The organism is Corynebacterium argentoratense (genome assembly GCF_021491455.1).
Lineage (GTDB): Bacteria > Actinomycetota > Actinomycetes > Mycobacteriales > Mycobacteriaceae > Corynebacterium > Corynebacterium argentoratense_A.
Map to the genome: position 1 here is coordinate 57,092 of NZ_JAKETN010000007.1, position 48,547 is coordinate 105,638.

Sequence of the window (48,547 nt, forward strand, 5' to 3'; positions counted from 1 at the left end):
CCTCGATAGTTGCCGGACTGCAATACACATTGCCATCCGAGGCATAGCCATGGCCCGCATCAATAATGCGCTGCATGTACTCCACCATCTCAGTAATGTGGCCCGTCGCCCGAGGCTCCAACGACGGCGGACGCACACCCAACTGGCTATAAGCCCAGTTAAAAGCACGCTCATGAGTAGCCGCCCACTCCCACCACGGGCGACCATTTTCTGCAGCCTTCGTCAGGATCTTGTCATCAATGTTGGTGACATTGCGCACGAACGCGACGTCAAAACCCTTGTACTCAAGCCAATTACGCACAATATCGAACGCCACGCCACTACGCAGATGCCCAATATGCGGCACCGACTGCACCGTCGCACCACACAGATACACCGACGCATGACCGGGGTGCAAAGGTTCAAAATCGCGGAGCTGTCTGGTCGCCGAATCATAAATGCGTAAAGTCACGGACTCAAGTCTATACACCCCCATACACCAAAGCAGTAGCGATGGCAGCCCGCCCACGGCCCTCGCCCGTAAAGCCCATATGATCAGTCGTTGTCGCAGACACTGACACAGGCGCACCCAACAACTCCGACAAACGCTCCTCCGCCTCCACACGACGCGCAGACATCTTCGGACTATTCGCAATCAACTGCGCCGACACATTGCCCACAACAACCGACTCCCGATCCAACAACTCGCGAAGCTCCCGCAACAACTGCTCCCCCGACACCCCGTCATACTCCGGCCGACCCACCCCAACAAAACTGCCCAAATCCCCCAAACCCGACGCAGCCAGCACAGCATCGATCACAGCATGCGTCACGACGTCACCATCCGAATGCCCCTCGCAACCATCAACCCCCTCAAACAACAAACCAGCAATCCAACAAGGCTTACCGGCCTCAACCTGATGCGCATCAAACGCAGTACCCACCCGAGGCAACCCAACAGCAGTATTCATATTCACGCTCATAGGCCCCGATGATACTTGCCCACCCCGCCTAGCCACGCGACAGATAAAACTCCGCGACCACCATATCGATAGGGTTCGTAATCTTCAGGGCCTCAGCAGCCCCCTCAACCACCTGCACAGGCACACCAATCAACTCCAACAAAGAAGCATCATCAGTCACCACAGCAGCATCCCCCGCCCCCTGAGACTGCTGCCACTGCCGATTCGCCCGCACCAAAGTCGCAGCATCAAACCCCTGAGGAGTCTGCGCCGCACGCAACATCGCACGCTGCGGCGCCCCCACAACCTGCTCCGCCCCATCAACAACCTTGATCGTATCCACCACCGGCAACGCAGGAATCACCCCACGCGCCCCCGCAGCCACAGCATCAATCACCCGCTCAATCATCGCAGGCGGAGTCAAACAACGCGCAGCATCATGCACCATGATCGTGGCCTCCCCCTCACCCGGACAGCCCAACAACTCATACGCGAGCTGCACGCCCCTCCAAGCACTATCCGCACGCTCCGTACCCCCCTCAATCACACACACCCCAGGCTGGCTTCCCAGCGCAACCACCGCGGCGTCATCACGCATATCCGCCGACACCGTGACAACAACACGATCCACACCAGCAGCACACACCCCCGCAAGGGCACGATCAAGCAAAGACCTACCCCCAAGCTCCACCAAAGCCTTCGGCTTATTCGCCCCCAAACGAGTACCCGAACCCGCCGCAACAATCACAGCAGCAACACGTCGACTACACACAAGAAAAACCCAACGCCACTAGCATCGCCCAACGCCGGCAGCCACCCCACGCCACCGACACAAACGACTAGTCGTCAAAATCCAAGTCATCAAGATCAACATCGTCGGCAGGCTCGGGCTTAGGCTCCTCTGCCACACCGTCACTCTTCTGACGCTCCAACGTTGCCAGCATCTGAGCATCGAGCTCATCTGCCTTCTTCTCATCAACGTTTTCAGCCAACGCCAACTCGCCCACCAACACCTGACGAGCCTTCGCCAACATGCGCTTCTCACCAGCAGACAAACCACGATCCTGATCGCGGCGCCACAAATCACGCACAACCTCAGCGACCTTATTAACATCGCCAGAAGCCAAACGCTCCTGATTAGCCTTGTAGCGGCGAGACCAGTTGCCGGCCTCCTCAACATCAACCTCACGCAGCACAGAGAAAACCTTCAACAGGCCTTCCTCCCCCACCACGTCACGGACACCCACCAACTCCGCATTCTTCGCAGGCACACGAACCGTCAAATCCGACTGGTGGATCTGAAGGACCAGAAACTCCAGTGTCTCCCCTCCCATATCGCGCTGCTCAATCGCCTCAACGACTGCGGCACCGTGGTGGGGGTAGACGACAACGTCCCCGACCTTAAAATCCATTGACTGCTCCTATGGCCTTGAAGATTTCAGCTAGTCGATGCTACCACGTCCGGGGGCACAGAAATAGGCTAGGTCCCATCTAGCGACTAAACTAATACAACGGATAACCGCACACTCGAGCCACACAGCCCAAGTGTGCACAACAATCAGCAAAAAGCAGCGAAAAGAAAAGGACGAACCTGTGATCTCCAAGAAGTTGACGGTGGCCGTACTCGCCGGAGCAACCCTGACCTTGAGCGCTTGCGGTGCTGGCCAGATCTCCCAGACCGCCAACCAAGTAGCCGCTGTCGATGGCGCCTCCGCCACCGACGAGCACATCGCCGTCCGCGACGTCACCGTCCTGGTCGACGACGAAGGCGAAGCAGCCCTGAAGTTCACCGCAATCAACCTCGATCCCGTCGGCTCCGACTCCCACACCCTCAAAAAGGTGACCGTCGGCGACCAGACCGTCAAGTTCAATGAAGAGGACCTCACCATCGAGCCGAACTGCAGCCTCGTCGCAGACAGCGAAGCAGAGCTCGACAATCTTGCCCAGGACAAGGAAGCCTGCATCACTTACGTCGCCAACACCGTCGACAACCCCGGCTTCGCACTCGGCGGCAACAAGCAAGTGACCTTCGAGTTCAATGACCTGAGCGTCACCACCGATGCCACCATCGCAGCCCCCGTCCTCGATGCCGGCTCCGATCACCCCCGCGAGAACACCCCCGAGCACGCCGGTCACAGCCACTAGTACTCGGCACCAGTACTAGGCACCAGCCGTCTTGGCCGGCACTGGTCGGCTCTGGTTTTGAGGCCAGGCGGGAGGTCCCTCCCGCGCTACATTTTTCAAGGCACCGCACAGCCCTGCGGTGCCTTTTCTTTATCTTTTTACGGGCGGCGTGCCAAAATGTGCGCATTTAGCCGCCTCCCCGTTACATTTCCCCAGGTCGACTCTCGCGAGGCGGCCAAGATGCGCACATTCTGGCACCCCACAACGGCAAAAGGGCGGGCCGCGCACATTGTGCACGACCCGCCCTTGAGCATGGGCTGCTAGCTTGTGCTAGCTGTCACCGCCTACTTGCAGTGCTTGCCCTTGCCCTTGCCCTTGCGGCGGGAACCGATCAGGCCAGCACCTGCGGCTGCCAGAACAATACCTGCCACACCGAATCCGATGACATCTGCACCGGTCTGTGCCAGCGCGGTCGGGTTCTTAGCGATACCCTTGATGCCTTCATTGGTCTTGGCGATGCCCTTGCCCTCGACGGCAGGAGCCTCGGTAGCTGCGGGAGCTTCCGGTGCCGGCTGCGGATCGGAGGAGCCGATGTGGTGTCCGAGGAACGGAATCAGGCCAAGCAGCGGCCACCAGGGGACGCGGCTGCCCTTGTGCGAGGTGAACTCTGCGGTGTCCTCATCAGAGGTGACCTTTTCACCAGCAGGGGTGTTACCGGTCGCCATCGCGGTGTTGACCACGCGGCCGGCATCGGCGTCCTTGTCGGTGACAATGTAGTCCGCTGCTGCGCACTCGGTGCTCTCGTTCGGGGCGAGAGTCTTGGCCTCACAGCTGACCTCAACGCCAGCATCAACCAGCTTCTCGTCGTACACCGCGACATCACTGAGGGTGATATCACCGGTGTTGGTGACGGTGAAGACGTACTTCACCTTGTCGCCAGGGGTGTAGCTGTCCTTCTTGTCGGCGATCTCCTTGGTGATGTTCAGACCAGTGACCTTAGAGACCTCCACCGTCTTGGTTGCGGTTGCTTCCAGCGTCGGCTGCTCGTGGTAGCTACCGGTTGCCGTTGCGGTGTTGACGATATCTTTGCCAGCATCCACGTCGGCCTGATTGATCGGCTTAGTGAAGGTACAGGTTACGGTTTCATCAGGCTGCAGGGTTGCGGTGCCTTCTGCCACTGCAGGATCTGCACACTCGAGCTGACCTTTGGCCGCCATCGGATCGTTGATACCAACATTGTTCAGCTCGGTGGAGCCTGTGTTGGCGACAGTGAGGGTGTAGGTGATGGTGTCACCAGCCTTCACTAGAACCGGGCTAGCGTCCTTGGTCAGGGTCAGTGCAGACTTGCCGGTACGGGCGGTTGTGCTGGATTCCTCAGACTCAACCGTGCTGGGCTTTTTGGGCTTCGGCTCGATCGGGTTGAGGGGCACAATGTTGCTGATCTTACGGATCGGCGTGGTGCCTGCAACGGTAGCCACATTGTTGACAGTGCCTGCTGCGACGTCAGCTTCGGTCACCGTGTAGTCAGAATCGGAGTGGCACATGGTTTCTGCACCAGCAGCCAAGTCGGTTGCTTCACAGGTGACGGTGATGCCGTTGTCTTCGAGCATCTTGTCCTTGATGACAAGTTTGCTGATCGAGGTCTCACCGACGTTTTCGACCTTGAAGGTGTAGCGAATCTTGTCGCCAGCCACGTAGGGCTCCTGCAGGTTGTCGATCGTCTTGGTGAGCTTCAGCAGCGGGGTCTGCTCCTTGAAGGGCACCTTTGCCTCGGCCTGAACCGGGGTGACCTTCTTGTTGCCGTACTTGCCGGACACGCCAGCAATGTTGACGGACCAGTCGTAGGAGTCCACATCGGACTGCAGGACCTTGAAGGAGGCCTTACAGACGATGCTTCCGCCAGCCGGGAGGCTTGCGCCTGCGCCGCCCCACGCGGCGGCATCATCACAGGTGATGGTGGCTTCGCGCTCGGGGTCTTCCAGCATGCCAGCGATGACGTCGTCGGTGATGATCACGTTGTCGACGCGGGTGTTACCAGCGTTCTTCGCAGTGATCGTGTAGTTGACGGTGTCGCCTGCCTCGCGTTCTGCGTCCGGCTCGTCCGCGACCTTTTCGATGGTCAGTGCGGGGATGCCGGTGCGGAAGTTAGCGGTCGACGGATTGGACTTGACGTCCTGACCGCCAGGAGTCGATCCACCGGTGGTCTTGCCGCTGGCGGTTGCAGTGTTGGGCACGAGACCCATTTCTGCTTCCTCCGGGGTGACCTTGTGGGTCTTGGCGACGCAGGTGTGCTCGTCACCGGGTGCCAGTTCGCCACCGCCACAGTCAAAGGCTTCGCCGAACATCGGGTCAGAAACCTTGATGTCCTTTAGGGTGACGTCGCCGGCGTTGCGGACAACGAAGCCGTATTCGACGGTGTCACCTTCGACGAATTGTTCGCCTTCGGGCTTGTTGGTGATGGTCTTTTCCAGCTCCAACTTCTTGGCGTTGGCCACGGTGATGGTGGCGGAGTCGCTCTTCTTCGGTGCCTTCGCCTTATTGGTCTTGCCTTCGGCGGTGGCGGTGTTGGTGAGCGGCTTTTCGGCATTGACGTCGTCTTGGGTGACGGTGATCGTAGCTTCGCAGGTTACGGAATCACCCTTGGCGATCTTGTCTGCACCTTCGGGGCAGTTGAGGACGACGTCATGACCGTCCATGTCGTCAATGATTTTCACGTCGGTCAGGTCGGTCGTGCCGTCGTTGGTGACCTTAATGGTGAAGGTTGCCTTCTCGCCAGCCTTGTAGGGGCCGGGGTTTGCGATTGCCTTGTCGATCGCCAAGCTGGGCTTGCCGGTGTCGACGGTTGCGTCGTCTTCGTCCTTAACCGGGTCATTGTTGTGAACCTTGTTGTTCGGCTTTAGGCCGACAACGGTTGCCTTGTTGACCAGGGTGGGGCTGTCTGCCTCTTCTGCGGTGACGACGTGCTTGTCGGCGGTGCAGGTGGTCTTGGCGCCGGGCGCGAGCTCGGTTTGTTCACAGGTGACGCCGTTTTCGAACATCGGGTCGGTGACCTTGACGTCATGCAGGGTCACGTCACCGGTGTTTTCAACAACGAAGCTGTATTCGACTTCGTCGCCTTCGACGTAGATCGGCTTGGGGTCAACCACGGTCTTGGTCAGCTTGATGCCGGCCTTTGAGGAGACAGAAACCTTAGCTTCTGCCTGGGGTCCCTCGACCTTGTTTTCACCGAAGTTACCGGCGGTGGAGGCGGTGTTGACGATCTGTTCGCCAGCGTCGACCTCGTCTTGGGTAACGGTCGTGGTGCCGAAGCATTCAGCCTTCTGACCGATAGCAAGGGTGCCAATTTCAAGGCCATCGATGCGTCGGCCGTCGACCATGCAGTAGACGTCTTCCGCGTCGGTGAACATCGGGTCGTTGACGACGACGTTGTCTACCGGGGTGATGGCGTCAGCCGGGTTGGTGACGGTGACCTTCCAGGTGACCTTGTTGCCCTTGACCAGGTCAACCTGCTTTTCAGAGGTGACGGCCTTGGCGATCTCCAGCTTCGGGGTACCGGTATTGAAGGTCGCCTTGGATTCTTCCGACTTCACGCGCTCTGCGAGCGGGGTGTCGGCGTTCTGTCCGGGCTTGGTCGCGTTGGCGGTTGCCACGTTTTCGACCTTGCCGTTGGTTGCAGCGTCTTCTGCGCTGACTTTGTAGTCAGCTGTGCATTCAACGCTGGCGTTGGGGGCGATGGGGCCTTCACCACAGGAGATTTCGTCTGCGCCAAGCTTGGAGTCCAGAACCTTCGGGTTGTCGAGGGTTTGGGTACCGGTGTTGGTGATGACGAACTTGTAGGTGACGGGCTCGCCCTGTGCGTACAGCGCCTTGGGTTCGACGATGGACTTCTCGAGCTTGATGGAGGCCTTAACGTTCAGCGGTGCGCTGGCTTCGTTGTTGGCCTTCTTCTGCTCTTCGGTCTCGACGACGTTGTCCGCGGTGCGGTACTTGGCGCTGACGTCGGCACGGTTGTCGATCTTGGTGAGGGTGTCTAGGTCTTCCTGGGTCACCTCGGTGGTGACGGTGCAGGTGACCTTGGTGCCCTGCGCAAGAATGCCGGCTGCCGGGTCGAAGCCGTCGGGGCAGACGATGTCTGCGCCTGGGCGTTCGTGGGTGAATACGTCGGTGATTGCGACGTCATTGAGGTCCGTGGTGCCAGTGTTGGTCACGGTGATCTCGTAGACGATCTGATCGCCACGGTTGTAGCTGTCCTTCTTGTCCTTGATGGACTTGGCCAGATCAACCTTGGGGGTACCGACGACGACCTTGGCCTCAGAGGTTGCTTCTACCTTTTCGCCTTGGACGTTCTCGCCAGTCACTGTGGCGGTGTTGTCGTAGGTGTCGGCTTCTGCATCCTGCGGGGTGAGCACGTGGGTTGCGGTGCACGTCATGTGCTCATCGGGTGCCAGTTCAGTCTTCGGGCACTTGAGGTCGCTGACCTTCTCGTCTGCCAAGGTGACGTTTCGCAGCGTGACCTTGGAGGTGTTGTGCACATCGAAGCTGTATTCGACGGTTTCGCCTGCCAGCGCCTTGCCTTCGATTGCCTGGTCGTCCTGCTTGACTTCAGCGGTCTTGGTCAGGGCGATGGAGGGCTTGTATACGGGCACCTCAATGGTTGCGGTCTTCTTCTCGGTCACGACGTCGCGGTTCTTCTCTGCGTTGTCGGGTCGAGTCTTGCCCTTCAGCACTGCGGTGTTGTCGATGTCCTTGCGGTTGTCGACGTCCTTCTGGTTGACGGTGTATTCGACGGTGCACTGGAAGCCTGCGCCGGGGGCGAGGGTGAGCTTGCCGTCGGTGACGTTGAGCTTCGGTGCTTCTTCAGCGCCAGCTTCAGCGTCGAGCGCTACACAGTTGTCAAGGGTGACGGGTGCTTCGTTGGAAAGCTTGCTGTCCTCCAGGGTGACATTGTGCAGGGTGACGTTACCGGTGTTACGGCCGGTGATGACGAAGGCTGCTGCCTCTTTGTTGTCGCGAACAACGCGGTCACTGAGTGCGTCTGTGCCCTGGTCGGCCGGGCGTACCTGCTTGGTGAGTTCCAGAGCGGGGCCGGGTTCGACGATGGGGACAATCACCGAGGACGGATCCGGGGTGACGACCTTGCTCTTGTACTTACCGGTGATGGATGCGGTGTTCTTCAGGATGGCTTCGAGGTCGATGTCTTCCTGAGTGACCTTGCTCCAAGTGACGGTGCAGGAGTACTTGTCGCCGACAGCCAGGTTTGCGCCTGCCTCAGACAGCAGGTCGCCCTTGGCTTTAAGGTATTCACCTACGTAGGCGGTGCCTTCGGAGTTGGTGATGACGCAGGTCAGTTGATTCTTGAGTTTTTCACTCTCGGTGTCCTTGACCCACTGGTCGTCGAGCTTAACTTCGGTCAGCGGAACATCGCCGTCATTTTCGCCTTCGATGGTGAAGGTTGCTTCGCCGTCAACGGTTCGCTTGTCTTCCGGATCATTGACAGACTTCGCCACAGTGACGCTTGGGCTAGCCACCCAGTAACCGAAGTTGATGTCACGGATTTGCTCTTCCTGACCACCATTTTGGGCGGGGGAAATTCCCTGGATTACTTGGGTACCGGATTCCCAGGTGCCGTTGTTTTCAGGGTTCTTGCCAGCCTCGGTGTTGATCTCTTGATCATCGAGAGGCTTCACGCGAACCTTGTAGGTACCTGCGGGCAGGTTGTCGAATTCGTAGTGACCGTTTTGGTTCAGCTTGCCTTCACCGAGGGTAATGGTCTGGTAAACCTCGTCACAGTTTTCGACCTCGCCAGCTTTGTTGGTGGTGCACTTAAGCAGCTCAACAATGCGACCGTTGGGCGACGGCTCTTCTTCAGAACCGCGTGATGCATCCTTGTCAACGTCTTGGTAGATGTTGCCACTGATGCGACCTGCGTAAACCTCGGTTTGAACGGCTGCCGGCTGAGGACCAGCGTTAGCACGGGAGTACATCTCTGTTTCGGTGACAACGTAGACGCCGATCTGGTTACGGTAACGATCGCCCGCACGGTTGTCCTTTGCATCGAAGTGCAGGTAGTAGGTCCGGTTAGACTCGGGCAGGAAAGTCTTTGAGCGGAATCGCAGTGCGGTGATCTTTTCGCCACCGGCCTTTGCGGATTCCTTGTACTTTTCCAACTCTTCTTGGGTGAGGTCGCGCCAAGCAGTGGTATTCGGCTTGGAGTCAAGATCGCCCACACCTGGGCGCTTGAACATCGCGCGGCACAGCTCGATATCCGAGGCGTTAGCCGTGGACGGACACATCGAGACCTTCTTGGGGTCATCGGTGGTGAACTGGACCGGGAGGTTCTGGTCGTCGCCGACGTATTTGGGCAGTTCGTCCAACCAGTACTGGCCGTGGAAGTCGGTGCCTTCGCCCTCTGCACCGGTGGACTCGGACTGGCCGTCAAGGTTACGCCCATCACCGTTGTAAGGGAGGACGTCGATGAACTCGCTCGCGCCGAATTGTCCGGTGCTGTAGTTGACGATGTTCACCGCATGGGTGAAATCGGTGCGTGTAGGAACCAAGGGGTCAATGACAGACTTGGACAGCTGAGCCACTGTAGCCTGCGGGATGACGATGGTGTCATACTTGGTGGCGCTCCTCAAAGGCGTGTAATTGCTGGGCACCGGCTGCGGCTTCATATCCCACGTGGGATTGTTTGTAGCGTTAGCATCAACCTTCGGCGATCGGCTGTTGGCCAGGCCTTGGTTGACGGTGAGCGTCTGTCCACCACTGGGATCTGTGATCGCAGGCGTGCCAGTCAGGCGCCATTCAGACAGCACGTTGAAGCGCTGGCCGGGGCCTGCCCACACCGGGGTATAGACGTGGAAGCTACGGCTATCGCCCTTGAAGTCACCATGGGTGATCATGCCAAAGTAGCTGTAGATCCAACTGCTCTTTTCCTGCTGAGCGTCAACTGTTTTCTGCATGAGGAAGGGCTGCATGAAGGGGTCGTCGCTGGGATCTGCGGACAGCGCCCAGGTTTGTTCGATGTAACGACCTGCGTCAAAACCACAGTCTTGGGGATTATTAGACTTGGGTGTGTCCTGAATGAAACGCGCATTCGGGGGCAGTTCGGCAGGAACAACATCGAGGCACTTGGAGATGTACACACGGTGGATAACCTGCTCCGGGGGAAGGTTCTGCTCTTCGCGCTTCTTCAGGTAATCCGCGTAGCCTTCTTCACCCAAGCTTTCCTTCATGGTCTTGGAGCTCAGGTAGGCGCTGCCGTTGTTGAAGCCGAGGGACGGGATCCCACGGTATTCGTATTTTTGGCGTCCGAGCGACTTGATCGCGGGATCAGTCCGGGTGAGGTAGGAGGTGTTGACACCCGCAGAAGGGGTGGAGAAGTATATGCGGCTGCTGGCCACAGGTGAGGCCGGGCCACAAGCAGTCTTCACGCTAGCGAAGTTCGGGGTAGTGACGTACTTAGCACCTTCAAGGTTGATGACACCGGCCTCGTTGGGACCGGGGTTAGTGTGGTCGTCCTTGATGGCGGTTGCGATGACTGCAGGGTCAGCACCTTCGACACGGTAGCGCAGGGTGGTGGGGCTAGTAACTGCCTTCTCACCGGGAAGAACGATGTAGAGGCCGGTGGCCTTCTGGTTCCATTCTTGGCTCATGTCACGGAAGTTGTTCACGCCGTTGGCGTAATCGGCTACGAGTGTCCAGTCTTTGATCTCGCCACAGTTGTTGCCGTCGACGGGCTGGTCAGTGATGTAGACCTTAGCGTTGGCAAAGACCTCGCCGAGGGGACGGCCGTTTGCACCGATACCATAATAGAGGCTGATGCGCTGCTCGCCGCGCCTCCAGCCAACGCACACCGCAGCGTTGCTGGAGGCGTTAGCTGGCGACAGGCTGAGGTCAACCCAGCTATCGTTGAGCGGGGCCCTGGGGTTATCGGGAAGTTTCAGGCTGGAAGAAGCAACCGTGTCGTTCTTTGTGAAAGGAACACAGCCGGAGCTTCCGGGCTCGGCAGAGCAGTCGTAAGTCACCTTTTCAACAACCTGCTTGGCGCAGTTATTGTTAGCCATCCCCTTGCCGGGACCAGTGTTGCTCTTGGGATCTGTGGTGCTATCGGTGCAAGCAAGAGTGTTGCCTGGGTCCTGATCCAACCACTTGGGTGCAACCTCAGGGAATTCAGCAGGGACACCGTTGTAGGATTTAACCGGGCCTAGCTTGCCGGTTTCTTTGTCCACAGTGTCCATGCGGGTAATGAATTCATTCTTACCCTCTTGGAACATGTCTTCGGGGATGAAGAATTTGAAAGGAGCACGCTCGCCGCGCGTACCCGGGCTGGTCGTGTAACGCTCCTGAATGTAGGGGTTTCCCTGGTCATCCAGCTTAACGGTGGTTTTCGTACCGTTGTAGTACCCGATAATTTCTCCCGCACGGCCTTTGAACTTCTCCGGCAACTGCAGGGTATAGCGGGTCAGACTATCGGAGGATGGCGCATTGTAAAGGCCAAGTTCGGGTTTGTAGCTCTTGCCATTCGCGTTCTTCCGGGGGTAGGCATTGGCATCCATGATGTTCCACGAGTTGGTCAGGTTAGACCATGCGCTGATGCCACGGTAGGGCTTACCGGGGTCAATATCGTTGTCGCCATCTGCTTCACACAGTGCGGAAGTATCGGCTCCAGGCCCAAGGTTCGCAGGAGTACCACCGAGGTATGTCGGGCTGGTGTCCTCGTAGGTCTGGTTGATCGTCTGGTCCATGCGGTTGGCTTCGACGATGCGCAGATCGCGGTCGGCCTTCAGCACACCGATGAGCTTGCCGTTAGCGCTTGGACCTTCGTAGATATCTGCACCGAGGCTGAAATCACCAGCCTGGGTTTCCATCACGCGGTTGGGATTCTCAGTCATGGCGGAGCCAAACCAGCCAAGCGACTGAGTGTTGCCCTGGGTCGGCAGGAATCGGATGGTGTAGGTGCCATCTTTGTTGTCCGTCAGGGCAGCACCGGTGAGGTTTAGCAATTCGGACTTGTACTCCGGGGTGCGAGTGGGCTCGGGGAAGCCTTCGCGGGCTTTTTGGCCAACCCAGCGGGGGCGAATAGTGACAACACGGTCTTCGCTACCGGAGTTCACACTCATACGAAACTGGTATTTCGCGCCACTACCTGCGCAGGCGACGTTGTCTTTGACGCTGTCGTCACCGATTGCGTAGCCCATGGACGAGTTGATGACACAGGAGCCATCCTTGTCCTGGCCGACGCCGGCCTCGAGCAGAGCAAGGCTGAATTGGATAACTCCATCGCCTTGCTCGTACTGCACCGAGTCAGAAGGTGCGACCGCAGGGGCCGCTGGTGGCGCAGTGTTTTTGTTGGCAACTACTTGGGCATGCGCCGCTGGCAGTGGTGCGTTCAATCCCATGGAACCAACCATGAGAATGGAAGCAGCCAACGCTAGAGCACGCCTAGAGAGCGCTTTGATTGACATAGATTCTCCAAACCTGTGTGAGTGCGCTTGTAGCAAAACTCAGCAGAAGCACATTAAGTACAGAACTTTCCATCTTCTGACAGTACCCGTGATTCTCAGGTTCTTCCAATCAATTCTCAGTGAACTCTAAGCTTCGCGGGATGGCCTAACCTTAGAAACATGGCTAAGAAAGTTCGTCCCGTCCACGTGTGTACCGATTGCGGTTACCAGGCCCCTAAGTGGCTTGGTCGTTGCCCAGAGTGCGGGGCCTGGGGAACCTTGAATGAACAGCTTCCTTCGCAGCCCTCCACACAGGCAGTTTCTGGGCAGTCGACTACTCCTCAGCCGATCACATCGATCCCCGTAGACGCGACCACAGCTGCGACGACGGGCTTAGCTGAGCTAGATCGTGTTCTTGGTAACGGTTTGGTACCGGGTTCGGTTGTTCTGCTGTCCGGCGAACCTGGTGTGGGCAAGTCCACACTGCTTCTTGACGTCGCGGCGCATGCGGCGCGCGCGAACAATGGACAAAACAAGGTGCTGTACGCCACCGCCGAGGAGTCGACGGGCCAGGTACGTTTGCGCGCTGAACGCACCGGAGCTTTGGACGAGAACTTGCTGCTGGTTGCCGAATCCAACTTGGATACCATCTTCCACCATGTAGATAAGCTAAAACCAACGCTGATCGTGGTCGACTCTGTGCAGACTATGCATGCACCGGGTGTGGAAGGCGTGCCTGGCGGCGTCGCCCAGTCTCGTGCAGTGACCGCAGCGTTAACCACCCTGGCTAAAACCACCGGAGTCTCAGTGATTCTGGTGGGACATGTGACCAAGGATGGAAATGTCGCTGGTCCTCGAGTTCTGGAGCACCTGGTCGATGTGGTTTTGCACTTCGAGGGCGACAAGCACTCCTCACTCCGCATGCTTCGGGGTTTGAAGAATCGCTTTGGTGCGACAGATGAGGTCGGCTGTTTTGAACAAACTGCGAACGGCATCCGGGAGGTCAGCGATCCAAGTGGGTTGTTCCTTTCCTCGCGTGACGCTACCCCGGATGGGACAGCCATCACCGTAGCGATGGACGGGGTGCGGCCGATCCTGGCGGAGATTCAGGCACTCCTGATGGAAACACCTGCGAAGAACCCTCGGCGTGCAGTGACGGGCCTGGATTCCACTCGTGTGCCGATGGTGCTGGCGGTTCTAGCGGCGCGCGCCGGCTTGCAGACCGCCGACAAGGAGGTCTACATCGCTACCGTCGGCGGCATGAAGATTGGTGAGCCCGCGGCCGACTTGGCGGTGGCGATGGCCACGGCGTCGGCACTAACCCGCACTCCCCTGCCGCAGCGCACAATCGTGATCGGGGAAATTGGCCTCGCCGGCGAGCTCCGTCGGGTGCCCAATTGTGACAAGAGGCTCGCTGAGGCCGCCCGTCTGGGCTTTGAACGCGCGATCGTTCCGCGTGGAAGCGTGCAAGCAAAAGACACCCCGCTGGTTGTCAGCGAGGTGTCGACTGTGGCGCAGGCACTGGAGTTCCTTAAGAAATAACCTCTAGCGCCCGGGGCTGAAACTAAAAATTCTCAGCTTCTTTTAAGGCGGTTACAACAGGTTAAAGGGATGCGCCTCGGAAGGGTTGTTGCCAATGACGGTGTGCAGGAAGTAAGACCCTGCCGGCACCGGGTTGCGCTGGCCGCATTGTCCGGGCTCGGAATCGGTGCGCGACCACACTGCGCGGTAGTAGCGTTCGGAACCTGCGGGGAAGATCCTGGAGGTTCCGTCTACCGGCTGGTTGCAGTCTAGGTCGGACCAGACGCGACGGTTGGTGGACAGGTCGTAGACTTCAAAACGCAGGGGGTTGTCGCGAAGGTCAATGGTGCAGTCCGCGGCGGTTGGGTTCTTCACCGTCATGTAGAACTCTGGCAACTGTCCTTCCTCGTAGGAGGGCTTATCGCTCGTGGCGCTAATCTGCAAGTCGGACAGCTCACAGCTCTGCTTTTTGGACTCTTGCGCTGAATCCTTGCCGTCCTTGCTGTCCTTGTCGTCTTTCGAGTCCTTGTCAGCTTTGTCGCCTGCGTCTTTGCTGTCCTTGTCAGCTTTGTCGGCATCTTTTTTATCCGATGACGCCGCCTTGTCGTCACCGTCTTTGCCTGCGGACGCCCCATCGGTCCCCTTTGCCGGGTATGGTGCATCGGATGTCACTGCTGCGGCCGACTGATCTGGCTGGTCGGCTGAACGGTTGGAAAACAGCTGCATCACCCCGAGCAGCAGCGCGACAACAGCAAGGAGTACGACGACCGCCGCGACGCGACGTCGTACGTAAATAACCTTGGGCAGACGATTGTGTTCAGTCACACTGCACACACTAGCCGGCGGATGCGCGAAGCTTAGGCTTCCACGCCGATTTCAACGACAGGCTCTGCCAGGCCATCGGACAGGCGGTAACGCACGCCGACGATACCCATGCGGCCTTTGGCGACTGCGGCTTTGATCTCTGGCGATCGGCTCATGATCTGGTCGACGGTCTCCGCCACGTGGTGGGCCTCAAATTCTTCTGTGGTGGTCTTGCCCATGGCGCACGCTTCTAAAATGGAGGGGCTGACTTTTTCAATCAGCACGCGCTGGAAACCACCCGGGATTTCGTGGCCGTCCAAGGCAGCTTGCGTCGCAGCGACTGCGCCACAGGATTCGTGGCCGAGAACCACGATCAGGGGCACATGCAAACCTTGCACCGCGTATTCAAGCGAGCCAAGCACCGCCAAGTCGATGATTTCCCCGGCCGTGCGGATGACGAAGATGTCGCCCAAACCCTGGTCGAAGATCATCTCCACCGGCACGCGGGAATCTGAGCAGGCCAGAACAACTGCGCAGGGTTCCTGGCCCGCGGTGAGCTCCACGCGGCGACGGTGATCTTGGTTTGGCCGCGTTTCCTCGAAGTTCATAAAACGGCGGTTGCCCGCCTGCAAGGCTTCCCAAATCGCGTGGGGTGTCCGCTCAGCATTTCTCATGAGAAACATTGTGCCCCACGACACCCTCGCTAACTACTTAGCTTGGCTTCCGCTGACTATTTCTGGAACACTGACACACTTAGAATGAACGCTCGAAACCACGCCCCCAGCCGACCAACACAGTTCGATTACCGCGCACTGTGCGATTGGTATGCAGCCAACGCTCGCCCCCTGCTATGGCGACGACCAGGCACAACAGCCTGGGGTGTTCTTGTTTCAGAGGTGATGAGCCAACAAACCCCCGTCGCCAGGGTGCAACCGATTTGGCAACAGTGGATGGATCGATGGCCCACCCCGCAAGACTTTGCAGCGGCATCGAGGGCTGACATTCTCCGCGCGTGGGGTTCTTTAGGTTACCCCCGCCGCGCCCTCCGGCTTCACGAATGCGCCCAGGAAATCACCGCCCGATACGGCGCCGAATCGAACGCAAGGGAAGGTTCCGAGCCCGTTCCAGAAGACTTGGCGGAGCTGCTGGCACTGCCAGGTATCGGGGACTACACGGCGCGAGCAGTGCTGTGCTTCCACTACGACCACAACGTCGCCGTCGTCGACACCAATGTGCGCAGAGTCTACGCCCGCGCCGTGTCCGGAAATTATCTTCAAGGCCCGGCAAGAGCCTCTGACTTAAGAAAGCAACAAGCACTTGTTGACGCCGCGCCCGTCGACGTTCACGGCCCGACTTTCTCTGTCGCAATGATGGAGCTTGGGGCGTTGGTATGCACAGCGTCATCACCCGATTGCGGACACTGTCCCATTCAGGCGTCTTGTGCCTGGCAGCTGGCGGGAGCGCCCGCCCCCTCAGAGCGGGAGCTGGCGCAGGCGAAAAAACGAGTGCAGAAATTCGCGGGAACTGACAGGCAGGTGCGCGGCATCATCATGAAGGCTCTGCGCGAATCCGACTCCCCCGTTACAAAAGGCACCATCGATCTGCTGTGGCCCGATGCTGCGCAACGAGACCGCGCTCTGCTCGGTCTCCTAGAAGACGGCCTAGTTGAACAACTAGACACTGGTTTCGCTCTGCCAGCCTAAAACCCTAAAACCCTCAGCAAGACACAAAGAAGCCGTGATTAGAGGTTCTAACCACGGCTTGTCTTTTGGCGCTACGTCAGCGGTTTACTTCTTCCAGCGTCCCCGGAAGGTGAAGCCACCAGGAAGTCGCACCCACAGGCCACCGCGACTGTTGACGGTAACCGGACCCAGCTTTGTGGAGCCGGACACACCAGAGCCGGATACGTTGATCCAGGAGTTCTTACCGACTTTTTTACGTTTGCGGAAGTTCAGTCCCGTTGGGGTAATGCTCTTGCGTGCCATGTTGTGCTCCTCGTGCTGGTTGTCTAGCCCACTGTGTAAGGATTGTAGAGGCTAGTTGCTATCGCCGTCGCCTTGCTCTTCAGCCAAGGCGATAACGTTGTCGATTTCTAGCTCTTCTGCGGTGGCATCTTCAGGCACGGGCTGCTCCGACGCGTCCGACACCTGGCGGATCGCGTCAGCTACCTCGTGGCTAACATCCGACAGCTCTGGCAGGGGCTTCGGCTTGGCGGAGAACGTCAAGGTGGCCTTGGCAGAGGTTGGGTCTTCGCCCTCCACATCGACTACTACGATCTCGCCTGCACCGATCTCACCGAACAGGATCTTTTCGCTCAACGCGTCTTCGATCTCTCGTTGGATGGTGCGGCGCAGCGGGCGTGCACCAAGGACCGGGTCGAATCCACGCTTTGCAAGCAGCTGCTTTGCCTGATCGCTGACCTCCAGGCCCATATCCTTTTCATCCAGAGCCTTAGACACGCGGCCCAGAAGCAGATCAACCATGTCGACAATCTGATCCTGCGTGAGCTGATGGAACACCACGACGTCATCAATGCGGTTCAAGAACTCGGGGCGGAAGTGCTTCTTCAGCTCGTCGTGCACCTTGTTCTTCATGCGTTCGTAGCGGCCGGTTTCGTCCTGCTCGCCGGTACCGGAGAAGCCCATTCCCACAGCCTTGGAAATGTCCTGCGTTCCAAGGTTGGAGGTAAAGATCATGACGGTGTTCTTGAAGTCCACGACGCGACCCTGGCCGTCAGTGAGGCGGCCTTCCTCAAGCACCTGCAGGAGGGTGTTGTAGATCTCCTTGTGTGCCTTTTCGATCTCGTCGAAGAGAATGACAGAGAAGGGCTTGCGGCGCACCTTTTCGGTCAGCTGGCCGCCTTCGTCGTAGCCTACGTATCCGGGGGGTGCACCGAACAGGCGGGAGGCGGTGAACTTGTCGTGGAACTCACCCATGTCGATCTGGATGAGCGCTTCTTCGTCGCCGAAGAGGAACTCCGCCAGGGCCTTGGACAGCTCGGTTTTACCCACACCGGAGGGGCCGGCGAAGATAAAGGAACCGCTGGGACGCTTTGGGTCCTTCAGGCCTGCGCGGGTGCGGCGGATGGCGCGGGAGACAGTCTTGACTGCGTCGTCCTGGCCAATGATGCGCTTGTGGAGTTCTTCTTCCATCTTGAGCAGACGTGAAGATTCTTCCTCCGTCAGCTGGACCACGGGGATGCCGGTCCAGTTGCCGAGGACTTCGGCGATCTGCTCTTCGCCGACCTCAAGGATTTCCTCAAGTTCGCCGTTGCGCCACGCCTTTTCCTTTTCAGCGTGCTCCTCATGCAGCTGGCGTTCGGTATCGCGCAGGCCGGCAGCCTTTTCGAAGTCTTGGGCGTCGATAGCTGCTTCTTTTTGGCGGCGCACGTCGGCGATCTTTTCGTCGACGTCGCGCAAAGACTGCGGTGCGGTCAGGCGCTTAATGCGCATGCGTGCGCCGGCTTCGTCGATGAGATCGACGGCCTTGTCAGGCAAGAAGCGGTCATTGATGTAGCGGTGCGAAAGGTTCGCAGCAGCCGCCAGCGCAGAGTCGGTGATGGACACACGATGGTGCGCTTCGTAGCGGTCGCGCAGACCCTTGAGGATCTCAATGGTCAGGTCGACACTGGGCTCCGGGACGTTGACGGGCTGGAATCGGCGTTCCAACGCGGCGTCCTTTTCGATGTGCTTGCGGTATTCATCGAGGGTGGTTGCACCGATGGTCTGCAGTTCACCACGAGCGAGTTTGGGTTTCAGCAATGACGCCGCGTCGATTGCGCCTTCTGCGGCACCTGCGCCAACCAGGGTGTGAATCTCGTCGATAAACAGGATGATGTCACCGCGCTGGTTGATTTCCTTCAGAACCTTCTTGAGGCGTTCCTCGAAGTCACCGCGGTAACGGGACCCTGCAACAAGGGAGCCCAGGTCGAGGCTGTAAAGCTGCTTGTCGCGCAGGGTTTCGGGCACGCGGCCGTTAACGATGTCGAGTGCGAGGCCTTCGACTACGGCGGTCTTACCGACACCGGGTTCACCGATCAATACGGGGTTGTTCTTGGTTCGGCGAGACAGCACCTGCATGATGCGCTCAATTTCCTTTTCGCGACCCACCACTGGGTCGAGCTTGCCGTCCTTGGCGGCTTGGGTGAGGTTGCGGCCAAACTGGTCTAGAACCAAGGAGTTGGAGCGTTCGCCCACTCCACCGGAGGACGCGGGACCGCCCATGGTTCGGGAGCCGGAGCCTGCACCGACGGTATCGCCGGACTCTTCTACCTCTGGGGAGCCGCCGTTGCCCTCGTAGCCCGACAGCAGTTGGATAACCTGCTGACGAACCCTGGGCAGGTCGGCGCCGAGCTTGACTAATACCTGGGCCGCTACGCCTTCGCCTTCGCGGATGAGGCCAAGGAGGAGGAATTCAGTACCGATGTACTTGTGCCCCATTTGCAGACCCTCGCGCAGCGAGAGCTCAAGGACCTTCTTGGCGCGGGGAGTAAACGGGATATGCCCCTTGGGAGGGGTGGTGCCGTGGCCGATAATTTCTTCAACCTCTTGGCGTACAGCAGCCAGGGAAATGCCGAGGGACTCTAGTGCCTTCGCGGCTACACCTTCACCCTCGTGGATCAAACCGAGGAGGATGTGCTCGGTACCGATGTAACTGTGGTTAAGCATCCGTGCTTCATTTTGAGCAAGGACGATTACTCGCCGTGCCCTGTCGGTGAACCGCTCAAACATACCAAAACCCCTTTAACCTAAACGTGTCGATATATGCACTCACTGTAACGTGGGATTCGGCCCGGCATTGCAACAAAAAGGGCCTCCACAGCCAATCAGAGACAAACGATGCGTAAAATCGCTGGTGAATAGGCATTTTTCTACCTGTACGCCGGTAGCGAACACCATGAAAAATCGGTGGAAAATTGCAGGAAATAGCAAAACGGCACTCGGGATGGATAACCATCACCAGAGTGCCGTTGTTATTCAACGCGAAGGGCGAAAACCTTTAAGTTTTAAGCCTTCTTGCGTCGGATTAGTGCAGCGCCAGCCAAGCCAAGCAACGCTGCTACAAACATCAAGCCTGCGGTGTTAGCACCGGTAGCGGCCAGCTGCTTGCGGGGAGCCTGAGCAGGCGCCTGAGTAGCAGCCGGAGCCGGATTGGACTTTTCGATGCCCTTCACCGGAGCGGCCGGAGCCTCGGTGGTGGTCTTAGGCAGACCCTTCACTGGGGTGGGCTGTGTCGGCTGAGCGGGCGTGCTGGGGCCAACCTTCGGGGTGGAAGAACCGCCACCCATGATCAGCGGGATCAGCGGAACGAAGGGGATCAGGATGAGCCACCAAGGAATCTCGCTGCTGCTCGGCGGGGTAGTGGGAGGCGGGGTCGGCTCAGAGGGCTTCGTAGGAGGCGTGGACGGCTCAGACGGCTTAGACGGCTTCGTAGGAGGCGTGGACGGATCAGACGGCTTCGTAGGAGGCGTGGACGGCTCAGACGGCTTCGTAGGAGGCGTGGACGGATCAGACGGCTTCGTAGGAGGCGTGGACGGATCAGACGGCTTCGTAGGAGGCGTGGACGGATCAGACGGCTTCGTAGGAGGCGTGGACGGCTCAGACGGCTTCGTAGGAGGCGTGGACGGCTCAGACGGCTTCGTAGGAGGCGTGGACGGATCAGACGGCTTCGTAGGAGGCGTGGTGGGGGTATCCGCATCGGCGGCACCTGCCGCGCGAACGTCCACGGACTTTTGGTTGGTGCTGATCGTCTTGATCTCGTCAGCAACGCCGTTAGCGGTGTTGGTGTAAGTGCCGTTTACCAGCTTGTCAGCGGCACCGATCATGTTGCCGAAAACGATGTTGCGATTTGCGGGAACGGTGGGCACCTTGATGGTGACCTTTTCCTTCTCGCATTCAAGGGTCCACGGGATGTCTTTAATCTCGGAACCATTAAGACCGTCGGTCATCTTGAGGTTGCCCTTGGTGGAATCGCAGTTGAAGTACCACTTGGGATCGGCGGAATCGTCGGTGATGACCAGGTTGTGCAGCTCTTTGTCGTAGGCAGGCACGTTCACGCGCCAAGACAACATCTTCTGCAAACTGAAGAACGGGTGGTCCGTGGGCAGGGTTAACCAGCCATCCTTGCGGAAGATCCAGTCTGCGGCACCGACGCTCGGCTTAATGTTGATATCAATAGACTTGACGTCCTTGAAGGTCACCTTGGAAGGCTTGTCAGCCTCGGTTTCCTTACCGCTGACGATGGCGCCAACGCTGACCCAACCGCGCGGGTTTTGTAAGCCTTCAACCTTTTCGTTGAACACCACGGTGAGGGTGCCGTCGGATCCGTAGCTACCGCAGCCGATAACCTCGGAGCTGCCTTCCGCAAGGATGGGGAAGGTCGGCACGGCATTTTGTCCGGCGCTGAAGTATTCCTGAGGAACCTGGATGGTGAAGAAGCTTCCGGTCTTCAAGGTGGTTCCGGCGGAGGTCCAGTCGAACTTGATGTCGACGGACTGCCCCTTGGTGAAGGTGTCTGTTTCTTTGCCGTCGGCTAGGATGTGAACGTTGGTGATTGCGCGCGGGATCTCGGTGGTCGTTGCAGCGCAGGTTTCCACCGCTACTGCGGACTGCGGTGCGATGACGCTGCCGAACGCGATGCCTGTAGCTGCGATCAGCGAGACCATCTTGCGACGCATATTCTTGGGCGAGTGCCCGAAAGTGCTGTGCATAGTTTTCCTTACATGGTAAGCATAAAGGGTAAGCATAGAGGCTTCCGTCGGCCAAGTTATCGCAATTCTCAGGAATTTTCAAGCTTTACCTCATATTGGGGCTATTTAGCCGCACTTGCGCTATCCGTTTTTATCACACTAAAGTTAGCCGCTGTGAATAATTTTGAGATTGCGGATCATGACGCCGCGACCCTCCAGCACCTCACCCACAACAACACTGTTGTGCGGGTGTTGGGCCTCATCGCTTTTCTTCTTGCGACCGCTGCTGTCATCGTCAGCGGTGTCCATAATGCGCGCAATCCTTTCGAAGAGTTCCCGGCGTTCGACACCCCGGGGCAAAAGTTGATTGCCACCTATTCCTATTTCACCCTGTGGTCGAACATTGTGGGCGCTGGTTTGGGCCTGGCCTATTTCCTAGGCAATCACGAGTCCCGCTGGGCCGCAGCCGCCCGGATTGACGCGGCGATGATGCTGCTGGTGACTGGCCTGGTGTACAACTTCGTGTTGGCCGACGGCTCCCCCAGCGTCGGAACATATCGTTTCACCAACCCGGTGGAGCACATGATTATGCCGGTGTTGATGCCAGTGATCTGGATATTGTCGATGCCGCGAAGAAAACGCGCCGATATTACCCCCATCAATATCGGATTGGCGTTGATCCTTCCCATCATCTGGTGCGTGTGGACTTTTGCCCGGGGCGCCGAGACAGGTTGGTACCCCTATTTCTTCCTCGACGTCAACGATCTCGGATATGCAGCGGCGTTGAAAAACACCGCCGGCGTATTCCTGCTGTTCTTCGTGTTGATCGCGCTGCTCGCTGGGGTTGAGCAATTGCTGCGCCGCCTAGGAATGCGGCGCTGAGCCTATTTAGCCTGTGGCTATTTCGCTTCGGGCTTGACCATCGGGAACAGGATGGTTTCGCGAATACCCAGACCAGTCAGGGCCATGAGCAGGCGGTCAATGCCCATGCCGCAGCCGGCAGTCGGCGGCATACCCTGCTCCATTGCGGTGAGGAAGTCCTCATCCAACACCATTGCTTCTTCATCGCCACCAGCCGCTAGGCGGGCTTGGTCCTCGAAGCGTTCACGCTGGATCACAGGGTCAACAAGCTCCGAGTAACCGGTCGCCAACTCGAAACCGCGCACGTAGAGGTCCCACTTTTCGGTGACACCCGGCTTGGAGCGGTGCTGGCGGGTCAGTGGAGAGGTCTCGACCGGGAAGTCGCGCACGAAGATCGGCCCATACAGCTGGTCTTCACACAAGTGCTCCCAGATTTCCTCGACGAGTTTTCCGTGACCCCAACCGCCCTTGGCCGGCACATCCAAACCAATGACCTTTGCGATTTCTTTGAGCTCGTCGACGGTGGAGTCAATGGTGACCTCCGGCTGGCCGGGGAACTTCTTGGCCAGGGCCTCGTTGAGCGAGGGGTACATTTCGATGGACTTCCACTCGCCACCCAAGTCGTACTGGCTGCCATCAGCCAAGGTGACAGTGGTGGATCCGAATACCTCGCGGGCAACAGACTGGATCAAATTCTTGATCATCTCGGCACCATCGTCGTAGGTGCCCCATGCCTGGTACGTCTCCAGCATCGCGAACTCAGGGCTGTGGGAAGAGTCCACGCCCTCATTACGGAAGTTACGGTTGACCTCGAAGACGCGCTCGATGCCGCCCACAACGCACCGCTTGAGGTACAGCTCGGGAGCAATGCGCAGGTAGAGGTCAATATCCAGGGCGTTGGAACGAGTCTGGAAAGGACGTGCGGCTGCACCGCCGTGCAGCGTCTGCAGCATCGGAGTTTCAACCTCAACAAAGTCCTGGGACTCCAAGTAGTTCCGCAGCGCGCGCATCACCTTAATACGGGTCATGGCGTTGGTACGTGCCTGCTCGCGCATAATCAGGTCGGTGTAGCGATGACGAACACGGCTGTCTTCGCTCATATCCTTGTGCGCAACCGGCAAGGGGCGCAAAGACTTCGCAGCCATGTGCCAGCTCTTAGCCATGACCGAAAGCTCACCACGCTTGGAGGAAATAACCCGGCCCCGAACAGAAACAAAGTCACCCAAATCGACGTCCTGCTTCCAGGAAGCCAAGGCATCCTCCCCCACCTCAGCCAGCGATAGCATAGCCTGCACCTGAGTGCCATTGCCCTCCTGCAGCGTGGCAAAGCACAACTTGCCGGTGTTACGGACAAAAATCACGCGGCCGGCAATAGCAACCTCAACATCGGTTTCCTCGCCAACTTCCAGCACACGCGCACCCTCCGGCACCTGTAGTGCGGCAGACGCGGCGTCATCATCCGAGGGCTTGTTGACGACAAACTGCTTGCGCAAATCGCTAATAGAAATAGTGCGGTCAACTTCAACCGGGTAGGCCTCAACCCCAGACTCCAGCAGCTTGGCGCGCTTATCGCGGCGAATCTTCAGCTGTTCCGGCAGGTCTGGGGTGTTATTGGCTTGAGTCATGCAGACAATGGTAACCCCCAGCCGGGTGCCAAACCAACAGGCACCCAGCCAAGAGGCATCTGTTAAGCGGCCGGGGGTGTGAGCGCGGCGTCAACAATCATCTTCGCTAGCTCGCTTCGAGCATCATTGGCGAATGACGGCGCGATCGCGCACAGGGTGTCAGCCTGCCGCTTGATTGCATCAATAAGCCCTAGGTGCTGATAGCCCAGGTTCAGGTTGACCAACTGCGTTGAAAAGTCGAGGTAGCGGTTGCCTTCGTAGTCGTCGAAGCTGAATACCCCGATGGGCACCGGGATGGGCACATTGACACCCACCATTCCCACTTCGATTCCGTATTGGAATCCGCGGGCTGTGCTCAATCGGCGCCGGGAATTGGAGCTTGATGCGCTGGGCCGCTTGCGGCAACATGCTGGGGATGTCCCGGTGTGGACGTTGCCGCTGCTTGATCATGATGTCGACGCACCCAGTTTGCAGGCGCTGATGGAGCAATCACTGGGGTAGATTAGTGGGCATGGCTGAACAGAAACCCAACGTGCAACCCACCCCGGACCGTGGCCCGCTGCTTTTGAGCATCATCGTGGGCTTGTCGGTGATTTGCACCGTTGTCATGCTGTTTAGCGGCAGTACGGGGGCGATGAAAATCGCGGTGATTCTTGCCTTATGGGCTGCGATTTTGGGGCTGATCTTGGTGGCGTCTTACCGCCGCCGTTTCGAGCTTGAGCGCGAGCGTCTGCGTAGTGAAAAGGCGCGTTTTGTCGCCGAGCTTGAAAAAGAGCAGATTGCTCACCGCGAGCAGGAGCTACTTCTTGAGCAGCGTTACTTGGACAACCTTCGTGCGTCCCAGGACGAAACCTTGGCGGCAATCCGTGCACAGTTGGACACTGTTCGTAGCCAGATTGAAGCGTTGACTGGCACGGTGATGAGTTTCGAGGCCCCGGCCATTTCCGCGATGTGGGCGCCACCGCAGGAGCTGGGGGCAGCTCGAAATGCGCCGCAAGCGGAGGATTCCCAAGAGCCAGTGGAAGCTGAACCTGTCACGGGCGAGTTTGAGGCGACCGGCACGAATAGCGATTCTGATCAGGACGGCAGCCACTTTGACACCTCCTCCTTCGCGAAGGTCAGTTGGGTATCTCCAAAGGATGATTCCGCTGATCACACCACCGCTGTGCGGCCGGAACCGAAGCCGGAGCCCAAGGCAGAACCGAAGCCGGAACCGAAAACAGAGCCCAAGGCAGAACCGAAGCCAGAACCGAAACCGGAGCCAAAACCTGAGCCCGAGGCTCCGGTGCAAGCTCGCACCGAGGTGAAGGCTGAAGCCCAGCCGGCACCGCACGCCCAGGAGGACAAAGCCCGCGGTGGACGCCGCCGTCGTGATGAGCACCAGGGCGGACTCTCCGTAGCTGAGTTGCTCAAACGCAGCCAGGGTAACAGCTAACATCTAGCTAACGTCCTATGGCCACCCCTACAAATCCCGTGACCCCTGCAAACCCCGTGAATCCCGCGACTGGCCGGCGCACACTGCGCTTCGATGTACTCGATTTAACGGAAGATACCTTGGCTTTGGCAGACATCCTCCGCCAGGCCGGGCACGTCGAATGCTCACCCCTAGATGATCCACCCATGCCTGCGGAGCTGCAGGTGATTGCGACGGCAAGCACCGCGACGTCATCACCCATGGTGATCGGAACACACGATGTTGCTTTAAAAGACATCGCCGCGGATGTACCGATGCTGTGCACTCCCATCGATGACGCACTGGTGGTCACCGCACTGGATTCGGTGGGATACACCATCGCCGAGCTGCTCTTTTCCAGTGTTCGCCCCGGGCAGATCGCCCTGCCGCCGGAGGGTCGCGCGCAGTTCGCCGAGGCTTTCAACAACTACAAGCAGGCCCGCGCCGCACTACTTCTAACCATCCCCGACACCACGGAAGGGCCCCAGCTATGACGCATACTCCCAGGGTGCTCACTGAGCCGCATTTGGTTCGAGCGATCGCCAAGGCCTACCGAGGCAAAGGCCGGCCTGTGGTTGTGGTGCCCGTGTGGTCGCAGTGGCATGCGGGCCACGCTGCGGTGCTTGATGCCGCGCGTCGGGTCACTGGCGGTGTCGTGGTTGTCGCCCATGACGGCGAGGTGCCTCCGGATCTGTCCGCGGACTTCGTGGTCCCCCTGGCCGCCGCCCCGCAGCAGCGGCTGGTTCCTTCGCCTGAACTGCTGGCGCAGCGCCTTGCCACACGCGGCGAAGATGCCCTGCTGGCACGCCTGTTTGCCACGGCCGCGCAGGTGAGCGCTACCGATATGTTCCTCGGCGACAAAGACTATCCGCTGCTGGTGGCACTCCAGGGTTGTTTGCGGGGGTTCGGTTTGGAAACGCGCGTGCATACGGTTCCTACGGTGCGCATGCCGGATGGGGTTGCGGTGTCCAATCGGAATGCCGGGTTGTCGCCTGCGGGTCGTGACGCCGCGGTGGTTGTTGCAGCAATCATGACTGCCGCGCATTCTGTGGCGGAGCGTGGGCCGGCGGCGGTCAAGGACACCGTGCATGGGTTGCTTGCCGACAATGGGCTGGAGGCGTTGTACGTGGATGTCACCGCCCCGGATTATTCCCCAATCCCCGGGCACGGTCCTGAGGGTCCTGAGGGTCGTGAGGGCACTGACGGTGAGGCACCGCAAGAGGGTCGCTTGTCTGTTGGCCTGATAGATCCCGCGTCGGGCACGCTCATTTCAGATACTGTGGCTTTGCAGTTTGTTGCCGCTTCTTCCCCTGCTGGTGAGCTCGCGCCCGGTATCACCGTCGAGGACGTCAAGGCACACACGGGGTGCGACATCAAGGTGGCTCCCGGCGTCGCCTAGCACTCCCCCGCCGAAGGCGAAGGCGAGCGCGGTTTAGGCTGCTGACTCGCCGTCGATCGGCGGGACTTCGCAGGATCTCTCGAGCCACAGCCCTGCCGCGGACAATCCGATGCCTCCCGCCGCGCTGAGCAGCACGGCCGGGAGGTCTTCGCCTGCCGAGACCAGCTGCGCAGCCTTGGGCACCACATACAGTCCGATGCCGATGTAAGCACCCGCGGCGATGGCACCGGTCCAGGCACTCGCCCGTCCGATGGCCAACCAGTTGGCGATCGCGATGGGCGACATTTGCGAGCGGTCGAAGCCCACTGTGCCCTCTTCGACGTTGCGGCGCACCACCCTCGCCATCACGGCGCACACAGCGGCAACGAGCCACAGCATCGCGGCAACACCTGCGGATAGCGGCGGCATGTCGCTGTAAAAGCCGTAGGTGAGGATGGCTGCGGCGGCTGCAACAAATGCCCCACTTGCCACGAGTACTGTGATGTTGGTTTTCTTCACAGTGTTACTCCTTCCATCCTCGTTATAGCGTTGAGTTCCGCCGGGGGCAGTGCCTCGAGCAGTTCTGTAATGCTGTGTCCCCCAAGGGTAGCGGTTGGTTCGATCTCTAGCCAGGGCACAAGCACAAATGCCCGTAGTTGGGCGCGGGGGTGCGGGACGGTCAGGTGGGGATCGTCGGAAGCGTAGCCCTCAATATCAACGATGTCGACATCCAACGTACGCGGCCCCCATCGTACTTCGCGCACCCGGTGGGCGTCGGCTTCGAGCTGCTGACATTGGCGCAACAATCCCTCTGCCCACTGCGCGTTTGTCGTCTGTTGCGGCCATGTGACGCGAAGTGTGGCGTTGTAGAAGTCTTCTTGTTCTACCCCTCCCCATGGCGGCGTGACGTACACACCGGAGCAGCGCACATCAGCACCGCTGTCGCGGAAATAATTAATGACGCCGCGGAGCCTACGCACGCACGTGTCTGCATCGCCTATGTTGGCGCCGATGGATAGTACTGCGGTGGCGCTCATGCCCGCTCCGACCTGGTTTTTCTGCTGCGGCGGGCGACGACCGCGACGTCATCAAATGTTAGGGGGATGGGGGCGTTGGGTTTGTGGATGGTCACCTCGATTGCGTGGAGTATGGGGTAGGTGTCCATGATCGTGTCGGCGATGGTGCCGGCGACGGTTTCGATCAGGTCGACGCTCGGCCCAGCGAGGATGCCGTGGGCAAGTTCGGCTAGCTCCCCGTAGTGGACAGTGCATTCAAGCTGGTCGACTGGCTGCCCTTCGGCATTGCGGGGGAAGTCCATCCAGCAGGTGATGTCGGCGATAAATTCTTGGCCTTCTGCTTTTTCGTGCTCGAACACCCCGTGGTAGCCGTAGGCCCGCAGGCCTGTAAGTTCGATGCGATCAGCCATGGTGTGACGCCCCCAGTGAAAAGTCTGTGCTTGTGGTGGAGTGTGCGGTTGCGATCGCGTGTGCGACGTCAATGGCATCGCGGGTGGAGGCGACATCATGGACGCGGACGGCCCACACATCCTTCGCAGCGCACAGTGCGCTTAATGCTGCGGTTGCGGGGTCGGCTGCGCGTGGGCCGCTGTCCAGCCCGCGGTCTGCGCGGATGGCTTGGAGGAAGCGTTTGCGGGAAGCACCGATAAGCAGGGGGTAGCCGAGTGCGCTTAAGCTGTCGAGCCCTGCGAGGATCTCCCAGTTGTCGCGCGGTGTTTTGGCGAACCCTAGCCCGGGGTCGAGGATGATCTGTTCATCTGTCACGTCGGCTGCCTTCGCGTCGCGCACGAGTGCATGGAGATCGTCGTGGACTTCCTGCAAGGCGCTGCCCGGCGTGTGGGCGGTGCCTGCGGCGTCACCGTAAGCGTCGGTGCGCCATTGCATGAGGATCGCCGGCAAGCCGGTGTCCGCGATGGCCGCAAACATGTCCGCATCCGCGCGACCACCGGAGACGTCATTGATATAGTTCACGCCGACTTCTGCACAGGCACGAGCGACGGATGCGCGCATCGTATCCACACTAGTGATGACGCCGCGGGATGCGAGTTCGCGCACAACCGGCACGACGCGCGCGAGTTCCTGTTCTTCGGACACGCGGGTTGCGCCGGGACGGGTGGATTCCCCGCCGACGTCGATGATGTCCGCGCCGTCATTAATCATCTGTTCGGCGTGCGCCAGTGCACGGCTGGGGTCGAGGTAATTGCCACCGTCGGAAAAAGAATCCTCGGTGACGTTCAGGATGCCCATCACGAGGGTGCGGCCTGGCTGGTTGCTTTGGACTGCGCTGGAATCGTTCACGATGCTTCACCTAGTTCAGACCCGGTTGAGGTCTGGTTAGGGCCTAGTTGGGGCCTTGTTTTAGCCGCGGATGAGGGAGAGCACTTCGGCGCGTGATGCGGCGTTAGCTTTGAACCCACCGCGGACAGCGGATGTGGTGGTGCGGGCGCCCGGTTTGCGGATGCCGCGCATGGCCATACACAGGTGCTCGCACTCGATGACGACGATGACTGACTGCGCGCCCAGTTTCTCGACTATCGCGTCTGCCACCTGGGTAGTGAGGCGTTCTTGCACCTGCGGCCGTTTAGCGAAGAGGTCAACCAGTCGAGCAAGCTTCGATAGCCCGGTGACCTGTCCGTTTTTCCCAGGGATGTAGCCGATGTGGGCGTGGCCGAAAAAGGGCACCAGGTGGTGTTCGCAAGTGGAGTAAATCGGGATGTCCTTGACGAGCACGAGTTCCTGGTGGTCCTCGCTGAAGGTCTTATTCAGAACTTCTGTGGGGTCAACGTGCAGGCCGGCGAAGACTTCCTCGTAGGCACGTGCGACGCGCGCGGGGGTGTCTTGCAGGCCTTCGCGATCGGGGTCTTCACCCACCGCGATGAGTAGTTCGCGGACTGCAGCTTCCGCGCGCTCACGATCAAACATCTATTAGTCCTCGCGCTCCGGGCTGTCGGGATTCTTGAGGTGCTTGGGCGCGGGAGTATCCCACGGGAAGCTCTTGTGTTCGTCGGCGGCAGGCTGCTCTTCGATCTCGGCGTCGGTAGCGGTGCCGTGGCCTTCTGCATCCGTCTCAGGCTTATCGCTGACAGGTTCATCAGCGACGACCTCTGGGTGGTCCGGCTTTTCGTGCGCGGGTAGGGCGAAGCCGTACTCTTCCTGCTCCACAGGTGCGGCGCTAGACTGCTGGGCCTCAGGAATGCCGGTGTGGAAGCCAATCTCCTCCGCCGGCTGCTGGGGCTGCTGTGCCTGTGCTGGCAGACCGAACTGACCGTCGGAGCCGGGGGTGCCGTAGTTGCTCCAGCCCGGGTGCTGACGGTAATCGCCCGAGCCCTGCTGCTTGCCGTCTGCGGGCCAACCAGGAACAGTCCACCCAGCAGGCGGCGGGGTGCCACCGTATTGCCGGGGCGCAGCCGGCTGCTGCGGTCCATGCTGGCCTGACTGCTCAGACTGGGCAGGGTTCGACGACTGCTCAGGCTGCCCAGGTTGCGCGGCGGAACCGGGGTCGGCGGGGAACATGCCCATCTGCTGCTGGCGCTCGAGCTCAGCCTGGCGGCGGGCACGCGCAGCACGGGACGCCTCGATAATATTGAAAGGCTTCGGAGGCTCTTCACCACGCTCAATCGCGAGCTCGGTGGGGGTCTTCACCGGCTCCAAGCCTTGGCTCGGGAAGTAATCAGACTCGCCCGGGAACACCTCGATGCGCTCCTCCTTAGGCATGTCCTCAAACAAAGCCTCAAGGTCGGGACGACGCAGTGTCTCCTTCTCCAACAGCTTGGTTGCGAGCTTGTCCAGGTATTCGCGGCGCTCCTTCAAAATGTTGTAGGCGACCTCATGGGCCTTACCAACCAAGTAGCGGACCTGCTCATCAATCTGGTTAGCAACCTCAGGACTGTATTCCAACGTGCCGCCGCCACCGCGACCGGAGAAAGGATCACCCTGCTCCTCGCCGTATTTCACGGTGCCCATCTGCGGGCTCATGCCATACTCGGTAATCATCGCGCGGGCAATCTTGGTCGCCTGCTCAATGTCGTTGGACGCACCAGTAGTGGGTTCGCCAAACACAACCTCTTCAGCAGAGCGGCCGCCCATTGCGAATACGATGCGGGCGAACAACTCGTTGCGGTTGTACATACCCTTGTCGTCCTCTTGGGCAGTCATCGCATGCCCACCAGTCTTGCCACGGGCAAGGATCGTCACCTTATAAACGCGCTCGATGTCCTTCATCGCCCACGCGGCAATCGTGTGACCACCCTCGTGATAAGCGGTGACCTTCTTCTCCTTCTCGGAGATGATCTTGGAGGAGCGACGCGGACCACCAATCACACGGTCGGTAGCTTCTTCCAAAGCATCGCCGGTAATGACGTTGCCGCCCACACGAGCAGTCAACAGTGCAGCCTCGTTGAGCACATTGGCCAAGTCCGCACCAGACATACCCGCGGTGCGCTTAGCCAACGCCTTCAAATCAGCGTCCTTGGCGAAAGGCTTACCCTTAGCATGAACCTCCAGGATCTGCTCGCGGCCTTTCAGATCAGGGTTAGTCACCGGGATCTGACGGTCGAAACGCCCAGGACGCAGCAAAGCCTGGTCCAAAATATCCGGGCGGTTGGTGGCAGCAATAAGGATGACGCCCTCGCGGTCGCCGAAACCATCCATCTCCACCAGCAACTGGTTCAATGTCTGCTCGCGCTCGTCATGGCCACCGCCCATACCGGAGCCACGCTGACGACCCACGGCGTCAATCTCATCAACGAAAATAATGCAGGGGCTGTTTTCCTTCGCCTGCTTAAACAGGTCACGCACTCGGGAAGCACCCACGCCGACGAACATCTCGACAAAGTCCGAACCCGAAATAGAGAAGAAAGGCACCCCGGCTTCACCAGCGACAGCTCGCGCCAACAAGGTTTTACCCGTACCGGGCGGGCCGTACAGCAACACACCGCGCGGAATCTTCGCGCCCAAGGCCTCGTAGCGGGAAGGATCCTGCAAGAAATCCTTGATCTCCTGCAGCTCATCAACTGCCTCATCGGCCCCCGCGACGTCATCAAAAGTGTTGGTCGGCATATCCTTGGTCAGTTCCTTCGCACGGGAACCACCAATGCCAAACATGCCCATTCCGCCACCCTGCATGCGGGTGATCATGAACGTGATCAAACCAAACAGGATCAACATCGGCAGCAGCATCTGCAACATCGAACCCAAGAAGGAATCGCGGGAAACCTTCGTGGTGTACTTCTCAGCGCCGGAAGCCTCAACCTTGCTGAAAACATCCGGAGTAACCCGCGCGGGGTATTCCGCAACGACCTGCTCGATGCCGTCCTTTTCGTCAACGCTAATCGGGTCCTTGAGCTTCAGCAGAACCCGCTGCTCGCGATCAGCAATACGCGCTTCTTTAACGTTCTTATCGTCCAGCTGCTTCATCGCCACCGACGTGTCGACGGGCCGATAGCCGCGGCTAGTGTCACTAAAAACGGTGAACACGTACAGGGACATCAGCACAATGGCCGCAATGGCACTGATGCGCAGAAGCTTCTTATTGTCCATAGATAAACGCCCGCGCCCACCTCATGACGTCGCGACACTCACGGCCTGTTGGGGCGTGCGGGTCTGCACGTGGATGGAGGGCGCAGGGACCCTTCCTTAGCTGCAGTTTGTTGGTTTCTACTACTGTAACGTGCCGACGGCCGTCAATGTTCCCCGGGGTAGCGAAAACCGCAGGCATCAACAAGGAATTCGAAGTGATGCATTTAACATTTACGCATGGGTAGGATTCATCTAACCTATCTACCATTCAGCTAATCCGAAATGTGGGAAGAATTCTTCATCGACCTAAAAGCGAAAATGATTATATACTCCGCTAATTATTCCGGCCATTGGCTTTATGATCATTCACCACGCGCTATCTAATTGTCCGCGTAGACGCTCGGTTTCAGGCTCGCCACAAACGGCAAATCACGGCCACGCTCCGCATAATCCAAGCCATATCCCACCACGAACTCATTGGGAATATCAAACCCCAAATCAAACAACTCAACCTTAGCCTTCACCGCATCAGGCTTACGCAGCAACGCAACAACCTCAAGGCTCTTCGGCCGACGATTCTTCAAATTCTTAATCAACCACGACAACGTCAAACCAGAGTCAATAATGTCCTCAACAATGATGACATTCTTGCCCTCAATATCGCGGTCCAAATCCTTCAAAATCCGCACCACACCAGAGCTCGACGAAGAATTACCGTACGAAGACACCGCCATGAACTCCAACTGGCAAGGAATAGTCATCGAACGAGCAAAATCCGTCATAAAGAACACAGCCCCCTTAAGCACCCCCACCAAAATCAGGTCCTCAGACTCATCACGGTAAGCATCCGACACACGCTCAGCAAGCTCCCGCACCCTCGCCTGCAACGTCTGCTCATCAATCAACACAGCCTGCAAATCATCCGCATAGCGGCCCTCAGGAATGTTGAAGTCCGGATTGTCGTACAGTTCGTACTCTTCGTACATAAGCAAAAAGTCCTTTTAACCAAGGTTGAGGCCAGTGCGATCCACCTCAAGCTTGCCACCTCTGCGGCGCACTTCCAACCTGCCGCCCCCAACCCCGCCGTCAGCCCTGCGCACAGCCACCGCCCCCTGCCCACTCCACGCGACAATCAACTGCACCACAGCACGAATACTCCCACCCGTCGGATCCGCCCCCACCAGCCGCAACCAACGCGCCACCACACGCCTCACAATCGGCACAGGCTGCCCCTCCAACACCTTCACGCTCAATGACGCCGCCCCTCCCGCAACCACCGCGACGTCATCGCGCAACACATCACACACCGCAGTATCAAACACAGCATCAGCCAACTCATCCAACAACGCCGCATCCTCCGCAACATCATCAGCAGCCAACGCCACAGCCCCAACCTCAACAAACGGCATCACCCGCCGACGAACACGCACACGCTCAAAACGCTCATCCGAATTATGCGGATCCTCCCACACCGGCACACCAACCTCCACACACGCTCCACGCGTATCCGCACGCCGCACCGACAACAACGGCCGCACAACCTCCACACCCCCAACAACAGACACAGGACGCATAGGCGAACAAAAACCCCGCGACGCACTCAACACAAACGTCTCCGCCTGATCATCCGCCGTATGCCCAACCAACACCCGCCCAAACCCCGCATCAGCAAAAGCCCCAAAACGCCCCGCACGCGCCGCAGCCTCCACACCAACACGAGCCACCGCGACGTCATCAATCACAGCACGCAACACCACAGCACGCGCCCCCAACTGCTCACACACACCAGCCACCCGGCGCGCCACCCCACCACTACCCGACTGCAAACCATGATCCACAACAACCGCATCCACCGGCACCCCACCAGCATCCGGACCAACCTCCGCCAACACCCCCAACAACAACGCCAACGAATCCGCACCACCCGACACACCCACCGCAACACTACCCCGCCCACCAGCAACCCCCGCGGCGTCAACACCCTCCCACCACGCACGCACAGCACGACGCACCGTCAACAAACACGGACTACGACGCGGCAACTCCCACACACCCACATGCGACGGCACAACTACCCCTCACGCAGCACAGACGCCAACTCATCCAACGCCGCACGCGCCGGCAACACCTCCGACTCATTCGACACAAAACCAAAGCTATACACGCGACCACTATCCGCAGTCACCACACCAGCCAAACCACTCGTCGTCGTCAACGTACCCGTCTTCGCACGCACCCAACCAGCACCATCCAAACCATCAAAACGCGACGCCAACGTGCCCGAGCCATGCGCGACCGGCAACAAATCCGGCAACAACCGCACACGCGCATCACTGCCCGCACCAGCCAACACCGCCGACAACACGGACGCCGGAATCCGATCATCGTCGCTCATGCCCGAGCAGTCATCCAAGTGCACCCCCTGAACATCAAAACCAGCCTCAGACAACGTTGCCAACACCGCAGCACCACCAGCCGCAGCATCAGGCGCCTTAACCCCGCGAGCAGCCGCAACCTGACGCCCCAACGACTCCGCCAACACATTGTCCGAATGCAACATCATTTCCCGCACGCGATCCACCAAACGCGCCGACTGCACCGACGCGACCTTACGCGCCACATCAACCTGCTGCGCATCCCCCTTGTCGCCCTTGTCGCCCTTGCTGGTCTTGCTGGTCTTGCTGTCCTTGCTGGTCTGGTCACGCTCGGCGGCAACTGTATCCCCCTGCGCGGCCGACAAAACAGCACCATCCCAATCCACATCAATCTCCCCCACACCCAAACGCGACGCAAACTCCCGAGCCACATCCATCGACGGCGAATCCGACCGCGGCACATCCCCCGTCGACGCACCCACACGCGCCCCATGCAACATCGCAGGCTCAATCGGAGCAATAAAGCCCTCTGTAATATTCTCCTGCCCCCACTTGTCCAACCACGACTGCTGCGACCACACACTCGCATCCACAACAACACGCTCCGGCTGCACCCCAGCAGCCCTCACCTGGCCAGCCAAATCATCCAACTGCTCCCCCGACAAACCCACATCACCCCCACCAACCAACACAACAGTCCGACCACCATCAACCACAAACACATCAGTCGACACACGATCATCCAAACCAAACGTCAACAACGCAGCCGCAGCCGTCAACACCTTCGTCGTCGACGCCGGACGAACCCCCACCGACGCATCCTTCTCCCACACCACATCCCCCGAAGACACATCACGAACACTGCCCACCAACTGGCCCAAACGACGATCCCGCCCCAACACATCCAACTTCGCCCGCAACACTTCCGCCTCCGAAGCAGACAACGGCGGCGCCGACACCGCAGCCGCAGGCAACGACGGCGCAGAAACCACCGCGACGTCATCAACAATCAACGAATCCCCCGCATGAGCACGCAATACCGCAACACTCACAACACCCACAACCGCCGCACCAGTCACACCAGCCGACGCCAACCACCATTTTTTCGCCATGCACCAACCATAAACCAACCCCGGGGTACACTAATGAGCCATGAGCATCGAAGTAACCATCGAAATCCCCAAAGGCTCCCGCAACAAGTACGAAGTAGACCACGAAACCGGCAAGATCTACCTCGACCGCTACCTGTTCACCCCCATGGCCTACCCGCTCGACTACGGCTTCATCGACCACACCCTCGGCGAAGACGGCGACCCCCTCGACGCACTGGTCATCCTGCCCGAATCCGTGTTCCCCGGTGTGATCGTCAAGGCCCGCCCGCTGGGTGTGTTCAAGATGACCGACGAAGCAGGCGGCGACGACAAACTGCTGTGCGTCATCGACGACGTCCGCTACGAGCACTTCCAGGACATCAACGACGTGTCCGACTTTGTCAAGGACGAAATCGAGCACTTCTTCGTCCACTACAAGGACCTCGAGCCCAACAAGGAAGTCACCGGCTCCGGCTGGGGCGACAAGGCAGAAGCCGAAAAGATCCTGGCAGAAGCCATCGAACGCCACAAGTAAAACCCCGGGTGCAGTTCCGGGTGCAGTTAGCGCCCTCCGATAGGTTCCTTGGTGGGCTCCCTTGGCCTGCTGGCCGGTTATCTATACCGACCAGCAGGCCTTTTGCTTTTGGGCGTGCACAAATTTCGGGTGCACGGCAACCTTCGCCACTATTTCCCCAGGTCGCACCTCTACAACTGTCCGCCCACCCGAAATTTGTGCACATTTCCCTCCTGGTGGCCAACACGCAACTAACACAAAACTAGTTGCGTGTTGAGTGTTGCGCTTACGCCTTGCCGACCGTTAGGGCTGATGCGTGGCGAAAACTCCTCGGGTATAAGCCGTTGAACAGCGACGATCAACCCGCAACGCGTCTGCCTGCACACCTGAAACGCAATGAAAACGGGCCTTATGGGTGCCACGAACACACAACTACACACTCCTAACACACAACTAACACACTCCTAGTTGTGTGTAGAGTGTTGTGTTGAACCGTGTCTGGCCACTACCAGACCTCCACAGTGGAAAGGACCCGCTATGAATCCGGGCTCACTTGCGCTTCTCATTGATCAACTCCGGGCAGCAGGCAATGATCGGCACGATGTTGAAGTGAAGAGCGGCGTCGGCAAACTGCCATCACGAATGATGGAAACCGTGAGTGCTTTCTCCAACATGGATGGGGGAACAATCATCCTCGGATTATCTGAGAAAGATAACTTCCGCCCAGCCGACAGATTCAAAGCACGGGAGATCCACGACGCTCTGGCCACCCGTTGCTCTGATGCTCTAACCCCACCCGCCCGAGCGGTCATCGAAATAGTGGAATTCGAAGGCCACCAGATCGTAGTCGCCGAAGTCCCAGGGATAGCCCCTTCGGACAAGCCTTGCTATATCACCAGCCAAGGACGATACGGGGGATCTTTTGTGCGCACCGGGGACGGCAATCGGAAACTCACAAGCTACGAAATCGACCGACTCATCGAAAACAAGGTACAGCCCCTATGGGATGTTGAAGTAGTTGATAGTGCTACCTTGTCCGACTTAGACGACGATTTAGTAAACGCACTCCTGACCCGAGAAAAACGGATTAAAGCCCGGATTCTTGGAAAAATGAGTAACGAGCAGATCCTCAGCAACCTACGAATCGTCGCAAAAGATGAGGGTGGAACGCTCCGTCCCACGTTAGCTGGGCTGTTGGCACTCGGAGCGTTCCCCCAAAGCTTCTTCCCTCGGTTAACAGTTACGTGTGCCCTATATCCGGGCACTCACAAAAGCACCAACCCCAATACTCCCCGATTTGTTGACTCTGCCACACTAGCCGGACCAATTCCCTATCTGGTTGCCGATGGCGTTGCTTTTGTTGAACGCAATATGCGTACGGGAGGCATGATCGACGGCGCTTTCCGCACTGATCTCTACGACTATCCACCGATCGCGGTTCGCGAAGCTCTGGCAAACGCATTGATGCACCGTGACTATTCGCCACACAGCCGAGGCACCCAAGTACAACTGAACATGTACGCCGATCGGCTCGAGGTGACCAACCCGGGTGGTTTGTTCGGAAACGTCACCATATCTACGTTGGGCTCGTCGGGTGTCTCGAGCACCCGAAACTCTTTCCTGTCTTCGATCCTCGAGTCAACTCCCTACCCGGACGGTGGCTTCGTAGTAGAAAACCGCGGTACTGGCTATCAAGAAATCGAAGCTCGGCTCAAACACGACCTACTTCCTCCGCCCCAACCGAACGACACACTGACACAATTTTCGCTGACCTTTTTCCGTCGAGAAATGGCCGTGCCAGAAAGTAACGCTGCTGCCGGATTGTCGTCACGAGATGCAATTTTGGCTCATCTGGAGAAAGTGCACTCAGCGTCCACGCGTGAACTCGCGGCTGCAGCAGGCATAGGAATGGGTGGAACACGAAAGGTCCTCAGCCGCTTGATCGAGGAGAACCTTGTCGCTCGGACCGAACCTTCTAAGAGTCCGAAGCAACGCTATATTTTACGGCCCAGTGAGTAGTCCCTGCTGAGAGGATCAAGACCCGCATATGAAAAAAGCTAGCGAGCTCGCAGCTACGGTCACTTCGAATCTGCCACAACATTTTTCATTCCGCGATTCCCTTAAACTCGCACTTGAAAAGACAGGCTTGTTCAACCGCGAGCTTCCCCCTGAGGCCACAAAACAACAGCGCTGGGAGGCACGATTCGAGGGGCCATTACTGATTGTCTCCATCGTATTCCTCGCATTTTTCGCGTGGTACACCCTTGCGGAACCAGGAGGTTGGGCGGAGACGATTTCCGGTTATGCGTTCACACTTATTTGGGTTGTTTTCGGAGTCGACTACGTAGTGCGGCTCGTCCTTTCAGAACAGCGTTGGCACTGGTTCTTACGCCACATTCCCGAACTCATCCTTGTTCTGGTTCCGTGGTTTAGGCCGTTGCAAATTCTTCGAGTAGTGCCCACACTGTTGCTCCTACAACGGGTGTCCTCTTCCAACAAATCAATCACCGTTGCGACGTACACCATCGTCGGAACAATAATGATGGTGCTGGTCGCTGCACTGTCGATCTACGATGTGGAACATACCGCTCCCGGCACCGCTATCAACAGTTTCGGGGACGCGCTCTGGTGGTCGATTGTCACTGTCACCACTGTGGGCTACGGCGACATAGCACCTGTGACCGCATACGGCCGCGTCATCGGGATTGGCCTTATGACTGGGGGCATCGCTATCACCGGCGTACTCACCGCGACAGTTGCGGCGGCACTCGTAGAACAAGTGGACGGCGACAAAGAAGAGTTCAAAGCGACTGAGGCCAATGCTTATCAAGCTGAACTAGCTGATCTTAGAACTCAGCTCCGAACCTTGGAACAACAAAACGCAGAAATCAGCGCGCAACTCAATGCTCTGCTGCAGCACGCTAACACATCACCCAATTCCGATAAATAACGGGAACGGCCTCTAAAAAACTGCCTACCCCCTGGTGTGGCGTCCGAGTTTTTGCCTTGTGGCAACATAAAACGCATGGAGCAACAGGGCTGGCGGAGCAAAACACTGCCGACGTGGGAGCAACGACTCCGCACTGTCCTGCGCCCGGAAATCGGCCCCGACGCCAGCCCCCAAGCCCGGTGGGAAGCAAAAGTTGAAGGCCCGCTCCTTGTCGTTTCCATCATCTTCATTTTGCTGTTCGTCTGGACTTCCATCGACCAACGTTCTAGCTGGTGGATCACCGTAGCGGACCTAGGCATGTAGCTATCCTGGTGCGCCTTCGGCATCGACTACGCCGTTCGCCTGTACCTAGCGGAGCCACGCGGTCGATGGTTCTGGCGCCACCTCCCAGAATTCGCCCTCGTCGTGCTTCCCTGGTTCCGGCCACTACGCGTCCTGCGCGTCATGCCGAGCCTGTTCCTCCTGCAGCGCCTGTCCCCCACCAGCCGCCGCGCAACCGTTGCCAGCTACACGCTGCTCGGTAGCATCCTGCTCGTCTTGGTCGCAGCGCTTGCAGTCTATGACGCTGAAGCAACACAACCCAACAACGAGTTCACGACAGTCGGCGATGCCCTATGGTGGTCTGCTTCCACCATCACCGCGGTCGGCTACGGGGACCTCGCCCCCACAAGCGAAGTCGGCCGTATCATCGCTTCATTACTGATGATCGGCGGTATCGCCATCGCCGGTGTGGTTACAGCGTTGATCGCTGCCTGGTTGGTCGAACAGATCGAAGACGAATCGGACCAGCACCAAGCACGTCTAGCCCTGGAAAACCAGCGCGCGCTGCTCAGCGAAATCGACATGCTGCGCACCGAAATCCGTGCCCTCAAGCACGCTTTATCTGAAGATTCCAAAGACTCTCAAGAAACCTAGCGCTACCTCGCGAACATCATTATGCTGTAACCCATGACCAATATGGGGGGTTTAATTCACAGCAGGGCTCTGTCTAGGCGTCAGCGCGACCGCATTCTGCAGCTTCACCGCGACGGAGAAATGAAACGTATTTCAGCAGGCGTTTTCATTCCGTCGAGCACCTGGGACTGCTTAGGGACTCCCGAGCGCCTTCAAGCCCTCGCTGCAGCCAGCACGTTAACTAGAGAATCCTTCGCCGCTCGCAGCTACGCAGCCGCAGCCTGTCATCTTTTTCCGGTGCCGCCAGGGGCCACAGCATCCTTCATCGAGGCTCGGTATGTGCCCCAGGCATATCCTCATCGAGCGGTCGTTACTGTTAATACATGCTTTGGCCCGGCGCGTGTGCTCAGCCCATCCGCGACCATCGCGGACTTAGCCACTCAAGGAAGCGTTTATGATGCGGTACGAGCTGGTGATGCACTGGTGGCAGGCCAAGCAGATGCCCTCGATCCACTGCGCTCGGGACTGGAAAGTATCCAGAGGATTCCGGGGTCTCTACAAGCCCGGGTCGCGGCCGGGCTGCTCAGCGAAGGGATAGAAAGCCCTCGGGAATCCGATCTGAAGATCGCTATGTGGCTGGCTGAATTACCAGCTCCTCTAGCACAAGCTTCGATTGTTGATCTCGAAGGACGAGTCCTTGCCAGGCCTGACTTCTACTTCCGTCACTATAGGGTGGCTGTGGAATACGACGGGATGGGCAAACTCGAAGGAGCCTACGGTATCAGCACTGAAGAAGCAGTGCGACGGGAACGTCTCCGCGAACGGCGACTGAGCAACCTAGGCATCCGCGTCATCCGCTTCGACAAATACACTCTCGCGGACGGTTCAGCGATGGATGCTCTGAGGCAAGCTATCAATGGAACTGATGCGAGTATTCAACTAGCTAGTGGACTCGGTCGCGCTGTTACAGCATCTGGGAGGTCTTCCATTCGCGAAGCCCAGCGTTTCGAAGTTAGCGGAGGATTCCCCACATGGACGATGGCACCAACGGCTAGTGCGCTCCGAGCTTTCTAGAACCGAGCAGATTTTGTACCAAAATATCGGGTCGGGGACCCGTCACGGATCAGCGACCAGGGAAAACACGGGAACGGGTGTCCGCCGACCCGAAATTTGTGCACATTTCTAGCGCAACTACCGCGCTAGTCGATGTAACCGCGCGCTTGAAGGTAGGCCCGGGACACCCAGGCGAAAAACCCCACGGTCAGCAACCATATGCCGCATGCGAACAAGACGATGGCCCAGGCAGCGGCCTCGTAGGCGATCACGCAGCCCACGCCGGCAACGGTGGCTGCTCCCCCAACCCAAGACATCACTGCCGGAACGCGACTAGCGCGGGTCCACCAGCATGCGAGCAGCACCAGGTCAATGGGCGCGGTGAGTGCGAAGAAGCATAGGCCGGCTATCCCAATAGGAACCAGCATGTCGCTGTGCACCAGGCGCAGGCAGATCCAGGCGATTGCAGCACTGATGGCCACCACGACCAGCAGTCGGAGTGCGAAACTGCGGACAAGCGGCCGGGCATATGCATCACGCGATCCATCACGCGATCCATCACTCGATGCGCCAAGCGATGCATCACTCGATGCGTCCGCGGGGTGTCCGGCGGGTGTGCGCTCGGGGCTGTTGTCTAGCGTGTCCACTGCGTGTCCTTGTGTGTTTTGGGGCTGTGAAGGGGTTGGGGTGAAGACTCCGGCAGGTGGTGTCCTCAGGTGTGCTGCCCCCTTAATGTGGTGAAGGCGATCCGGGCGGGCCTGTCAGGCGGTATTGTAGAAGTCTAGCGTTTAGCGTTGTACATCTGCGCCGCGTCCAGCCCTTTAATTATTGCACTGGAGTATCCCACCGATGCCGCATACGTCGATTCCCACAGACCTTCTCGAATCGCCTTCTTTCCAGCTTGAGCGTTTGCGTCGTCGTACACGGGATGAGGTCGAGGCTTCTTTAGCGGACTACAAAACCTCTATTCGTGAGTATTGGGTGTTGACGAGTTTGGCGACAGGCAGCGCCTCCAGTCAGACCGCCTTGAGTGCGATTTTGGGGGTGGATGCGTCGGATATGGTGCGATTGATTGATGGCTTGGAGAAGAAGTCGTGGGTCAAGCGCGAGCGCGATCCGAAGGATCGTCGCCGGCAGATTGTTGCGTCGACGAAGAAGGGCCGTCAGGCGCAGAAGGAGTTGGCCGAGTTAGTGACTGCCGCTGAGGACCGTGCGTTGGATGAGTCCACGTCGAAGCAGTTGAAGCATTTGCGTAAGTTGGCGAAGGCGATTATCGCTGCTGAGGAGGATTAGGGGGTATGGCCGAGTCGACTGTGTTGGGGTGTGTGGATTCGGCGCCTGAGGCCCGAACACTGGTCGATATTTTGTGTGCCACGGCTGCGGCTTTCCCGGAGGCTGCGGCGTTGGATGATGGGGATGCGCGTCATCCGTTGGGTAGCAGTGTGAATTATTTGGAGCTGTTGGAGCAGGTTCAGCAGTTCGCCGGTGTTTTGGCTGAGTATGGGGTGGGGCGTGGTAGCCGGGTGGGAATTAGGCTGCCGTCTGGCTCTCGCGATCTTTATATCGCGATCTTGGGAGCATTGTGGGCGGGGGCGGCGTATGTGCCTGTGGATGCGGATGATCCGCAGGAGCGTGCTGATCTTGTTTTTGGTCAGGCGGGTGTTGACGTCGTGTGCACTTCTGCTGGCGTTGAGGTTACGGCGTCGTGTGTGCATCGGCAGCCGGGGAGGCCTTTGCCTGAGGATGATGCGTGGATTATTTTCACGTCGGGGTCGACGGGTGTGCCGAAGGGCGTTGCGGTGACGCATCGTGCGGCTGCTGCGTTTGTGGATGCGGAGGCTCGGTGGTTTTTGGCGGATGCTCCGCAGCCTTTGGGGCCGGATGATCGTGTGTTGGCGGGGTTGTCGGTGGCGTTTGATGCGTCGTGTGAGGAGATGTGGTTGGCGTGGCGTCATGGTGGGTGTTTGGTGCCTGCGCCGCGGTCGTTGGTGCGGTCGGGGGTTGATTTGGGGCCGTGGTTGTTGAGTCGGAATATTACGGTGGTGTCGACGGTTCCGACGTTGGCGGGGTTGTGGCCTGCGGAGGCGTTGGATGCTGTGCGTTTGTTGATTTTTGGTGGGGAGGCGTGTCCGCCGGAGTTGGTGGAGCGTTTGGCGCGGTCTGGTCGTGAGATGTGGAATACGTATGGTCCGACGGAGGCGACGGTGGTGGCGTGTGGGGCGCGGCTTGTGCCGGGTGCTCCGGTGTTGATTGGTCGGCCGTTGGATGGGTGGGTGTTGGCGGTTGTGGATGCGCAGGGGCGGCCTGTTGCGCCGGGGGCGGTGGGCGAGTTGCTTATTGGTGGGGTTGGTTTGGCGCGGTATTTGGATGCGGATAAGGATGCGCTGAAGTATGCTGCGGAGCCTGCTTTGGGCTGGTCGCGGGCGTATCGTTCGGGGGATCATGTGCGTGCTACGCCTGAGGGTTTGGTCTATGTGGGGCGTGTTGATGATCAGGTGAAGATTGGGGGTCGTCGTATTGAGTTGGGGGAGGTTGAGGCTGCTGTTCAGGCGTTGCCGGGTGTGCGTTCGGCGTGTGTGGTGGTGCAGACGACTGGTGGTGGGGACAAGGTGTTGGTGGGGTATTTTTCTTTGGTTGATGACGTCGCGGGGGCTGATGTGGGCGTGGATGTTGCGGCGTTGGTGGAGGATTTTTCTGCTCGTTTAGCTGGGTCGATGCCTGCTGCGTTGGTGCCGCGGTTGTGTGTGGTGGATGAGTTGCCGGTGACGACGTCTGGGAAGGTTGATAAGCGGGCGTTGCCGTGGCCGCTTCCTGCATTGTCCGATGGGGCGCAGGGGGCTGGTTTGTCTGGGACGGAGGCGTGGGTGGCGTCTGTGTGGGAGGAGACGTTGGGGGTTGGGGTTGTTGATTCGTCGGTGGATTTTTTTGCTTTGGGTGGGACGTCGTTGGCTGCTGCGACGACGGTGGCGCGTTTGCGTGATCGTGTGCCGTTGTTGTCGGTGCGGGATTTGTATGATCATCCGCGTCTGGGGGCGTTGGCGGTGCGTGTGGAGCAGATTGTTGGTGCCCCGGTGGACTCTGAGGCACACAGCATCGCACACGCTGACGCAGATTCCAGTGCAGGGTCTGGTGTGCAGGCTCGCGCACGGGGTGCTGCTTGTGGTGGGGGTGTGCGGCCTGTTGGGTGGGGTGTGCGTGTGGTGCAGGAGTTGGCTCAGGTGCCGCTGATGACGTTGGCTGCCGCCAAGTGGGTGACGCTTGTGTTGTTGCTTAATGTGTTGGTGGGTCCGTTGAGTCCGCCTGTGTGGTTGGTTGCGGTGTTGTGCGTGTTGACGTTGACGCCCGTGGGGCAGATGGGGGTGGGGGTTGTGGCTGCGCGTATGTTGTTGGCAGGCCTGGCCCCTGGTTCTTATCCGCGTGGCGGGTGGGTGCATATGCGTTTGTGGCTTGCGGAAAGAATTAATGACGTCGCGGGGGCGCGGTCGCTGACGGGTGCTGCGTGGATGTCTACGTATGCGCGGCTTTTGGGGGCGAATGTTGGCAAGGGTGTGTTGTTGCATTCCTTGCCGCCGGTCACGGGCATGTTGTCTTTGGGTGATTATGCTTCGGTGGAGCCCGAGGTTGATTTGTCGGGTTATTGGGTTGAGGGCGATCGTTTGATTGTGGGCCCGGTGAGGGTGGGGGCGGGTGCGCGTGTTGGTGCGCGTTCGACGTTGTTGCCTGGTGCGAAGGTGGGTGCTGATGCGCATGTAGAGGCTGGTTCGTGTATTGCTGGGCAGCGTATTAAGTCTGGTTCGCGGTGGTCTGGTTCTCCCGCGTTGAAGGTGGGGCGTCCGCGTCGGACGTTTCCGCGTAAGCCTGCACCACAGAAGCGTGCGTGGGTGGTGGTGTACGCGGCATCATCGTTGGTGTTGGGGTTGTTGCCGGTGGCTGCTATTGTGGCTGCGGCGTGGCCGATTGTGCTGCTGGCGTGGCCTGATGCGGTGCGGTTGCTGCTGTGGGCGCCTGTGGCTGCTGTGGGGGCATTGGTGTTGTATGCGGCTGCAGTGTGGGTTGTGGTGCGCGGTGTTGGGGCTGGTGTGCGGCCGGGGATTTCTCCGGTGCATTCTGTGCAGGCGTGGCGTGTGTGGTGTGTGGAGCGAGTGATGGATGATGCGCGGCGTCATTTGTTTCCGCTGTATGCGGCGATGTTGACGCCGTGGTGGTTGCGCGCTTTGGGTGCGCGTATTGGTGCGGGTGCGGAGGTCTCGACTGCTGTGATGATTCCGCAGCTGACTGATGTGCGGGTCGGGGCGTTTTTGGCTGATGACACCATGATTGGTGGTTATGAGCTGGGTGGGGGTTGGTTGAAGGCGTCGCGGGTGAAGGTGGGTAAGCGCAGTTTTGTGGGTAATTCGGGGATTGCGCAGTATAAGTTGGCGAAGGATTCTTTGGTGGCGGTGTTGTCGGCGACGCCGAGGAAGTCCCGGGCGGGTAGTAATTGGTGGGGTAGTCCGCCGGAGCGTTTGCGGCGCGCTGTGGTTGATTGCGGGGTGGATTCTGGGCGGACGTATTCCCCTACTGCCGGGGTGAAGGCTGGTCGGGCTGCTGTGGAGACGCTTCGTTTGTTCGCTCCGATGGTCTCGGCGGTGTTGGCGATGGCTGTGGTTGTTGTAATCCAGTGGCTGTTGGTTCGGGTGGGTTATTGGGCTTTTGCTGTGTCGGGCGTGGTGTTGATTGTTGCGGGGGCTGTGGCGATGGGTGTTGCGGTTGTTGCGAAGTGGGTGTGTGTGCAGCGTATTTCTCGGGGTGAGCATCCGTTGTGGTCGCCGTTTGTGTGGTTGAACGAGTTGCAGGATGCGTTTGTGGAGTCTGTGGCTGCGCCGTGGTTTCTTACTCAGGTGCAGGGCACGGGCGCGATGAATGCGGCGTTGCGTGCGTTGGGTGTGAGGGTTGGTCGGGGTGCGTGGGTGGAGTCTTATTGGTTCCCGGAGGCGGATTTGTGCACGGTGGGTGCGGGGGCGACGGTTAATCGTGGTGTTGTGGTGCAGACGCACTTGTTCCACGATCGGATTATGAGTATTGACGCCGTGTCGGTTGGTGTGGGTGCGACTGTGGGACCGCATTCGGTGGTGTTGCCTGCAGCTGGGGTGGGTGATGGTGCGGTGATTGGGCCGGCGTCGTTGGTGATGCGTGGGGATGAGGTGCCTGCCAATAGTTATTGGCAGGGCAATCCGATTGAGCCTGTTTAGGCTTCTTCTGGCATGATGTCGAATTCTTTGCGGAATTCGTCGATGGCGAAGACGGTGTAGCTCAGCCCGGTGGTGAGCCAGGAGTCAAGTTGGGCGTCGGAGGCTCCGGTGGTGCCGTCGAGGTAGGGTACGCACATGCTGCAGTCGATGGAGAAGCTGGGTTCGCCAGAGCTGAGTTCTTGCGAGATAGCTAGTGCCCCGTAGCGTCCGGAGGAGTTCCAGCGTTGTGCCCACTCGTAGTAGTCGAACATTTTCGACAGGTCGAGTGTGTCGCTGGTGACTTTGGCGTGGACGCGGAGGAAGTTTTCGTATTCGAGGCTGAACATGACGAAGACGTCGCCATAGTAGGCGGCACAGCCCGTGCCTTCTGGGTTGGCGGCGATTTTGCTGCCGGCGGCTTCCAGGGTGGCGATGACGCGTTCGAGGGTGATCGGGTCAGCTGTGTTGGAGGTGTTGAGGTGGCTCATTATTTTTCCTCCCAGGTGACGAGTTCCGGGTAGGCCTGCTCGAGTATCGTGACTGTCTCCCCGATGGATTGGATGGCTGCGGCGAACACTGCGAATAGTTGACGTTCGTCGAGGCCTGCGTCGACGGGGACGGTGAGCGTCATCATGAAGCGTTTGCCTTCGTTATCGACGAGGCTGGTGGTGGGAATCAGTCGGTCGACGTTGAGCTTGTTGGCCCGCATTTGGGCGTCTGTGTAGTGCTCTTCGTCGATGAGTCCGCGCCAGAGTCCGTAGAAGCATAGGACGTCGTCTTTGACGCTGCACCAGAGGGCGAGGTTGTTGAAGGCGAAGCCTAGTTCGCCGTCCTCGGCGATGGTGCCTTCGAAGTTGTGGACGGCGGCTAGCTTCTGGACGCGCTCAACTGTGACAGCGAGCGCGGGGTCAAGGGTGTTGGAAGACATACGTTTTCCGCATCGTGTAATTCGGATAAGGTGCTTCCAGTGTAGCTAGTCTGCGATTTGCTTGAGACCGCGGATCACGATTTTCGGGTCCGGCTGGCCGACGAGCTCGTGGTCTTTGCCGGTGTATTCGAACTTGGACAGCACATAGCGCATGGCGTTGATGCGTGCGCGCTTTTTGTCGTTGGACTTGATGGTCACCCAAGGGGACTCATCGGTGTCGGTGTAGCGGAACTGTTCTTCCTTGGCGCGGGTGTAGTCGTCCCACTTGTCCAGAGAGGCCAGGTCCATGGGGGAAAGCTTCCACTGGCGCACGGGGTCCACTTGGCGGATTGCGAAGCGGGTGCGCTGTTCTTTCTGCGTCACCGAGAACCAGAACTTGGTGAGGCTGATGCCTGAACCCATGATCATGTTTTCAAGCATTGGTACTTCGCGGAGGAATTCTGCGTGTTGGGATTCGGTGCAGAAACCCATGACGCGTTCCACGCCGGAGCGGTTGTACCAGGAGCGGTCGAAGAAGACGATTTCGCCGGCTGCTGGGAAGTGCTCGATGTAGCGCTGGAAGTACCAGGAGGTGGATTCGCGCGGGGAGGGCTTTTCGAGCGCTACGGTGCGGGCACCACGGGGGTTGAGGTGCTCGTTGAAGCGCTTGATGGTGCCACCCTTGCCTGCTGCGTCACGGCCTTCGAAGAGGATGATGTGGCGCTGGCCGGTGTCTTTGGTCCAGTTTTGCCACTTGAGGAGCTCGATCTGCAGGGCGCGCTTGGTTTTTTCGTATTCTTCGCGGCTCATGCGTTCCTGGTAGGGGTAGTTTTCCCGCCAGGTCTCGACTGGTTTTCCGGAGGGGGTGATGAGGACCGGATCGTCCTCGTCGGAATCGTCTACGATGTAGCCCTCGGTAGCGGCGAGGTCAACAACTGGGAGCTCCTCATGCGTATCAGCCATGCCTATAATTTTAGACCTCCGGCCCCCTATTGTCTCTTGTTTTCCCATACGGGGGTAAACAAGAAAACCCCGCGAGGTGTGCGTGAAGCACACAGCGCGGGATTTCAGTTTTCCAAGGATTAGAAGCCTCGGAAGGGCGTCAAATTACTTGACCAGACCGAGGAGGTCCTTGGAGCCCTCAGCAACCTTGCCGAAGGGAGCCAGGAAGTGAGCGA

Annotated in this window: 41 protein-coding genes (1 of these 41 only partly in view); 16 read left to right on the forward strand and 25 right to left on the reverse strand. The window is 58.9% G+C overall.

What is annotated here, in order from left to right; genetic code table 11:
- The 4 genes from cysS to L1C91_RS09130 form a co-directional block, all read right to left on the reverse strand.
- A protein-coding gene (gene cysS, locus L1C91_RS09115) for a cysteine--tRNA ligase (protein WP_234858994.1) crosses the window boundary here: on the reverse strand, positions 1-451 show its 5' end (the start). 929 nt of this gene lie to the left of the window's left edge; the window shows 451 of its 1,380 coding nt (coding positions 1-451); its start codon is at positions 449-451; its stop codon lies off the left edge, out of view.
- Positions 452-461: 10 nt separating this feature from the next.
- Entirely contained in the window at positions 462-962 is a 501-nt protein-coding gene (gene ispF / locus L1C91_RS09120) for a 2-C-methyl-D-erythritol 2,4-cyclodiphosphate synthase (protein ID WP_419178738.1), read from the reverse strand.
- A 28-nt stretch (positions 963-990) separates the two neighbouring features.
- Positions 991-1,713 (reverse strand): 2-C-methyl-D-erythritol 4-phosphate cytidylyltransferase, encoded by a 723-nt coding sequence (gene ispD, locus L1C91_RS09125; protein ID WP_234858995.1) that lies wholly within the window; start codon positions 1,711-1,713, stop codon positions 991-993.
- Between the two features lie 67 nt (positions 1,714-1,780).
- A complete protein-coding gene (locus tag L1C91_RS09130; protein WP_234858996.1) occupies positions 1,781-2,353 on the reverse strand; it encodes a CarD family transcriptional regulator in 573 nt (190 codons plus the stop codon).
- A 181-nt stretch (positions 2,354-2,534) separates the two neighbouring features.
- Between L1C91_RS09130 and L1C91_RS09135 the strand changes: the two genes are divergently transcribed.
- Positions 2,535-3,086: a hypothetical protein gene (locus L1C91_RS09135; RefSeq protein WP_234858997.1), complete on the forward strand. Its 552-nt coding sequence runs from the start codon at positions 2,535-2,537 to the stop codon at positions 3,084-3,086.
- A gap of 323 nt (positions 3,087-3,409) precedes the next feature.
- Here the strand turns inward: L1C91_RS09135 and L1C91_RS09140 are convergent, their stop codons facing one another.
- Positions 3,410-12,466, reverse strand: coding sequence for a DUF7507 domain-containing protein (locus tag L1C91_RS09140; RefSeq protein ID WP_234858998.1), 9,057 nt, complete (start codon positions 12,464-12,466; stop codon positions 3,410-3,412).
- Between the two features lie 225 nt (positions 12,467-12,691).
- On the opposite strand from L1C91_RS09140, the gene radA reads away from it, so the two are divergent.
- Complete coding sequence (gene radA, locus L1C91_RS09145; RefSeq protein WP_234858999.1) at positions 12,692-14,053, forward strand: DNA repair protein RadA; 1,362 nt, start codon at positions 12,692-12,694, stop codon at positions 14,051-14,053.
- Positions 14,054-14,104: 51 nt separating this feature from the next.
- Here radA and L1C91_RS09150 read toward each other — a convergent pair whose 3' ends face one another.
- Complete coding sequence (locus L1C91_RS09150; protein ID WP_234859000.1) at positions 14,105-14,857, reverse strand: hypothetical protein; 753 nt, start codon at positions 14,855-14,857, stop codon at positions 14,105-14,107.
- A 32-nt stretch (positions 14,858-14,889) separates the two neighbouring features.
- Positions 14,890-15,510 carry a carbonic anhydrase gene (locus L1C91_RS09155; RefSeq protein WP_234859001.1) on the reverse strand — a complete coding sequence of 207 codons (621 nt, stop codon included), beginning with the start codon at positions 15,508-15,510 and terminating at the stop codon, positions 14,890-14,892.
- A gap of 84 nt (positions 15,511-15,594) precedes the next feature.
- Between L1C91_RS09155 and L1C91_RS09160 the strand changes: the two genes are divergently transcribed.
- On the forward strand, positions 15,595-16,539 hold the full coding sequence (locus L1C91_RS09160) for an A/G-specific adenine glycosylase (RefSeq protein ID WP_234859002.1): 945 nt from the start codon (positions 15,595-15,597) through the stop codon (positions 16,537-16,539).
- Between the two features lie 84 nt (positions 16,540-16,623).
- Here L1C91_RS09160 and L1C91_RS09165 read toward each other — a convergent pair whose 3' ends face one another.
- The 3 genes from L1C91_RS09165 to L1C91_RS09490 all read right to left on the reverse strand — a co-directional run bounded on the left by L1C91_RS09165 (position 16,624) and on the right by L1C91_RS09490 (position 21,545).
- Positions 16,624-16,821 carry a DUF4236 domain-containing protein gene (locus L1C91_RS09165; RefSeq protein ID WP_021012226.1) on the reverse strand — a complete coding sequence of 66 codons (198 nt, stop codon included), beginning with the start codon at positions 16,819-16,821 and terminating at the stop codon, positions 16,624-16,626.
- Positions 16,822-16,872: 51 nt separating this feature from the next.
- Positions 16,873-19,566 (reverse strand): ATP-dependent Clp protease ATP-binding subunit, encoded by a 2,694-nt coding sequence (locus tag L1C91_RS09170; protein ID WP_234859003.1) that lies wholly within the window; start codon positions 19,564-19,566, stop codon positions 16,873-16,875.
- 275 nt (positions 19,567-19,841) lie between these two features.
- Complete coding sequence (locus tag L1C91_RS09490; RefSeq protein ID WP_328219773.1) at positions 19,842-21,545, reverse strand: Ig-like domain-containing protein; 1,704 nt, start codon at positions 21,543-21,545, stop codon at positions 19,842-19,844.
- A gap of 153 nt (positions 21,546-21,698) precedes the next feature.
- Between L1C91_RS09490 and L1C91_RS09185 the strand changes: the two genes are divergently transcribed.
- Positions 21,699-22,406, forward strand: a complete 708-nt coding sequence (locus tag L1C91_RS09185; protein WP_234859004.1) for a Pr6Pr family membrane protein — start codon at positions 21,699-21,701, stop codon at positions 22,404-22,406.
- Positions 22,407-22,423: 17 nt separating this feature from the next.
- On the opposite strand, the gene lysS is transcribed toward L1C91_RS09185, so the two are convergent.
- The gene (lysS, locus tag L1C91_RS09190; RefSeq protein WP_234859005.1) at positions 22,424-24,010 is read right to left on the reverse strand and encodes a lysine--tRNA ligase; all 1,587 of its coding nucleotides are present in this window, start codon (positions 24,008-24,010) and stop codon (positions 22,424-22,426) included.
- 62 nt (positions 24,011-24,072) lie between these two features.
- Positions 24,073-24,312, reverse strand: a complete 240-nt coding sequence (locus L1C91_RS09195) for an aminotransferase class III-fold pyridoxal phosphate-dependent enzyme (RefSeq protein WP_234859006.1) — start codon at positions 24,310-24,312, stop codon at positions 24,073-24,075.
- Between L1C91_RS09195 and L1C91_RS09200 the strand changes: the two genes are divergently transcribed.
- From L1C91_RS09200 to L1C91_RS09215, 4 genes are read left to right on the forward strand one after another with little or no spacing between them, the layout of a single operon-like run.
- Positions 24,305-24,511, forward strand: a complete 207-nt coding sequence (locus L1C91_RS09200) for a hypothetical protein (RefSeq protein WP_234859007.1) — start codon at positions 24,305-24,307, stop codon at positions 24,509-24,511. The two genes, L1C91_RS09195 and L1C91_RS09200, sit on opposite strands and share 8 nt — an antisense overlap.
- A gap of 10 nt (positions 24,512-24,521) precedes the next feature.
- The gene (locus tag L1C91_RS09205) at positions 24,522-25,445 is read left to right on the forward strand and encodes a DUF6779 domain-containing protein (RefSeq protein WP_234859008.1); all 924 of its coding nucleotides are present in this window, start codon (positions 24,522-24,524) and stop codon (positions 25,443-25,445) included.
- Positions 25,446-25,462: 17 nt separating this feature from the next.
- The gene (locus L1C91_RS09210; protein ID WP_234654744.1) at positions 25,463-25,957 is read left to right on the forward strand and encodes a hypothetical protein; all 495 of its coding nucleotides are present in this window, start codon (positions 25,463-25,465) and stop codon (positions 25,955-25,957) included.
- Positions 25,954-26,862, forward strand: a complete 909-nt coding sequence (locus L1C91_RS09215; RefSeq protein ID WP_234859009.1) for a pantoate--beta-alanine ligase — start codon at positions 25,954-25,956, stop codon at positions 26,860-26,862. The genes L1C91_RS09210 and L1C91_RS09215 overlap by 4 nt, the downstream gene beginning before the upstream one ends.
- Before the next feature lie 33 nt (positions 26,863-26,895).
- On the opposite strand, the gene L1C91_RS09220 is transcribed toward L1C91_RS09215, so the two are convergent.
- The 9 genes from L1C91_RS09220 to dacB all read right to left on the reverse strand — a co-directional run bounded on the left by L1C91_RS09220 (position 26,896) and on the right by dacB (position 35,862).
- Entirely contained in the window at positions 26,896-27,360 is a 465-nt protein-coding gene (locus tag L1C91_RS09220; protein WP_234859010.1) for a DUF3180 domain-containing protein, read from the reverse strand.
- Positions 27,357-27,878: a 2-amino-4-hydroxy-6-hydroxymethyldihydropteridine diphosphokinase gene (gene folK / locus L1C91_RS09225; RefSeq protein WP_234859011.1), complete on the reverse strand. Its 522-nt coding sequence runs from the start codon at positions 27,876-27,878 to the stop codon at positions 27,357-27,359. Before folK ends, L1C91_RS09220 begins: the two co-directional genes overlap by 4 nt.
- Positions 27,875-28,267 carry a dihydroneopterin aldolase gene (gene folB, locus L1C91_RS09230; RefSeq protein ID WP_234859012.1) on the reverse strand — a complete coding sequence of 131 codons (393 nt, stop codon included), beginning with the start codon at positions 28,265-28,267 and terminating at the stop codon, positions 27,875-27,877. The genes folK and folB overlap by 4 nt, the downstream gene beginning before the upstream one ends.
- Entirely contained in the window at positions 28,260-29,105 is an 846-nt protein-coding gene (gene folP / locus L1C91_RS09235) for a dihydropteroate synthase (RefSeq protein ID WP_234859034.1), read from the reverse strand. Before folP ends, folB begins: the two co-directional genes overlap by 8 nt.
- Before the next feature lie 111 nt (positions 29,106-29,216).
- Entirely contained in the window at positions 29,217-29,780 is a 564-nt protein-coding gene (gene folE / locus L1C91_RS09240; RefSeq protein WP_021012239.1) for a GTP cyclohydrolase I FolE, read from the reverse strand.
- Positions 29,781-29,783: 3 nt separating this feature from the next.
- Positions 29,784-32,396 carry an ATP-dependent zinc metalloprotease FtsH gene (gene ftsH, locus L1C91_RS09245; RefSeq protein WP_234859013.1) on the reverse strand — a complete coding sequence of 871 codons (2,613 nt, stop codon included), beginning with the start codon at positions 32,394-32,396 and terminating at the stop codon, positions 29,784-29,786.
- 359 nt (positions 32,397-32,755) lie between these two features.
- Positions 32,756-33,361, reverse strand: coding sequence for a hypoxanthine phosphoribosyltransferase (gene hpt, locus L1C91_RS09250; RefSeq protein ID WP_234859014.1), 606 nt, complete (start codon positions 33,359-33,361; stop codon positions 32,756-32,758).
- A gap of 15 nt (positions 33,362-33,376) precedes the next feature.
- A complete protein-coding gene (gene tilS / locus L1C91_RS09255) occupies positions 33,377-34,444 on the reverse strand; it encodes a tRNA lysidine(34) synthetase TilS (RefSeq protein ID WP_234859015.1) in 1,068 nt (355 codons plus the stop codon).
- Positions 34,445-34,446: 2 nt separating this feature from the next.
- The gene (gene dacB / locus L1C91_RS09260; protein ID WP_234859016.1) at positions 34,447-35,862 is read right to left on the reverse strand and encodes a D-alanyl-D-alanine carboxypeptidase/D-alanyl-D-alanine endopeptidase; all 1,416 of its coding nucleotides are present in this window, start codon (positions 35,860-35,862) and stop codon (positions 34,447-34,449) included.
- A 40-nt stretch (positions 35,863-35,902) separates the two neighbouring features.
- On the opposite strand from dacB, the gene L1C91_RS09265 reads away from it, so the two are divergent.
- The 6 genes from L1C91_RS09265 (at position 35,903) to L1C91_RS09290 (ending at position 41,273) form a co-directional block, all read left to right on the forward strand.
- Positions 35,903-36,376 (forward strand): inorganic diphosphatase, encoded by a 474-nt coding sequence (locus tag L1C91_RS09265; RefSeq protein ID WP_234859017.1) that lies wholly within the window; start codon positions 35,903-35,905, stop codon positions 36,374-36,376.
- Between the two features lie 516 nt (positions 36,377-36,892).
- A complete protein-coding gene (locus L1C91_RS09270; protein WP_234859018.1) occupies positions 36,893-38,374 on the forward strand; it encodes an ATP-binding protein in 1,482 nt (493 codons plus the stop codon).
- Positions 38,375-38,402: 28 nt separating this feature from the next.
- Positions 38,403-39,305 (forward strand): ion channel, encoded by a 903-nt coding sequence (locus L1C91_RS09275; RefSeq protein WP_234859019.1) that lies wholly within the window; start codon positions 38,403-38,405, stop codon positions 39,303-39,305.
- Between the two features lie 75 nt (positions 39,306-39,380).
- Complete coding sequence (locus L1C91_RS09280; protein ID WP_234859020.1) at positions 39,381-39,608, forward strand: hypothetical protein; 228 nt, start codon at positions 39,381-39,383, stop codon at positions 39,606-39,608.
- 102 nt (positions 39,609-39,710) lie between these two features.
- A complete protein-coding gene (locus L1C91_RS09285; protein ID WP_234859021.1) occupies positions 39,711-40,220 on the forward strand; it encodes a potassium channel family protein in 510 nt (169 codons plus the stop codon).
- A gap of 33 nt (positions 40,221-40,253) precedes the next feature.
- On the forward strand, positions 40,254-41,273 hold the full coding sequence (locus L1C91_RS09290) for a hypothetical protein (RefSeq protein ID WP_234859022.1): 1,020 nt from the start codon (positions 40,254-40,256) through the stop codon (positions 41,271-41,273).
- 125 nt (positions 41,274-41,398) lie between these two features.
- Here the strand turns inward: L1C91_RS09290 and L1C91_RS09295 are convergent, their stop codons facing one another.
- Entirely contained in the window at positions 41,399-41,899 is a 501-nt protein-coding gene (locus tag L1C91_RS09295) for a hypothetical protein (protein ID WP_234859023.1), read from the reverse strand.
- 202 nt (positions 41,900-42,101) lie between these two features.
- On the opposite strand from L1C91_RS09295, the gene L1C91_RS09300 reads away from it, so the two are divergent.
- Together L1C91_RS09300 and L1C91_RS09305 are read left to right on the forward strand one after the other, a co-directional pair.
- Positions 42,102-42,545 carry a MarR family winged helix-turn-helix transcriptional regulator gene (locus tag L1C91_RS09300; protein ID WP_234859024.1) on the forward strand — a complete coding sequence of 148 codons (444 nt, stop codon included), beginning with the start codon at positions 42,102-42,104 and terminating at the stop codon, positions 42,543-42,545.
- A 5-nt stretch (positions 42,546-42,550) separates the two neighbouring features.
- Entirely contained in the window at positions 42,551-46,483 is a 3,933-nt protein-coding gene (locus L1C91_RS09305) for a Pls/PosA family non-ribosomal peptide synthetase (protein WP_234859025.1), read from the forward strand.
- On the opposite strand, the gene L1C91_RS09310 is transcribed toward L1C91_RS09305, so the two are convergent.
- From L1C91_RS09310 to ppk2, 3 genes are read right to left on the reverse strand one after another with little or no spacing between them, the layout of a single operon-like run.
- A complete protein-coding gene (locus L1C91_RS09310) occupies positions 46,480-46,950 on the reverse strand; it encodes a hypothetical protein (protein ID WP_234859026.1) in 471 nt (156 codons plus the stop codon). The two genes, L1C91_RS09305 and L1C91_RS09310, sit on opposite strands and share 4 nt — an antisense overlap.
- Positions 46,950-47,390, reverse strand: a complete 441-nt coding sequence (locus L1C91_RS09315) for a YbjN domain-containing protein (protein WP_234859027.1) — start codon at positions 47,388-47,390, stop codon at positions 46,950-46,952. The genes L1C91_RS09310 and L1C91_RS09315 overlap by 1 nt, the downstream gene beginning before the upstream one ends.
- A 45-nt stretch (positions 47,391-47,435) precedes the next feature.
- The gene (ppk2, locus tag L1C91_RS09320; RefSeq protein ID WP_234859028.1) at positions 47,436-48,332 is read right to left on the reverse strand and encodes a polyphosphate kinase 2; all 897 of its coding nucleotides are present in this window, start codon (positions 48,330-48,332) and stop codon (positions 47,436-47,438) included.
- Positions 48,333-48,547: the final 215 nt, after the last annotated feature.

Excerpts from the sequence above, each read along its gene's own strand:
- ppk2 (WP_234859028.1), bottom strand. The coding sequence starts at position 48,332 with ATGGCTGATACGCATGAGGAGCTCCCAGTTGTTGACCTCGCCGCTACC.
- dacB (WP_234859016.1), bottom strand. The coding sequence starts at position 35,862 with ATGGCGAAAAAATGGTGGTTGGCGTCGGCTGGTGTGACTGGTGCGGCG.
- L1C91_RS09280 (WP_234859020.1), top strand. The coding sequence starts at position 39,381 with ATGGAGCAACAGGGCTGGCGGAGCAAAACACTGCCGACGTGGGAGCAA.
- L1C91_RS09160 (WP_234859002.1), top strand. The coding sequence starts at position 15,595 with ATGAACGCTCGAAACCACGCCCCCAGCCGACCAACACAGTTCGATTAC.
- L1C91_RS09165 (WP_021012226.1), bottom strand. The coding sequence starts at position 16,821 with ATGGCACGCAAGAGCATTACCCCAACGGGACTGAACTTCCGCAAACGT.
- folB (WP_234859012.1), bottom strand. The coding sequence starts at position 28,267 with ATGGCTGATCGCATCGAACTTACAGGCCTGCGGGCCTACGGCTACCAC.
- L1C91_RS09205 (WP_234859008.1), top strand. The coding sequence starts at position 24,522 with ATGGCTGAACAGAAACCCAACGTGCAACCCACCCCGGACCGTGGCCCG.
- lysS (WP_234859005.1), bottom strand. The coding sequence starts at position 24,010 with ATGACTCAAGCCAATAACACCCCAGACCTGCCGGAACAGCTGAAGATT.
- L1C91_RS09215 (WP_234859009.1), top strand. The coding sequence starts at position 25,954 with ATGACGCATACTCCCAGGGTGCTCACTGAGCCGCATTTGGTTCGAGCG.
- folP (WP_234859034.1), bottom strand. The coding sequence starts at position 29,105 with ATGGGCATCCTGAACGTCACCGAGGATTCTTTTTCCGACGGTGGCAAT.
- L1C91_RS09490 (WP_328219773.1), bottom strand. The coding sequence starts at position 21,545 with ATGCACAGCACTTTCGGGCACTCGCCCAAGAATATGCGTCGCAAGATG.
- L1C91_RS09305 (WP_234859025.1), top strand. The coding sequence starts at position 42,551 with ATGGCCGAGTCGACTGTGTTGGGGTGTGTGGATTCGGCGCCTGAGGCC.
- L1C91_RS09310 (WP_234859026.1), bottom strand. The coding sequence starts at position 46,950 with ATGAGCCACCTCAACACCTCCAACACAGCTGACCCGATCACCCTCGAA.
- L1C91_RS09200 (WP_234859007.1), top strand. The coding sequence starts at position 24,305 with ATGGGCACATTGACACCCACCATTCCCACTTCGATTCCGTATTGGAAT.
- hpt (WP_234859014.1), bottom strand. The coding sequence starts at position 33,361 with ATGTACGAAGAGTACGAACTGTACGACAATCCGGACTTCAACATTCCT.
- L1C91_RS09270 (WP_234859018.1), top strand. The coding sequence starts at position 36,893 with ATGAATCCGGGCTCACTTGCGCTTCTCATTGATCAACTCCGGGCAGCA.
- L1C91_RS09170 (WP_234859003.1), bottom strand. The coding sequence starts at position 19,566 with ATGTTTGAGCGGTTCACCGACAGGGCACGGCGAGTAATCGTCCTTGCT.
- L1C91_RS09210 (WP_234654744.1), top strand. The coding sequence starts at position 25,463 with ATGGCCACCCCTACAAATCCCGTGACCCCTGCAAACCCCGTGAATCCC.
- L1C91_RS09155 (WP_234859001.1), bottom strand. The coding sequence starts at position 15,510 with ATGAGAAATGCTGAGCGGACACCCCACGCGATTTGGGAAGCCTTGCAG.
- L1C91_RS09140 (WP_234858998.1), bottom strand. The coding sequence starts at position 12,466 with ATGGGATTGAACGCACCACTGCCAGCGGCGCATGCCCAAGTAGTTGCC.
- L1C91_RS09265 (WP_234859017.1), top strand. The coding sequence starts at position 35,903 with ATGAGCATCGAAGTAACCATCGAAATCCCCAAAGGCTCCCGCAACAAG.
- L1C91_RS09300 (WP_234859024.1), top strand. The coding sequence starts at position 42,102 with ATGCCGCATACGTCGATTCCCACAGACCTTCTCGAATCGCCTTCTTTC.
- ftsH (WP_234859013.1), bottom strand. The coding sequence starts at position 32,396 with ATGGACAATAAGAAGCTTCTGCGCATCAGTGCCATTGCGGCCATTGTG.
- radA (WP_234858999.1), top strand. The coding sequence starts at position 12,692 with ATGGCTAAGAAAGTTCGTCCCGTCCACGTGTGTACCGATTGCGGTTAC.
- folE (WP_021012239.1), bottom strand. The coding sequence starts at position 29,780 with ATGTTTGATCGTGAGCGCGCGGAAGCTGCAGTCCGCGAACTACTCATC.
- L1C91_RS09315 (WP_234859027.1), bottom strand. The coding sequence starts at position 47,390 with ATGTCTTCCAACACCCTTGACCCCGCGCTCGCTGTCACAGTTGAGCGC.
- L1C91_RS09275 (WP_234859019.1), top strand. The coding sequence starts at position 38,403 with ATGAAAAAAGCTAGCGAGCTCGCAGCTACGGTCACTTCGAATCTGCCA.
- L1C91_RS09130 (WP_234858996.1), bottom strand. The coding sequence starts at position 2,353 with ATGGATTTTAAGGTCGGGGACGTTGTCGTCTACCCCCACCACGGTGCC.
- L1C91_RS09290 (WP_234859022.1), top strand. The coding sequence starts at position 40,254 with ATGACCAATATGGGGGGTTTAATTCACAGCAGGGCTCTGTCTAGGCGT.
- ispF (WP_419178738.1), bottom strand. The coding sequence starts at position 962 with ATGAGCGTGAATATGAATACTGCTGTTGGGTTGCCTCGGGTGGGTACT.
- folK (WP_234859011.1), bottom strand. The coding sequence starts at position 27,878 with ATGAGCGCCACCGCAGTACTATCCATCGGCGCCAACATAGGCGATGCA.